Annotated in this window: 53 protein-coding genes, 1 tRNA gene and 1 other annotated feature; of the genes, 49 read left to right on the top strand and 5 right to left on the bottom strand. The window is 37.1% G+C overall.

The window, feature by feature from the left end; all coding sequences use genetic code 11:
* Nucleotides 1–279: 279 nt before the first annotated feature.
* The 4 genes from IV87_RS07420 to IV87_RS07400 all read left to right on the top strand — a co-directional run bounded on the left by IV87_RS07420 (nucleotide 280) and on the right by IV87_RS07400 (nucleotide 4167).
* Nucleotides 280–350: transfer RNA gene (locus tag IV87_RS07420), tRNA-Cys, on the top strand.
* Between the two features lie 251 nt (nucleotides 351–601).
* On the top strand, nucleotides 602–1312 hold the full coding sequence (locus IV87_RS07415) for a uracil-DNA glycosylase family protein (protein ID WP_057806956.1): 711 nt from the start codon (nucleotides 602–604) through the stop codon (nucleotides 1310–1312).
* A gap of 399 nt (nucleotides 1313–1711) precedes the next feature.
* A complete protein-coding gene (locus IV87_RS07405) occupies nucleotides 1712–2140 on the top strand; it encodes a CopY/TcrY family copper transport repressor (protein ID WP_057806952.1) in 429 nt (142 codons plus the stop codon).
* On the top strand, nucleotides 2137–4167 hold the full coding sequence (locus IV87_RS07400; RefSeq protein WP_057806950.1) for a heavy metal translocating P-type ATPase: 2031 nt from the start codon (nucleotides 2137–2139) through the stop codon (nucleotides 4165–4167). The genes IV87_RS07405 and IV87_RS07400 overlap by 4 nt, the downstream gene beginning before the upstream one ends.
* 54 nt (nucleotides 4168–4221) lie before the next feature.
* Here the strand turns inward: IV87_RS07400 and IV87_RS07395 are convergent, their stop codons facing one another.
* Nucleotides 4222–4731: a hypothetical protein gene (locus IV87_RS07395; RefSeq protein WP_057806948.1), complete on the bottom strand. Its 510-nt coding sequence runs from the start codon at nucleotides 4729–4731 to the stop codon at nucleotides 4222–4224.
* A 151-nt stretch (nucleotides 4732–4882) separates the two neighbouring features.
* Between IV87_RS07395 and IV87_RS07390 the strand changes: the two genes are divergently transcribed.
* From IV87_RS07390 to pepF, 5 genes are all read left to right on the top strand, one after another.
* The gene (locus tag IV87_RS07390) at nucleotides 4883–5623 is read left to right on the top strand and encodes an MBL fold metallo-hydrolase (protein ID WP_057806946.1); all 741 of its coding nucleotides are present in this window, start codon (nucleotides 4883–4885) and stop codon (nucleotides 5621–5623) included.
* A 331-nt stretch (nucleotides 5624–5954) separates the two neighbouring features.
* Nucleotides 5955–6353, top strand: coding sequence for a transcriptional regulator SpxA (spxA, locus tag IV87_RS07385; protein WP_057784613.1), 399 nt, complete (start codon nucleotides 5955–5957; stop codon nucleotides 6351–6353).
* 123 nt (nucleotides 6354–6476) lie between these two features.
* Nucleotides 6477–7190 (top strand): adaptor protein MecA, encoded by a 714-nt coding sequence (locus tag IV87_RS07380; protein ID WP_057806944.1) that lies wholly within the window; start codon nucleotides 6477–6479, stop codon nucleotides 7188–7190.
* 101 nt (nucleotides 7191–7291) lie between these two features.
* On the top strand, nucleotides 7292–8401 hold the full coding sequence (locus tag IV87_RS07375; RefSeq protein ID WP_057806942.1) for a competence protein CoiA: 1110 nt from the start codon (nucleotides 7292–7294) through the stop codon (nucleotides 8399–8401).
* A 42-nt stretch (nucleotides 8402–8443) separates the two neighbouring features.
* Nucleotides 8444–10246 (top strand): oligoendopeptidase F, encoded by a 1803-nt coding sequence (gene pepF / locus IV87_RS07370; RefSeq protein WP_057806940.1) that lies wholly within the window; start codon nucleotides 8444–8446, stop codon nucleotides 10244–10246.
* Between the two features lie 77 nt (nucleotides 10247–10323).
* Here the strand turns inward: pepF and IV87_RS07365 are convergent, their stop codons facing one another.
* Nucleotides 10324–10938 (bottom strand): DsbA family protein, encoded by a 615-nt coding sequence (locus IV87_RS07365; protein WP_057806938.1) that lies wholly within the window; start codon nucleotides 10936–10938, stop codon nucleotides 10324–10326.
* A gap of 268 nt (nucleotides 10939–11206) precedes the next feature.
* On the opposite strand from IV87_RS07365, the gene yjbM reads away from it, so the two are divergent.
* The 4 genes from yjbM to mgtE are packed head-to-tail and all read left to right on the top strand — an operon-like array spanning nucleotide 11207 to nucleotide 14937.
* Nucleotides 11207–11857 (top strand): GTP diphosphokinase, encoded by a 651-nt coding sequence (gene yjbM, locus IV87_RS07360; RefSeq protein WP_057784618.1) that lies wholly within the window; start codon nucleotides 11207–11209, stop codon nucleotides 11855–11857.
* A gap of 6 nt (nucleotides 11858–11863) precedes the next feature.
* Nucleotides 11864–12670 (top strand): NAD kinase, encoded by an 807-nt coding sequence (locus IV87_RS07355; protein ID WP_057806937.1) that lies wholly within the window; start codon nucleotides 11864–11866, stop codon nucleotides 12668–12670.
* Complete coding sequence (locus IV87_RS07350; protein ID WP_057806935.1) at nucleotides 12660–13559, top strand: RluA family pseudouridine synthase; 900 nt, start codon at nucleotides 12660–12662, stop codon at nucleotides 13557–13559. The genes IV87_RS07355 and IV87_RS07350 overlap by 11 nt, the downstream gene beginning before the upstream one ends.
* A gap of 25 nt (nucleotides 13560–13584) precedes the next feature.
* A complete protein-coding gene (mgtE, locus tag IV87_RS07345) occupies nucleotides 13585–14937 on the top strand; it encodes a magnesium transporter (protein ID WP_057806932.1) in 1353 nt (450 codons plus the stop codon).
* A gap of 141 nt (nucleotides 14938–15078) precedes the next feature.
* Here mgtE and IV87_RS07340 read toward each other — a convergent pair whose 3' ends face one another.
* Nucleotides 15079–15717 (bottom strand): copper homeostasis protein CutC, encoded by a 639-nt coding sequence (locus IV87_RS07340; protein ID WP_082623546.1) that lies wholly within the window; start codon nucleotides 15715–15717, stop codon nucleotides 15079–15081.
* 24 nt (nucleotides 15718–15741) lie between these two features.
* A complete protein-coding gene (locus IV87_RS07335) occupies nucleotides 15742–16767 on the bottom strand; it encodes a lactonase family protein (RefSeq protein ID WP_057806929.1) in 1026 nt (341 codons plus the stop codon).
* A 141-nt stretch (nucleotides 16768–16908) separates the two neighbouring features.
* On the opposite strand from IV87_RS07335, the gene IV87_RS07330 reads away from it, so the two are divergent.
* The 5 genes from IV87_RS07330 to IV87_RS07310 all read left to right on the top strand — a co-directional run bounded on the left by IV87_RS07330 (nucleotide 16909) and on the right by IV87_RS07310 (nucleotide 22491).
* Nucleotides 16909–17265, top strand: coding sequence for a PTS glucitol/sorbitol transporter subunit IIA (locus tag IV87_RS07330; RefSeq protein WP_057806927.1), 357 nt, complete (start codon nucleotides 16909–16911; stop codon nucleotides 17263–17265).
* Between the two features lie 93 nt (nucleotides 17266–17358).
* A complete protein-coding gene (locus tag IV87_RS07325) occupies nucleotides 17359–18429 on the top strand; it encodes an AI-2E family transporter (protein ID WP_082623545.1) in 1071 nt (356 codons plus the stop codon).
* A 117-nt stretch (nucleotides 18430–18546) separates the two neighbouring features.
* Entirely contained in the window at nucleotides 18547–19392 is an 846-nt protein-coding gene (locus IV87_RS07320; protein ID WP_057806923.1) for a methyltransferase domain-containing protein, read from the top strand.
* A 234-nt stretch (nucleotides 19393–19626) separates the two neighbouring features.
* Nucleotides 19627–20139: a tRNA (cytidine(34)-2'-O)-methyltransferase gene (locus tag IV87_RS07315; RefSeq protein ID WP_057806921.1), complete on the top strand. Its 513-nt coding sequence runs from the start codon at nucleotides 19627–19629 to the stop codon at nucleotides 20137–20139.
* A 42-nt stretch (nucleotides 20140–20181) separates the two neighbouring features.
* Nucleotides 20182–22491 carry a DNA translocase FtsK gene (locus IV87_RS07310; RefSeq protein WP_057806920.1) on the top strand — a complete coding sequence of 770 codons (2310 nt, stop codon included), beginning with the start codon at nucleotides 20182–20184 and terminating at the stop codon, nucleotides 22489–22491.
* 155 nt (nucleotides 22492–22646) lie between these two features.
* On the opposite strand, the gene IV87_RS10915 is transcribed toward IV87_RS07310, so the two are convergent.
* Complete coding sequence (locus IV87_RS10915; RefSeq protein ID WP_074693935.1) at nucleotides 22647–22760, bottom strand: DUF4044 domain-containing protein; 114 nt, start codon at nucleotides 22758–22760, stop codon at nucleotides 22647–22649.
* Between the two features lie 334 nt (nucleotides 22761–23094).
* Between IV87_RS10915 and mraZ the strand changes: the two genes are divergently transcribed.
* The 31 genes from mraZ to IV87_RS07155 all read left to right on the top strand — a co-directional run bounded on the left by mraZ (nucleotide 23095) and on the right by IV87_RS07155 (nucleotide 56923).
* Nucleotides 23095–23526, top strand: coding sequence for a division/cell wall cluster transcriptional repressor MraZ (mraZ, locus tag IV87_RS07305; protein WP_057806918.1), 432 nt, complete (start codon nucleotides 23095–23097; stop codon nucleotides 23524–23526).
* A 10-nt stretch (nucleotides 23527–23536) separates the two neighbouring features.
* On the top strand, nucleotides 23537–24484 hold the full coding sequence (gene rsmH / locus IV87_RS07300) for a 16S rRNA (cytosine(1402)-N(4))-methyltransferase RsmH (protein ID WP_057806917.1): 948 nt from the start codon (nucleotides 23537–23539) through the stop codon (nucleotides 24482–24484).
* A gap of 12 nt (nucleotides 24485–24496) precedes the next feature.
* Nucleotides 24497–24886, top strand: coding sequence for a cell division protein FtsL (gene ftsL / locus IV87_RS07295; protein WP_057806915.1), 390 nt, complete (start codon nucleotides 24497–24499; stop codon nucleotides 24884–24886).
* Nucleotides 24883–27060 carry a penicillin-binding transpeptidase domain-containing protein gene (locus tag IV87_RS07290; protein WP_057806914.1) on the top strand — a complete coding sequence of 726 codons (2178 nt, stop codon included), beginning with the start codon at nucleotides 24883–24885 and terminating at the stop codon, nucleotides 27058–27060. The genes ftsL and IV87_RS07290 overlap by 4 nt, the downstream gene beginning before the upstream one ends.
* Nucleotides 27061–27078: 18 nt before the next feature.
* Nucleotides 27079–28047, top strand: a complete 969-nt coding sequence (gene mraY / locus IV87_RS07285) for a phospho-N-acetylmuramoyl-pentapeptide-transferase (protein ID WP_057806912.1) — start codon at nucleotides 27079–27081, stop codon at nucleotides 28045–28047.
* A gap of 69 nt (nucleotides 28048–28116) precedes the next feature.
* Nucleotides 28117–29493, top strand: coding sequence for a UDP-N-acetylmuramoyl-L-alanine--D-glutamate ligase (murD, locus tag IV87_RS07280; RefSeq protein ID WP_057806910.1), 1377 nt, complete (start codon nucleotides 28117–28119; stop codon nucleotides 29491–29493).
* Between the two features lie 3 nt (nucleotides 29494–29496).
* Entirely contained in the window at nucleotides 29497–30591 is a 1095-nt protein-coding gene (gene murG / locus IV87_RS07275; protein WP_057806908.1) for an undecaprenyldiphospho-muramoylpentapeptide beta-N-acetylglucosaminyltransferase, read from the top strand.
* A gap of 17 nt (nucleotides 30592–30608) precedes the next feature.
* Entirely contained in the window at nucleotides 30609–31601 is a 993-nt protein-coding gene (locus IV87_RS07270) for a cell division protein FtsQ/DivIB (protein WP_057806906.1), read from the top strand.
* 174 nt (nucleotides 31602–31775) lie between these two features.
* Entirely contained in the window at nucleotides 31776–33128 is a 1353-nt protein-coding gene (ftsA, locus tag IV87_RS07265) for a cell division protein FtsA (RefSeq protein ID WP_057806904.1), read from the top strand.
* Nucleotides 33129–33154: 26 nt separating this feature from the next.
* Nucleotides 33155–34441, top strand: a complete 1287-nt coding sequence (gene ftsZ, locus IV87_RS07260) for a cell division protein FtsZ (RefSeq protein WP_057806902.1) — start codon at nucleotides 33155–33157, stop codon at nucleotides 34439–34441.
* 85 nt (nucleotides 34442–34526) lie between these two features.
* Complete coding sequence (locus IV87_RS07255; RefSeq protein WP_057806899.1) at nucleotides 34527–34946, top strand: cell division protein SepF; 420 nt, start codon at nucleotides 34527–34529, stop codon at nucleotides 34944–34946.
* A gap of 4 nt (nucleotides 34947–34950) precedes the next feature.
* Nucleotides 34951–35211 carry a YggT family protein gene (locus tag IV87_RS07250; protein ID WP_258390196.1) on the top strand — a complete coding sequence of 87 codons (261 nt, stop codon included), beginning with the start codon at nucleotides 34951–34953 and terminating at the stop codon, nucleotides 35209–35211.
* A gap of 49 nt (nucleotides 35212–35260) precedes the next feature.
* Nucleotides 35261–36052 (top strand): YlmH family RNA-binding protein, encoded by a 792-nt coding sequence (locus IV87_RS07245; RefSeq protein ID WP_057806897.1) that lies wholly within the window; start codon nucleotides 35261–35263, stop codon nucleotides 36050–36052.
* 13 nt (nucleotides 36053–36065) lie between these two features.
* Nucleotides 36066–36908 (top strand): DivIVA domain-containing protein, encoded by an 843-nt coding sequence (locus IV87_RS07240; RefSeq protein ID WP_057806895.1) that lies wholly within the window; start codon nucleotides 36066–36068, stop codon nucleotides 36906–36908.
* Nucleotides 36907–37121, top strand: a binding site (T-box leader). It overlaps the preceding gene by 2 nt.
* Nucleotides 37122–37169: 48 nt before the next feature.
* On the top strand, nucleotides 37170–39965 hold the full coding sequence (gene ileS, locus IV87_RS07235) for an isoleucine--tRNA ligase (RefSeq protein ID WP_057806893.1): 2796 nt from the start codon (nucleotides 37170–37172) through the stop codon (nucleotides 39963–39965).
* Between the two features lie 187 nt (nucleotides 39966–40152).
* Complete coding sequence (locus IV87_RS07230; protein WP_057806891.1) at nucleotides 40153–40407, top strand: cold-shock protein; 255 nt, start codon at nucleotides 40153–40155, stop codon at nucleotides 40405–40407.
* Between the two features lie 27 nt (nucleotides 40408–40434).
* Nucleotides 40435–40974 (top strand): NUDIX hydrolase, encoded by a 540-nt coding sequence (locus IV87_RS07225; protein WP_057806889.1) that lies wholly within the window; start codon nucleotides 40435–40437, stop codon nucleotides 40972–40974.
* A gap of 10 nt (nucleotides 40975–40984) precedes the next feature.
* The gene (locus IV87_RS07220; protein ID WP_057806887.1) at nucleotides 40985–41269 is read left to right on the top strand and encodes a hypothetical protein; all 285 of its coding nucleotides are present in this window, start codon (nucleotides 40985–40987) and stop codon (nucleotides 41267–41269) included.
* A 10-nt stretch (nucleotides 41270–41279) separates the two neighbouring features.
* Nucleotides 41280–41966, top strand: coding sequence for a 5'-methylthioadenosine/adenosylhomocysteine nucleosidase (locus IV87_RS07215; protein ID WP_057806885.1), 687 nt, complete (start codon nucleotides 41280–41282; stop codon nucleotides 41964–41966).
* Between the two features lie 31 nt (nucleotides 41967–41997).
* Complete coding sequence (locus tag IV87_RS07210) at nucleotides 41998–43161, top strand: cysteine desulfurase family protein (RefSeq protein WP_057806883.1); 1164 nt, start codon at nucleotides 41998–42000, stop codon at nucleotides 43159–43161.
* Nucleotides 43161–43502, top strand: a complete 342-nt coding sequence (locus IV87_RS07205) for a DUF1831 domain-containing protein (protein ID WP_057806881.1) — start codon at nucleotides 43161–43163, stop codon at nucleotides 43500–43502. Before IV87_RS07210 ends, IV87_RS07205 begins: the two co-directional genes overlap by 1 nt.
* A gap of 388 nt (nucleotides 43503–43890) precedes the next feature.
* Nucleotides 43891–45018, top strand: coding sequence for a tRNA 2-thiouridine(34) synthase MnmA (gene mnmA / locus IV87_RS07200; RefSeq protein ID WP_057806880.1), 1128 nt, complete (start codon nucleotides 43891–43893; stop codon nucleotides 45016–45018).
* A gap of 128 nt (nucleotides 45019–45146) precedes the next feature.
* Entirely contained in the window at nucleotides 45147–45821 is a 675-nt protein-coding gene (locus tag IV87_RS07195; protein ID WP_057806877.1) for a histidine phosphatase family protein, read from the top strand.
* 8 nt (nucleotides 45822–45829) lie between these two features.
* A complete protein-coding gene (locus tag IV87_RS07190; protein WP_057806875.1) occupies nucleotides 45830–46531 on the top strand; it encodes a tetratricopeptide repeat protein in 702 nt (233 codons plus the stop codon).
* On the top strand, nucleotides 46531–49026 hold the full coding sequence (gene recD2 / locus IV87_RS07185; protein WP_057806873.1) for an SF1B family DNA helicase RecD2: 2496 nt from the start codon (nucleotides 46531–46533) through the stop codon (nucleotides 49024–49026). The genes IV87_RS07190 and recD2 overlap by 1 nt, the downstream gene beginning before the upstream one ends.
* A 74-nt stretch (nucleotides 49027–49100) precedes the next feature.
* Entirely contained in the window at nucleotides 49101–50081 is a 981-nt protein-coding gene (locus IV87_RS07180) for a ribose-phosphate diphosphokinase (RefSeq protein WP_057806871.1), read from the top strand.
* Between the two features lie 151 nt (nucleotides 50082–50232).
* Nucleotides 50233–51288 (top strand): AI-2E family transporter, encoded by a 1056-nt coding sequence (locus IV87_RS07175; protein WP_057806870.1) that lies wholly within the window; start codon nucleotides 50233–50235, stop codon nucleotides 51286–51288.
* Nucleotides 51289–51419: 131 nt separating this feature from the next.
* The gene (locus IV87_RS07170) at nucleotides 51420–52175 is read left to right on the top strand and encodes a DeoR/GlpR family DNA-binding transcription regulator (RefSeq protein ID WP_057806868.1); all 756 of its coding nucleotides are present in this window, start codon (nucleotides 51420–51422) and stop codon (nucleotides 52173–52175) included.
* Nucleotides 52172–53083 (top strand): 1-phosphofructokinase, encoded by a 912-nt coding sequence (gene pfkB, locus IV87_RS07165; protein WP_057806865.1) that lies wholly within the window; start codon nucleotides 52172–52174, stop codon nucleotides 53081–53083. The genes IV87_RS07170 and pfkB overlap by 4 nt, the downstream gene beginning before the upstream one ends.
* A gap of 14 nt (nucleotides 53084–53097) precedes the next feature.
* Nucleotides 53098–55029: a PTS fructose transporter subunit IIABC gene (locus tag IV87_RS07160; protein WP_057806863.1), complete on the top strand. Its 1932-nt coding sequence runs from the start codon at nucleotides 53098–53100 to the stop codon at nucleotides 55027–55029.
* Nucleotides 55030–55501: 472 nt separating this feature from the next.
* The gene (locus IV87_RS07155; protein WP_162259952.1) at nucleotides 55502–56923 is read left to right on the top strand and encodes a C40 family peptidase; all 1422 of its coding nucleotides are present in this window, start codon (nucleotides 55502–55504) and stop codon (nucleotides 56921–56923) included.
* Nucleotides 56924–56956 lie beyond the last annotated feature (33 nt).

The raw sequence follows: 56956 nt of genomic DNA, 5'->3' as shown, positions 1-56956 counted from the left end.
TAATGTACATTCTACAACCGCCCATTACATTACCGATATATTTTCATAGCAGGCTTAAGTATCTAATGAATCATTTCAAAAATATACTAAATGCAAATTCGCAAATAAGTTAACTTAGGTAAAAAATTTCAAAACATGATTGAAAAAATAAGTAGAAGTAAAGAACAAAAAAATAAGTCGAAGTAAAGAACACCTTTACAAAAAGCGCTCGCTGTGATAATCTGTTAAGCGTTGGCATTTTTGAAATCAACGATTCTTGATGCCCTTTATTATTTACATGGCGGTATAGCCAAGTGGTAAGGCAGAGGTCTGCAAAACCTTCATCACCGGTTCAAATCCGGTTACCGCCTTGAAATGTTTTATTTAAGTGAAACGGTTTTTTCCCACTTTTTGGGAAATTGATCGTTTTTTATTTTCGCAAAATTTATCAATAAAGCTTGGAAAAATACAGAGGTTATCATTTTGATGAATACCTATTACTGTGTTTGTTACTATTGGTAATGTTTAGATTTAAAAAAATATAAACAAAAACGAGTATTTTAACTAACCTAAATCAAGTAACGATGTTATCTAATTATATATAACAGAAAGAAAAGTATGTATGGGTGATCAAATGAGTTTCAGTAGAGAAATTTTAAATTTTAATAATGAACTGGCAGCGATATCAATTGATTTGCCTGATAAATTCAAAATTATCAATCCATATAGCGGTGATCAGAAGGAAGCCGTTCTTAAAACAACGTCAATATTTTATCAGAAATATTTTAATGATTTTAATTCTCGTCGGTTAATCCTTGGTAGCTCACCTGCGCGGCGTGGGACTGCTGTGACGGGTGTTCCTTTTGAAGACGCCGAAACACTGCAAAATGAAACCGGAATTTTGATTGATAACTTTCATATTAATCAATCTGCATCAAATTTTTTGAATGAAGTTATGAATAGATATGGTGGTAGAAAGCAGTTTTATGGTAATTTCTACCCAAGTTTTGTCTGTCCATTTGGATTAGCACGGATAAACTCAAAAGGAAATGAAGTCAACTGTAATTACTACGAAAATAAGAAAATTCAAAAGCTACTCTTTCCTTACATGATTAGTTCCATACGAAAACAGCTAGATTTTGGGATAGATACGTCAATATGTTATTGCATTGGTAGTGGGGAAAATTATAAAGTACTAACAGAAATAAATCAGAACTACCATTTTTTTAAAACGATAATTCCTTTAGAACATCCACGTTTTATTACACAATATAATTCTAGAAACAAAGACATGTATATGGAAAAATACCTTAAGGCTTTGAATCATGATTAGAAATTTAAAAAAGAGGAAATTCAACATTCAGCTGAATTCCTCTTTTTTAACGCACATTTTTAATTTTTGTCGTTTTTATTCATTAAAATAATTTTTCGAATACTCATGATAATGTCTGTAAAATCATAAGCTGCAAAAATAGTGATGATCCATCGATATCTGTTTGATGAATCTGTAGTGAAGAGATAATAAATAAAAAATATTCCAAATAGTAAATCCAAAATCATGTTAATAAGTATTGCACGACTAATTTTAATTTTCATAATTGACCTTTCTCTGTTAATTCAATGGTTCAATCATATCACATATTAATTTTTAGAGGCACTTTACACTTGACAATTTTCGACTACAAATGTAGTCTATAATATGTAAATTACATTTGTAGACGGAGGAAGAAAAATGACAGAAGAATTACCAATCACTAGTTCTGAATGGGAAGTTATGCGAATCATTTGGACAATGGGTCAAGCTACTAGTAATGAAGTGGTTCATTTATTATTAAATAAAAGAGCTTGGAAGGCATCTACAGTTAAAACGCTAATTAGTCGTTTAATGCAAAAAAAAATGTTAACAGCTCAAAAAGAGGGACACACAAATATTTATCAGTGTGCGATTCCAGAACGAGTGGCGATGCAAAGAGAAGCGACCCGACTATTTCAAAATATGTGTGCAATGAAGAATGGCGAGGTTTTAACACAGCTTGTAAAAGATCTTCAATTAAGCAAAACAGATATAGAAAAACTGCAGTCGGTATTAGTTGAAAAGGCAAAAACCGCACCGGATGAAGTTGCTTGTAATTGTATCCCAGAGGAGGAGACGGCAAAATGAATGATGATATGAATATGGGAAATGAAGAAATGCATATGGATCACGATATGATGAATCATGGTGTACATATGATGCACATGGGAAATTTAAAACAGAAATTTTGGGTGTCTTTAGTTTTAACGATTCCAATTATTCTCATGAGTCCAATGATGGGAGTTGATTTACCATTTCAATTTACCTTTACTGGATCTGATTGGATCGTTGCAGTACTGGCAACAATTCTATTTTTCTACGGTGGGAAACCTTTTTTTAGTGGTGCAAAAGGTGAATTACAAGCAAAGAAACCGGCAATGATGATGCTGATTACTATGGGAATCTCCGTTTCGTATCTTTATAGCATTTATGCATTTATTGCTAATGATATTCTTAAAATTCAACCTCAAAAAGAAAGCTTTTTCTGGGAACTTTCAACCCTAATTGTGATTATGCTACTTGGTCACTGGATTGAAATGAATGCTGTTAGTCGTGCTGGAAATGCGGTTGATGCACTTGGCAAGTTGCTTCCAGACAAAGCACATCTTGTAACGAAGAATCAAATTCAAGAAATTAAGAGTAACGAGATAGAAGAGCAACAAATATTACAGGTACGTGCGGGTGAAAAAATTCCAGCAGATGGTGTATTGGTTAGCGGTGAAACCAGTGTTAATGAAGCAATGGTTACAGGAGAAGCCCGACAAGTCACCAAAAAGGTTCATGATAAAGTAATCGGTGGATCAATCAATGGCGATGGCACCTTTGAATTCAAGGTTACTGGGACTGGAGAAACAGGTTATTTAGCACAGGTTCAAAAACTAGTTTCGAGTGCACAAGAAAGTAAATCTCAAGTGGAAACTATGGCGGATCGTGTAGCAGGATGGTTATTCTATGCTGCTTTAATAGTTGGAATTATTGCATTTGTAGCATGGACATCATTAAGTGGTCTTTCAATGGGAATGTCCATAGCAGTCACCGTATTGATCATTGCTTGTCCACATGCATTAGGGCTGGCTATCCCTCTAGTAACGGCGCGCAGTACAGCATTGGCAGCAAACCACGGTTTATTAATTCGTAATCGTGATGCAATGGAGGCTATTAAGAAAGTTAAGTATGTTTTAATGGATAAAACAGGAACCTTAACTGAGGGTAAATTTAAAGTAAATCATATTGAAAGCTATCAAAGTGATTTAAATGATGATCAGGTACTGCAATTAATGGCAAGTCTTGAAGCCAATTCAACTCATCCAATGGCTGTCGGAGTTTTAAATGCAGCAAAAAATAAAGGACTGTCTTTACTAACTGCAAAGAATACAAGTCAGATTACTGGAGTTGGTATCAAGGGCAGAATTGAAGAGCAGCAATATAAAATTGTTTCGGCAACTTATTTGAAAGAACAAGCCATTGCTTATGATACTAAATCGTTTGAAAAATGGGCAAATGAAGGAAATTCAGTAGCCTATTTAATTCATAACCAACAGGTTGTAGGGATGCTTGCAGAAGGTGACCAAATTAAGCCAACCGCTAAACGCGCAATACAAGCGTTTAAGGACATGCAAATTCAACCCGTTATGTTGACCGGTGATAATGAAGAAACGGCTTCTGTGGTTGCTCGTGAGCTTGGTATTTCAATTTATCGTGCCCAGTTGCACCCGGAAGATAAACAAAAAATTATTAGTGATTATCAAAATAGCGGTAATCATGTCATGATGGTAGGGGATGGGGTTAATGATGCTCCCAGTTTAGCTAAGGCTGATATTGGCATTGCAATTGGTTCCGGAACAGATGTTGCGATTGAATCAGCAGATATCATCTTGGTCAAAAGTGATCCGATGGACATTGTAAGTTTTATTAAATTAGCTAAAAATACACATACCAAAATGATGCAAAATTTGTGGTGGGGAGCCGGTTATAATTTAATTGCCATTCCGGTAGCTGCAGGTGTATTGGCGCCACTAGGTTTTATGCTAGATCCCATGGTAGGAGCAGTGATTATGTCAATGAGTACGATTATCGTGGCCATTAACGCAATGACTCTGAAAGTTCAGAAATAATAAAAGTTCTGCATGAGTTTAAGGTTTAGAGGCCTTGAATTATGCAGAACTTTTTTAGGATTGTAAACTGTGAAGTTGATAAGCTGTATAGTTTGAATCGTGATAATCATATGCACCGCTATCACTATATATTTTGAACGGTGAAAAACTCTTTGAACGGCGCCAAATTGCATAGTCTGAATCCAATTGCCAGATAGTTAAAATAATACGTTCATTAAAATGATTTTGAGGTTGGAGCACAAACAAATCATTTAATCCAAGAGGTAGGCGACTAGGTGTGGCCAATTGTGCTATTTTTGCATCGAGTACTTTTATTTCCTCTTTCGAGAGTGTCATAAAGGAAAAACGATAAAAGCCATTCCAAACAAAATTACCGGTATGGAACTTAATTTGGTAAATTAATGGATTGGCAAAAACTGAAGGTTTACCAGAAACGTCCAATAGTTGAAAATCGTTATGAATTGATGTACTTGATAAGGTTATAAAGCGACGTTCCGGATTGTTTTTCTCAATTTGCTTTAAAATTGGCCAACTGCCAAAGGTTGATGAAATTTTATCAATCATTATAATCCCTCCAATTGTTTACGTCTTCATTATACCTTGTTATCTCTAATTAATGAAAAGGTTTTCTCTTTCAAATAGAATATGTTAAATTAAAGAAGGACAGCATTTATTATTAAGAGATATTTGAGTAGATGAAAGGGGATTTTCTAAAATGAAATTAACAGTATTAGGGTACTATGGTGGTTATCCATGGAATGGCGATGGTACGAGTGCTTATTTATTGCAGTCCGATAATTATAATCTACTTTTGGATTGCGGAAGTGACGCGTTATTAACTTTGGAAAAGGTTTTGGATCCACTTCAATTAGATGCCGTATTACTTTCACACTATCATCATGATCACACAGCAGATGTGGGTGTTTTGCAATACTTTTGGCAGTTAAAGGAAGGTGTCAAAAAAGAATCTGTTTTGCCAATATATGGGCATACACAGGATCCACTGAATTTTGGTGCCTTAACTTGGCCGGGAGCAACAGTTGGAAAACCATATAGTGCTGATCAGAAACTGGACCTGGGACCTTTCGAAATAACTTTTTTACAAACCCATCATCCAGTGGCCGCATTTGCAGTTCGGATTGAAGAAAAGACGAGTCATAAAGTGCTTGTATTTACGTCTGACACTGCATATTTTGCAGATCTTGCCAATTTTGCCAAGAATGCCGATTTATTAATGACAGATACTAATTTTTATGCAAACAAAGAGGGAAAAAAGTGGCATATGACTTCTGCAGAATCGGGTTTACTCGCAAAGCAAGCGCAAGTTCAAAATTTGCTACTAACGCACTTACCGCAAATTGGTAACCTTGACCAATTAGTAAATGAGGCAGCTGAAAAAGCGGGAACAAACGTTCAAGTTATGCATGCATCAAAACTCTTTAAGTACACGGTATAACATTCAAAAATTAAAATTGGTATAGGCGATACTTAAGAGCTTTTTTACAAGAAACTTAACTTTTTATCATTAATAAATATTATTAGACTTAATAAGAAAAAAATTAAGAAGACTTCATGAACAAATCAACCTTATTCTTTCATTTGACACATAATAGTCTTTAAATTGACATAATTTTTAAAACTGTCAATTAACGGTTTACAAAAAGTAAGAACTTTTTTCAAAAAACTATGGTTTTAATTCTCGTTTCAGGTTATAATAGTCATTGTAAAGAAATTGAATTTGCTTTACACAAAGCACATTTTGGTTCAATTGCTAAGGAGGAAAAAATATGGTTACTTTATATACTTCACCGAGTTGCACTTCTTGCAGAAAAGCACGAGCTTGGCTAAAGGAAAACAACATTCCATTTAAGGAACGTAATATTTTTTCCGAACCATTGACGATGGATGAGATTAAATCGATTCTACGAATGACTGAAAATGGAACGGAAGAAATTATTTCAAAACGTTCTAAAGTATTTCAAAAACTTAATATTAATCTTGATGAATTACCATTACAAAAATTATTTGATTTGATTCAGAAAAATCCTGGGTTGCTTCGTCGACCAATTATTTTGGATGAAAAACGACTTCAGGTTGGATACAATGAAGATGAAATTCGTCGTTTCTTACCTCGAGATGTCAGAGCTTATGAGTTAAGAGAAGCACAACGATTAGCAGATTTGTAAAATAAAAGACAGGTTAATTGCAAAAAGTTAGATTTGTGGGATAATATCCATGAATCTAATTTTTTATTGGGTTCTGTTGTGACGCACAACAGATAAATGCAACGAGAGGTTGGGGGTGCGAACATGGAAATGGAACGAATAAATGATGATACGATTCGAGTTTTAATCGGAAACGATGATTTAACTGAACGTGGCATTACAGTTCTTGATTTATTGGGAAGTCATAAACAAATAGAGGATTTTTTCTATAGTATTTTACAGGAAGTAGATACGGATCATCAATTTCAAGAAAATGATGCCGTTACTTTTCAGGTGTTACCTAACCGAAATGGCTTGGAACTTTTTATCAGTAAAAATGCTGATATGAAGGGTAACTCAAAAGTAAGTTCTGATAATAAAACATTTAACATTAACAATGAAGACGATGTTTCGGAATTTCTTAAGCATCAATTAATTCAACATGATAATGAAGATACCAAGAAAAAGGCTCAAACGAAAGATTCTAGTCCAGCTGACTTAGATCCCTATTTAAATGATCCGGACACGAATACGCAAGAATTTGTTTTGAAACTACCAAGTTTTGAAAGTATGCCCGAAATTGCGCGTGTTCTTCGACTTGATAGTGCAGCTTCAAATTTGTTTAAATATAAGGGTGACTATTATTTAGATTTGATTTTCTTTGTTGATGAATCAAGTCCAGAAACAATTAAAAATGAATTGGCAGTTGCTTACGAGTACGCAGATACTTCAGAAGTAACCGCTGATGTTTTACATGAACATGGTCAAGAGATAATGAGTCAAAGTGCTTTGGAGTTGACGCGTCACTACTTTAAATAATTAAAAACTAAGATACTAACGGTAAAATGTTAGTATTTTTTTATGCCTTTTTTAATGAGTTTTGTGTCTTTTGACGTATCTTGCTTTTGGAGGGGATGCATATGTTTGTTGCAAATGACCATGAGCAAAGTATCTTAGCTGCTGATGCACACCGAGAAAATCAGTATACCTGTCCGGGTTGTGGTCAAAATGTCATTCTAAGACAAGGGCAAATGCGGTTGACACATTTTGCTCATCATGCGGGAACAGATTGTCATTTATTTAGTGAAGGTGAAACTAAAATTCATTTGATGGGTAAGACTAAAATATTTAATTGGTGTCGCCAAAATCATTTAGCAGTAAAACTAGAAGCCTATTTACCAAAGCTAAAACAACGCCCAGATGTGTTGGTATATTGGCATCATCATCGAACAGCGCTTGAGTTTCAATGCAGTCCGATCTCTTATGAAAGATTAGAGCAACGAACTAAAGGTTATCGAATTAATGGTTATAAGGTTTGGTGGATTTTAGGACCTACCTACTTAACAAGTAAGTTAACACTTGAAAAAATTTCTAAATTTGCCTATTTTCAAAAATCATTAGGTCTATTTGTTTCTTTTTATAATCCTCAAAGTGATCAGTTTATCGTTAAACACCATATTACTCAAGATTTATTTGGCAAATTAAAATGGCGCGACTATTCATTTAATCCTTCGAAATCTGCCTTTAATGGCTTCTTTAATCGAATCAGAACAGATACTATAGATGCCCAGCCAGATCGCTATCGAGAAGCACTGGAATTACAGCGACGTTTATTAGGAAGATATACTGATAAGCATTTAAAGCAAATTCAGCTTATTTGTTACGCGCATCATTTAAATTTAGCCGGATGTCCCTGGGTCATTCATGCGCATGATTTTAGGTTACCAATGGGCGAACATATACCATTAGAAGTGAAAATCAAATTTTTAATCAAGCTTCAAAATACAACTAGATCTCATTTTTCGTATCAGATGCTTGCAGCTTGGTTTCAAGAGTCAGTTCAAAATAATGGTTTGCAGTTTCCGAATGCAATTAATTCGCAGGCTTATGATGAATTAAATTTTCGCGAATGGCTTCAAAGCCTAACTTCTGCCAATCTCCTTAAGTACAATCAAAATCACTATCAGTTGATTAACTCTCCTTTTTGGTACGCAGACATTACACAAAAATTGCGCCATTTTCATTCGTAGTGTGCTAAAGTAAGATTTAATTTACGATAGGAGGAAATGTGAATGACTGAGATAAAACAATTACCTAAACGAGATGAAGTACCAGTTGAATTGACCTGGGATCTAACTAGTATTTTTGAAAATAAAGAAGCGGTTGATTCTGCGATTGCAAAATTGAATCCAGAAATAAAAACGTTACTTGCCCAACAAGGAACACTGAAAGATAGTTCTGAAAACCTGTTAAAGGTGATTCAGGCTGAACTAAAAATTCAGAATCAGTTAGAACATCTTTATGTGTATGCTGAACTAAAGAACGATCAAGATACGGGAAACAATGTGAACCAAGGGCTAAAAGACCAAATTACTGGTTTAGTCTCTAAAACCTCTGCACAATTGGCTTGGATAGAACCAGAAATTTTGGCTATCCCAAATGAAAAATTGACAGAGTTTCAAAACAGTGACCCTAAACTTAAACCTTATGAACATTTTTTGGCTGTTTTAAAGTTAAAAAAAGATCATATTTTATCTGCGAAGGAAGAAGCAATATTAGCAGGTGCTAGCTCTATTTTTGATTCTTCAGAAAAAGTATTTGGTATTTTAGATAATTCGGATCTAAAATTTCCGTTTGTAAAGAACGATACAGGGCAAACTGTCCAGCTTTCTCAAGGAATGTATTCAACCTTGTTACAATCGACAGATCAGGCTGTACGTAAACAAGCATTTGTGCAATTGTATGCCGTTTATGAACAATTTAGAAACACGTTTGCTGCCACTCTAGCCGGTGAAGTAAAAGTGCATAATTTTAACGCCCAAATTCGCGGTTTTAAAGATGCACGGCAAGCAGCAATGAGTGAAAATACAATCCCTGAATCAGTTTATTCAAATCTTGTTACGGAAGTGAATTCTCATTTAGATTTACTTCATCGCTATGTTGAGTTAAGAAAGAAAATTCTTAATTTGAAAGAGATGCATATGTATGATCTATATACACCTATTACAGGAAAATCACCCTTAAGTTATACTTATCAGGAAGCTCAAAAAGAAGCCAAACAGGCACTTCAAATTATGGGTAATGATTATGTTAATCATGTAGATGAAGCATTCAATAATCGGTGGATTGATGTCGTTGAAAATCAAGGTAAACGTAGTGGTGCTTATTCGTCAGGAGTGTACGGAACAAATCCATTTATGCTATTAAATTGGCAAGACGATTTGGATAATCTGTTTACGCTGGTGCATGAAATGGGTCACAGTATGCATACTTATTACACCACACATAATCAACCCTACCAATATGGTGATTACGCCATTTTTGTAGCTGAAATTGCATCAACAACTAATGAAAATATTTTGACCTCATATTTACTGAATAAATATGATGACCCACAAATTAGATTGTATGTTTTAAACCATTATTTAGATGATTTTAAAGGAACTGTATATCGTCAAACACAATTTGCCGAATTTGAACAATTTATTCATGCGGCGGATGCTAAAGGGGAGCCTTTGACGGCGGAAATGATGTCGTCTTATTATGGTGACTTAAATCATCGTTACTATGGAAATGCAGTTATTAATGATTCACAGATCAAGTCTGAATGGACACGAATTCCTCATTTTTACTATAACTTTTATGTTTATCAATATGCAACTGGTTTTGCTGCCGCATCTTCATTAGCAAATGGTGTTACACAAAAGAAACCTAATGCACTTGAAAACTATCTTAATTACTTGAAATCCGGTAGTTCTGATTTTCCATTAAATGTGATGAAAAAAGCAGGGGTTGATATGACTAAAACAGACTATTTGGAAGATGCTTTTCAAGTATTTGAAGAACGGTTAAATGAATTTGAAAATTTAGTCTAGAAATAAAAAGTTTCCTAGCAACAGCGATTTACGGCCGTGATTGTTAGGAAACTTTTTATTATAAGTGCTTGATAACTTTATAAAACATGTGGAAATGAAACAGATGCATGGGAAAAACTGATTGAGTCAGAAAGTGGGCATTCAGAATCTTGACAAATTTGTTGAAGGATACTGTTATTGAAGTCTTCAACCAGAATACCACAATCGTCACCATCGGCGTTGAAAATGACGGCGGAAGGTGAAACGGAAACATTCATTTCGGATGCGGTTTGTTGATCTGATTTGAACGCATCCTGAGCTAATTGAGAACGACGATCGGTTTCAAACATGGTTAAATCAAGATTAGCCTTTTGTGCAATCTTTGTACCCAATTCTTTTGAATAAGGTAAATTTTGAGTTGTAATTTCATTTTGAATTAATTTCAAAAAGTTACGACCATGACGTTTACATTGAAATAAGGCGGCCTTGTAATCTAATATCATGTGGTACATATCCTCAGACAAGTCGTTATAAGAACGATAGTTTTGGTTGGCTGCACTGTGAAGATAGTTTTGAATTATTTGCATATTTAACATAGGGACAATCTGAAAACTAACCTTTTGATCCACATTATGAACAAAGTCCATCATGACTCTTTCAGAATTCATGCATTGCTCGCCCCATGGTGTCACGAACAAATAGACATCAAGCATTGATTTTTCCTCCATCAAAATTAATTCACTTTTTAATTTGAATATTTATAAAAGACAACAATATAGACTTTACCAAATTTTGAAAAAATATCAAATAAATTGTTTTTGGTAATCTGAATTCAGCTGTATCTTAGCGCACATTGTCTAAGAAGGTAAAGAAATGTGCCCTAAAAAGTTAGTAAAAAACGAAGAATAGCGTTTAGGCAGATTAACAATCGGTTTTATGCTAAAATCATAGGTAGTGTTTTAAAAAAGTGAGGCAAGATACGTGATTGATAATTGGGAACAGTTCTTATTACCATACAAACAAACCGTGGATGAACTGAAAATTAAATTGCGCGGTATTCGAAAACAATTTCAAAACGATGATCAACAAAGTCCAATTGAATTTGTAACGGGACGGGTTAAACCTGTATCCAGTATCAAAGAAAAAATGGTGCGTCGTCAAGTTCGAGAAGATCGATTAGAACAAGATATGCAAGATATTGCTGGCGTACGGGTCATGTGCCAATTTGTTGAAGATATCTATCAAGTAGTGGATCTTCTTCGAAAACGAACCGATATGACGATTATTGAGGAACGCGATTACATTAATAACGAAAAACCAAGTGGCTATCGTTCTTATCATATCGTGGTGGAATATCCAGTTCAGTTGATTTCTGGAGAAAAGAAAATCTTAGCAGAAATCCAGATTCGAACACTAGCAATGAATTTTTGGGCAACAATTGAACATTCTTTGAACTATAAATATCAAGGAGAATTTCCTAAAGAATTAAGTGATCGACTGCAAAGAGCTTCAGAAGCGGCTTTTTCGTTAGATGAAGAAATGTCGGAAATCCGTGAAGAAATACAAGAAGCGCAAAAGCTGTTTTCTAGAGAACGGTCGGACCACAATATGTATGGATCACATAAGGACTGATAAAAAATGAAAGTAGCCGTTTATTGTAAACAGGCAAATAATGCTCAAGATGTCGCTGACAAATTAGTAGAAAAACTAAAAGCCAACAAAATAACGATCGATCGGGAGCGACCCGATATTGTTGTGACCGTTGGTGGGGATGGGACCCTTTTATCTGCGTTTCAATATTATCAAACGCAGTTAGAAAATGTGCGTTTCATTGGTGTCCATACGGGTCACTTGGGTTTTTATACAGATTGGCGCGACTATGAACTTGATGAATTAATTTTAGCTATTAAAGCGGATAATGGAGAATGTGTAGGTTATCCGATTCTGGATATTGATGTCACTATGGTAGGAGAAACTACTCCTATTCGTTATCACGCTGTTAATGAATCCACGATAAAAAAAGTATCGTCAACTTTGGTGGCTGACGTCTACTTCAAGGACCGTTTTTTTGAACGTTTTCGTGGCGATGGTCTTTGTATTTCTACCCCAACTGGGTCAACAGCTTATAACAGATCACTTGGTGGTGCTGTTGTTCATCCGCAACTTGAAGTATTACAAATGGCTGAAATTGCATCAATCAATAATCGGGTATTTAGAACTTTGGGAGCTTCTATTATTCTGGCGCCCGATGAGTGGATTACATTACGTCCGGCACATGGTGGCGATTTTAATTTTACCGCTGATCAGGTTAATATTTTTGATGCACCCATTGAACAAATTAAGTATCGAATTGGTGAACAGAAGATTAATTTTGCTAAGTACCGCCATACTGATTTTTGGGGTCGAGTACGAAACGCATTTATTGGAGATGGCAATGAAGTTTAATTGGCAGGTAAACGTGGAAAGTCCGGAGAAGATCCGAACTTTTTTATATCAAAAGGGGATTTCGCGAACTTTACTTAAGGGAATCAAGTTTCATGGTGGAAGTATTGAACTAAATCATCAACCGGCACGGGTTATTGAAACTGTGGTGACAGGCGATGTGATCACACTTTTATTACCACCAGAAGTTGAAAATGATCATGTGGCTGTTTCAAATGAACCAATCGAGATTTGCTATGAAGATGCGCATTTTTTGGTTGTTAATAAGCCTGCTTATTTGGCCACAGTGCCGTCTCACTTATATTCAAATGATACACTTGTGAATCGTGTGAAAGGTTATTATAAAAGACAAAATTATGAAAGCTTGGTGACACACGTTGTGACGCGGTTAGATCGAGAAACGTCTGGCTTAGTAATTTTTGCGAAACATCATTTTGCACATTCTGTACTCGATAAACAACTTAAACGACACGCAATAAAGAAAATTTATTTGGCAGTTGTGGAAGGTCATATCAATCAAAAACACGGATTGATCGATTTACCGATTGCTCGTGAAGAAGGTTCATTTATTCGCCGACAAGTCACTTCTGGTGAAATGGGTCGCCGTTCTCTGACAGAATATTGGGTGGTTAAATCATTAAAAGAAGCTACTTTACTTCGTGTTCGTTTACATACGGGACGAACTCACCAAATTAGAGTACATTTTTCGGCGCTTAAACATCCTTTAGTTGGAGATGTTTTGTATGGCGGAAGCTGTAGTGGCTACATGCAACGTCAAGCTTTACATTGTGCATCAATTTCTTTTTTTAATCCGTTTTTAAATCAGCAAATAACAGTTTGGGCGCCGTTACCAAAAGATCTGGCTGCTTATTTAAAACAAGAATCACGTTAACTGTTCTAGGCAAGGGGGACTAAGCATGGCAGAAGAACTTGACCAAATTGAACTTGAAATAGTGACATTGTTAAATAAGCATGCGAAAAAGAAGTTTCGAAATCTTTTTTTGAGTTTGCATGGTTATGAGCAAAGTCAAATTTTTGCGAAATTGGATCTTAATCAAAGAAAAATAAGTTATGCTTTGCTCACTCCAAAAGAACTAGCTAATGTTTTTGATGACACTGAAGAAGATCCAGTCGAGACTGCTAAGTATCTTGAGGAAATGGATTCACAATATGCAGCACGTTTACTGACCGAAATGTACACTGATAATGTGGTTGATATTTTGTCGGGCATGCGTCCGATTAAACAACGAAAATATTTAAACTTACTACATGGCGATGAAGCAAAACAGGTTCGTGATCTAATTCATTATGAGGACGAAACTGCTGGATCACTGATGACCACTGAGTATATCAAGGTTACCGATGAACAAACGATTGGTAGCGCTATGCAACAAGTTAAACGTGAAGCTCAAGAAGCAGAACTGGTCACCTACATTTACGTAGTTAATAAACAAAATATTTTGGTTGGTGTGCTTTCTGTTCGTGATTTAATTACGCATGGTGATGAAGAAAAAGTTGCAAACGTGATGACTACTCGTGTTCTGGCCGTTGATGTAAATGAGGACCAAGAGGCTATTGCAGAACAGGTTCGTGACTATAATTTTGTTGCAATTCCTGTTGTAAATCAAACTGAAGAACTGCTCGGAATTATTACGGTTGACGATATTATTGACGTTATTGATGAGGAATCAGCTGAAGACTATTCTCGCTTGGCGGGTGTTGATACAGAAAGTGTGACGCGCAATCCCTTTCAGACTGCTCTAAAGAGGCTACCATGGTTGATTACGCTTTTGTTTTTGGGAATGTTAACAGCGACTTTAATTAATCATTTTGAGGGCCTTTTGTCCGAAGTAAGTGTCTTGGCTATTTTTATTTCTTTAATTACCGGTACTGCAGGTAATGCAGGAACTCAAAGTTTGGCGGTTGCGGTGCGGCGGTTAGCGACCAATAGTCATTTAAAAATCTGGCGATTGATTTTAAATGAGATTGCTACTGGAATTATTATTGGCATTATTACAGGGCTTTGTGTCTGGCTCATGGTTGGTCTGTGGAAGCAAAATCTCTTATTAGGTGGCGTTGTCGGTGCTGCCATGGCAAGTGCAATTTTTGTTGCCAATTTAGCTGGTAGTTTGATTCCCATTGGAATGGAAAAATTAGGTGTAGATCCCGCAGTAGCAAGTGGTCCGTTTATTTCAACGCTCAGTGACCTGACCAGCGTATTAATTTATTTCAATATTGCTCAGTATTTTCTGCAACTATTTATTAGGTAGAATATGAACCTGAGAGAATTGTCCTTTATGGTCACTAGTTTGGCATAACAAAAATGAGACATACAAATTTAATAGAGATTGAAACTGCATAAAAAAACTAAGCCTAATTTGTTTAGGCTTAGTTTTTTTGGTTAATCAGGTTTAAAGGGCACCAACAATACGTGTACCATGGGCTTCGCTAACGTTGAGTTCTTTTGTAACTTCAGTTAAGTTTTGAGCAGTAATGCCACCACCAGGAAGAATAATTAATCGGTGATTGGTTTGAGCAATTGTTTGCTTTAGATGTTCATAATTTGTAGCTATGGTTGTATCTAGTGAACCACCATGAGTTAGAATTCGATCAACACCGGCTTCAGCGAGCCAATCGATGGCCATATTTTGTTTTTCTTTAGGAATGGCATCAAATGCCATATGAAAAGTGATTTGCATACCTCCGGCGGCGGCAATGAGCATTTTTAGGGCATCGGTATCTAAACTACCATCTTTGTTTAAGGCTCCAAAAACAACACCGTCAACGCCTAATTCTTGTGCCTGAAAAACGTCTGCTTCCATGATTTTGAGTTCAGTATCAGTATAAACAAAATTGCCGCCACGTGGACGAATCATAGCCATAACGGGTATGTGATGTTCGCTCGCATATTTTTGTGTTTCAGCCATAACGCCTTTACTAACGGTCGTGCCACCAACGGCTAAATTATCACAGAGCTCAATTCGATTTGCTCCAGCGCGAATTGCAGCCGGAACATTGGTAAAATTTTCTACAGCTACTTCTTTAATAATCATTTTTTAGCTCCTTGAATAGGTTTAATTGAATAAGACGCAAACACCTTCGGGAACAGCCACATCTTTTTCCAATAAAGTTAGTTTGCCTGTTTCTTTTGAACGTGAGAAGAGAGTGGCATTATCTGTGTTTTGGTTAACGCAAACAACGAAATTTTCACTAGGGTCCAACGAAAAGTCACGTGGGAAGCTGCCTTCAACTGAGATGTTTTGAACCAAACTGAGTGATCCATCAGAACTGACTTTGAACACAGCTAATGAATCATAGCCACGATTAGAAACATAAACAAAATGATCATCTGAGCTTATTTTGATTGCTGCAGCGCCATTATGTGAATGCCATGTGGTTGGAATCGTACTGATAGACTGAACATGACTAAATTTACCATTTTGTTGATCGTAGTCCAGCACTTCTACAGCACTACCAAGTTCGCCAGCGAGATAAGCTTTTGAGCCATGATGGGCGAAAACAATATGACGGGGGCCAAAGCCCGCTTTTGTTTTGTATCGGGCAACTTCAGATAGTTTACCATCGTCAGAAACATCATAAGTGTAAACTTCGTCAGTTCCTAAATCGCAAACTACCAAACGGTTATCTGGGGTTAAATCGCTAAAATGAACATGTGCACCGTCAGATTGCTCAGGTTTTGGTCCCTTACCTGAATGAGTAACCACATCAGTTTGTTTTAATGTGCCATCCGCTTGAATTTTATAAACGTTAACTGTTGCCAAGTGATAATTTGAGCTATAAACTAATTGTCGATCTTCGTCAACAGCGACGTATGCTGGTGAATTTCCAGGTGTAACTGCATGTTGAACAATTTCTGCTGGCGTTTTGTTAAGATCAATAACAGCTAAACCACCATCAGCTTCTTTTTGATCAACTGTATAAAGATAATTACGATTTGATTTTGCGACATAAGTTGGGTTACCAAGTTGTGCAACCAGTTGTAAATCTTTAAGTGAGTTGGTTTCTGTGTCTAAAGTCATCTGGTAAACACCATGACTAGTTTTTTTAGTGTATGTGCCAATGAAAAATGATTCCTTCAAAATAAGGACCTCCTTGTATTCTCTAATACAAAATTATAGCACATTTTGAAAACATCCTGTGTACGCTTCCATTTTCTTTATAACTCAATTGCGACTATGCTACAATGAAAATAACCATTTAATTGCGAGGAGAGGGTATACATGATTACATCTAAAATTGTTGAAATTGGGCCAAATGCAATTGTTGAAAATGATCCGTTAGTTATTTTGTTTGGACCCGAAGCAACTAGTAACCTGAAGGATGTTGCGGTGATTCAAAAATTTGATGAACCACATCCTGAGTTTAAATTAAAACGGGGTTCCCAAATTAAAATTCGTGAACATTCCTACACCGTATCCTTTTGTGGCAAACTGGTGAATGCTAATTTACAAGGAGTTGGGCATGCCACACTTTGTTTTGAACCTATCCCTGATACTCCGCTTGAAAGTGCCGTTTATCTTTCACCAGAGAAATTCCCAGGTTTTGCAGTTGGTGACAAACTAACTTATATTTTTTAAGGATCGCGTGGTGATTTTTTGAAAACGACTAAAGAGTCTTGGCGAACATGGTTTACCAAATTGGTTTTAAATAATCGAATTGTTGTTAATCTTATGATTATTTTACTGTTATTATTGATCATTCTTGTTTTTTCTAAAGTAACCTGGTTCTTCCAACCAATTAGCGATTTTGTGGACATCGTTGGTTTACCGATAGTTTTGGCTGGTGTTCTTTATTATCTATTTAATCCATTAGTTGATTGGTTACAAAAAAAATTTCATGTTAGTCGCGTTTGGACAATTACTGGACTTTTTATCGTGGTGATTTTGTTATTAGTATTAGGCGTTGTGGCTTTGATTCCAGTTATTCGTAATCAGGCTACTGATTTTTTGAAAAATTGGCCTGATTATTGGAATCATTTAATTAATCAGTTAGAAGTTTGGTTAAATGATCCACGTTTAGGACAGTTTCAAAAAGAGTTTGATCAACTGTCTAAATCAACCACAAGTTCTTTTTCCAAATGGGCAAGTTCTATTGCTAATCATACATTTACTTCGGTAGGTGGCTTGATTAGTTCCGTCACTAAAATTGTGGTCGGGTTGATTACAATGCCGTTTATTTTGTTTTATCTATTAAAAGATGGACATCGTCTTCCCAAATATTTAGCTCATTTTTTACCGGTTCAAAAAAGGACCGGATTTACGCAGATTTTGACAGAGATCAATGGCAAGTTGAGCGGCTATATTCGCGGACAATTGATTGTTGCGTTTTGTGTGGCAATTATGTTTTTTGTTGGCTATGTAATCATTGGGCTGAAGTTTGCGCTCACATTGGGGATTGCGGCTGGATTTTTGAATTTAATTCCATATTTGGGTTCGTTTTTAGCAATGATCCCATCAATTGTATTAGCGGCATTTATTTCACCATGGATGCTGGTTAAAGTTCTGATTGTTTTTGCAATTGAGCAGACGATTGAAGGCCGATTAATTTCTCCTTTAATTTTGGGAACAAATTTATCGATTCATCCGGTGACAATTTTGATTGTTCTTTTGGCGTCTGGACGCATGTTTGGCGTTTTGGGTGTGATTTTTGGAATACCAGTTTACGCGGTAGGTAAGGTAATTTTGACACATCTATTTCGTTGGTATAAACGGCAAAATGGTGGTTATGAAGAGGAAAGTTAAACTTAGGTTCTGATTGTTAAACGATCAATTTAACAATTTGAATCTTTTTTATTTTGTAAAGACCGAAACAAGTTTTACATGGTATTCTTAACAGGACATGTATAGAGGTGAGCAAATTTGAAAAAAAGAGATAAAGGAATACAGTTTATTAGTCGGCATTTGAATTTATTTCGTTGTCCGGTGTGTAAAGAAAGTTATGTAAAAGTGGAAGGTGGTAGTGTAATCTGTCCCAATTTGCATAATATTGATATTTCTAAAAAGGGTACTTTATACTTTTTAAATCATGCAGTGAATAGCGAGTATGATGCAGAAATGTTGGCATCTCGCCGTCGAATTTTAACAGCTGGTCTATTTGATCCCATTTGTGAAGAGGTTTCTCAGCATATGGAAGAAAATGAAGTGGTATTGGATGTCGGCTCTGGTGAAGGGACTCCTCTAAAGAAAACATTGTCACTTCTTAAAAAAGCGACTGCTGTCGGATTTGATATTTCAACAGCCGGAATAAATTTAGCAACTCAATTAAATAGTGAAGCCTTTTTTTGTATTGCTGATTTGGCAAATTTACCCTTCAATGATAACCAATTTACGACAATTCTAGATCTATTTTCACCGTCAGCTTATACTGAGTTTCATCGTGTGCTTTCATCTGGTGGACAAGTTCTAAAGATTGTTCCTAATTCAAATTATTTAATTGAGTTACGTCATTTGTTGTATGAAAAAACGAGTCAGCATGCAGATTATCAAAATGACCAGGTTGTTGAATTGTTTAAAAAACGATTTTCCAATGCCCAAACTAAACGCATAACTTATGATTTTAAATTTGATGAAAGTTTGTTATCTGATTTAATTCAAATGACACCTTTGCACTGGGGAGCAACTCCTCAAACACTTGAACTAGCAAAAACATCTGGATTAAATCATATTACGGTCGATGTAACCTTACTCAAGGGAGTTAAATCCTAAGTTGATAGTATTTGTAAGGTTGCAATATGTATTTTTTGGTGTTAATCTTTATATAAGAAATCGGTTGTTATTTGACATCGAGAGATCGTTGGCAAATAGCAAGTTGTACTTCATTTAACGTAGAAGCTCGCCGTGCCTACACCGAGTGTCTACGCTTTTTTTGTTGTTTAGAGAAATACATAGCAGTATGATAACTTTTGAACAGCTAATATTAATGAGAGTGAGATAGAAAAAATGACGAACCATATTGTACTTTTTGAACCACTAATGCCTTCTAATACTGGCAACATTGCTAGAACCTGTGCAGGAACAGACTCTGTTCTTCATTTAATCAAACCGCTTGGATTTTCTGTGGATGATAAACACCTTAAGCGGGCTGGATTAGACTACTGGAAGGATGTTGACTTAGTTTATCATGAAAATCTTCCTGAGTTTATTGATTCAGTACCAAATTTAGACAATTTATATTTAGTGTCCAAATTTGCTGATCACGATTATACGGATGTTGATTATTCTGATAATACTCAGGATCATTACTTTCTATTTGGCAAGGAAACAACGGGACTTCCTGAACCATTTATGCGACAATATCCAGAAAAAGCGATCAGAATCCCACAAGATGATGATCATATCCGTGCGCTAAATTTATCAAATAGTGTGGCTATTGTGATTTATGAAGCATTAAGACAACAAAGTTTCCCTAACTTACAACGAATTCATCACTATGAAAATGATAAGCTAAAGTAACAGACGTTATGACTCTCAAATTAGTTAGAAGGGAGGATACTTGTGGCAGTAAAGAAAAAAACGACAAATCGACGAAAAAAAAGACGTTCAAGTAAAAAAGAGTGGCAGAAGTTTCTGCGTTCTAAACATTTTTTAGGCGGTATTTTTGTTCTGGTAGCATTGATTGGTTATTTTTCATTAGGATACATTGGCGTTTTGGTTTCTAATGTTTTTCGGTTATTTGTGGGAGATACTTTTCAAATCTTGATTGTCCTTTTTGGGTTATATGGCCTTATTTTGCTTTTTACCGGCAAAGAGCCAAAACTAAAGGGTCGTTTCCATTATTTAACCGGAGTGGGTTTAATTTACCTCGGCGCTGTTTTAATTTTAACCACACGATTTTTCGAACAGACAAACCAGCATAATCATTTTATTGTGACCACTTGGCACGCATTAGAAGATGCATTTAAATACGCATCAATTGGTGAACCAGTTGGTGGTGGCATGATCGGTAGTGCAATTTATACAGTGACTGACTTTTGCTTTTCCGAAATTGGTAGTCTTTTCCTGGGATGGTTACTAATTATTTTTGGTGGTTCAATTTTCTTTGGAATTCCAATGGATAAAGTTTTACAGTCGATCGCAGTTGCCCTTAGAAAAGTGGTCTTATTTTCCCGTAATGGATTGAAGCAGATAACGAATCGGGTTGTCAATTGGTGGAAACAAAGAAAATCAGTCTCTACAAATGAAAATTCAACTAAGTCTTTACCAGTTGCGCACAAATTACCAAAAGTTTCGGTGACAGGTAAGGATTTAATGACCGAACAAATGCCCGCTGTTAAAGAAAATCTACAACCGGACATTAAAGTGGCTTCAGAACGTGAAAGAAAGGTTACACCAGTTACGGAAGATGTAGATGAAACAGCTTTTCAAAATACGGAGGCTTTGGCTAATCCTAATTACAAGCTACCTAGTCCAGATCTCTTAACCACTATTCCTCAGACTGATCAAAGTCAGGAATATAAAACGATTCAAAAAAATACCAAAATTCTGCAACAAACTTTAACAAGTTTTGGTGTCAAGGCAACGGTTAAAAGCGTTAGCCTTGGTCCATCAGTTACTGAATATGAATTACATCCTGATATTGGCGTTAAGGTTAGCAAAATTGTCGGACTTGCTGATGATATTGCGTTAGCATTGGCTGCTAAAGATATTCGAATTGAAGCACCAATTCCAGGCAAATCTTTAATTGGCATTGAGGTCCCCAATACGGAAGTTTCAACGGTTTCATTTCGAGATATTATTGAATCACAGCCACCGCATCCGGATGCAATTTTACAGGTACCAATTGGTCGAGATGTATCAGGAAATTTAGTTCTAGCTGATTTAGTACGTATGCAACATTTGTTGATTGCTGGTGCTACTGGTAGTGGAAAATCAGTTATGATTAATGTGATCATTACAAGTCTATTAATGAATGCACGACCGGATCAGGTTAAATTTATTCTGATTGACCCTAAAAAGGTTGAATTAGGAATTTATAAGGATATTCCGCATTTATTGACACCAGTTGTGACGGATCCCAAAAAGGCGGCAAGAGCACTGCATAAGGTGGTTGCTGAAATGCAGCATCGATATGATTTGTTTGCGCAAAGCGGTCAAAAAAACATTAAAACGTATAATCAATTTATTACGGAAGAAAATAAAAAAGATGGTCAAAATCGACCACACTTACCATACATTGTGGTTGTGGTTGATGAACTGGCTGATTTGATGATGGTGGCACAAAATGCGGTTGAAGATGCAATTATTCGGTTAGCCCAGTTGGCTCGAGCGGCTGGAATCCACATGATTATTGCGACGCAAAGACCCTCTGTGGATGTTGTGACGGGATTAATTAAGGCTAACGTACCGTCAAGAATTGCATTTGCGGTTGCAAGTGGAACGGATTCACGTACGATTATTGATTCAAACGGTGCTGAAAAGCTTTTGGGTCGAGGCGATATGCTGTATTATCCAATGGGAAAAAGCAAACCGGAACGTGTACAGGGTGCCTTTGTGTCGGATAAAGATGTGAAGGCAGTTGTTGAATATGTTAAACAGCAACAGCCGGTTTCATATGATGAAACGTTGATTGTGACGGACGAAGAAGCAAAAATGGATGAGCAATCGGCGAATAATGAGAAGGACGAGTTGTATGATGATGCGGTTGCGTTGGTGACAGAGATGCAAAAGGCAAGTACGTCAATGTTGCAGCGGCGTTTTCGAATAGGATATAATCGCGCTGCAAGAATTATAGATCAATTGGAGGCAAATGGTGTGGTGGGACCCCAGGAGGGAAGTAAGCCACGGCAGGTGTTTAACAAAAAGTGAGTGAGATAAAACGGTAAGCCATAAAATATAACCCCGCACCGGAGGCGAGAGAATTCTCGCGGTAGGTGTGGGGTTATATTTTGTGGTTTGTTTTAGCGATATGTTTAAGCACATAAAAAATGAGAAATCCATATTCAATGGAATTTCTCATTTTTTTAACCAGTAAATGCACTCACTGCACCTAAGACAACAGAGCCAATCATACTAATAATCATAATCCAAACGACAACCATTATAATTTTTTGAAACGTACTCTTCTTTTTTTTCATAAAGCACCACTTTCCAGAATGTTACTCACTATTCTAACGTGTTAATTTTAACTTTTCAAATTTTTTTCCAAATTCCAAAATAAGTGACACTAATTTTAGCTTTTTTATGTAAATTCTAAAAAAATCCCCACCTTTCATCCACTTTTTAAGCATTTCGATTAGAATTGCTGTTATACTAGTATTTGTAAGCAGTTTACTTATAATATTCAGATCATTTTATTATCACTTATTTAATAAATATTAAGCATTTTAAAATAGTTTTTTAAATCTGTGGTAGATAGTGGTACAAAGTGGTAAACTAAATTTGTAATCGAGATGGAAAGGGGCAATTAGTATGTTCATGGGCGAATATCAACATTCACTTGATACCAAGGGACGACTAATTGTTCCTGCCAAGTTTAGAGAAGATCTTGGAACCGATTTTGTTATTACACGTGGTTTAGATGGCTGTTTATTTGGCTATCCGCTGACAGAATGGCAACATATTCAAGATAATCTTAAAAAATTACCGCTTAATAAACGAAATAATCGGGCGTTTGTCCGTTTTCTGTTTGCCGATGCAACTCAGTGTAATTTTGATAAACAAGGCAGAATTAATATTCCTAAACAATTACGTGAACATGCAAAACTTACTAAGAAATGTGTTTTAGTTGGAGTATCAAACCGATTTGAAATTTGGGATGAAGCACAGTGGAATGAAGTAACTGCTGATACAGAAGAGAATTTTGATGACATTGCTGAAAATTTAATTGATTTTGGCCTTTAGGAGTAGAAAAATGAGCGAGTTTCAACATACAACTGTTTTACTAAACCAAGCAATTGATGAATTAAATCTCAATCCAGATGGAATCTATGTGGATTGCACCCTTGGCGGTGGTGGACACAGTCAATTAATTTTGAGTCAATTAAGTCAAAAGGGTCATTTGTATGCATTTGATCAGGATGTGGCGGCGATTGAATACAATCAAAGTCACTTGAAATCATATTTAGATCGTGGACAGGTTACTTTTATTGAAGATAATTTTAAAAATATTACAAAAGATTTGGCAGAATATGGTGTTCAAAAAGTAGATGGCATTGTGTACGATTTAGGCGTTTCATCACCGCAATTGGATGATGCCAAACGAGGATTTAGTTATCAACATGATGCGCCATTAGACATGCGTATGGACCAGTCTGCCGAATTAACTGCACAGATTGTTGTGAATCAGTGGTCATATGAATCGTTGGTTAAAATTTTCTTTCGTTATGGAGAAGAGCGTTACTCAAAGCAGGTAGCGCGTGAGATTGAACGACAACGAGAAACGGCACCGATTGAGACGACAGGTGAACTAGTTGAAATTATTAAAAAAGCAATTCCAGCGGCTGCTCGTCGTACAGGTGGTCATCCTGCAAAACGTGTTTTTCAGGCGATTCGAATTGCTGTTAATAACGAATTAGGGGTTTTAGAAACCTCACTAGAACAGGCCTTAGAATTACTAAAGGTTGGCGGCCGAATTAGTGTGATTACCTTTCAATCATTAGAAGATCGTTTGGTTAAAAATATTTTTAAAGAAAATGCTAACTTGCCTGAATTACCTCAGGGATTACCTGTTATTCCAAAAGAACTTGAACCCCATTTTAAATTGGCCACTAGAAAACCCATTTTACCTAGTAAGGATGAATTAACACATAATCATCGTGCGCACAGTGCGAGACTTCGAGTTATTGAAAAAATAAAATAGGGACTGATTTTAATGGCACAAAATAATTTAGCAGAAGCATTTCCAGCGAGTAAGCCTGTAAAACGGCGAATACCGGATATTAAAGAGGGGACATTACATAAAGCAAAAGCGGTTGCTATTCCAAAATCTTTGCCATTTTCAAAATTTGAGAAAATTTTAATGACATTCTGCGGTATAATTTTGACAGGCTTAATGATTTTTGTGGTTTCTGGTAAAATTGCTTTGTCCAGTGCTGAACATGATTTATCTAGTTCACAAGCACAGGTGACAAAGGTAACTTCCGATAACAGTAATCTTAAACAGGAAGTAAACCAGCTTTCTAGTCGTACACGCTTGAATAAGATTGCCAAACAGTATGGGTTAAGCCTGACAACTCAGAATATAAGGAATGTTAATAAATGAACAATAAAGAAAAGCGTTCAAAAAAGGACGATAATAACAAATCAAGCCAAAATCGAAGAGCGTTCGGTCAATGGCTTTTTTTCATAGCCATTGCCCTCTTCGTAATTTTAATTCTACGTTTTTCCTACATTGCAATTGGCGGGACTGTAGAACACATCAATTTGAGTTCACAGGCCCGTCGTTTATATACGGATAATAAGGTTTTAAAAGCACAAAGAGGTTCAATTTTGGATGCTTCTGGTCAACCGATTGCAGAAGACACTAGTACTTACTCGATTTATGCGGTTTTAAATAAAACGCAAGTAGGTGCAAATAAAAAGCCACTTTATGTAACTAATAAAAAGAAAACGGCGAAAGTCCTAGCTAAGTATCTACCAATCAGTGAAAAGGCTGCCCTTAAAGCTTTAAATCCAACTAATAAAAATTCTTTTCAGGTGGAGTTTGGTACGGCAGGAAAAAATATTTCGGTTGCAACCAAGGAAAAAATAGAATCCTATAAGTTAACTGGGATTAATTTTATTCAATCTGAAGCACGACTTTATCCAAATGGAACGTTTGCTTCAAACTTAATTGGAATTACCTCCCAGGTTCAAAAAAAGAGTTCCGATATTACTCAGTTAAAGGGTGTTATGGGAATTGAAAGTGCGTTTAACAGCAAATTAACGGGTACAGATGGCGAACGTTCTATTCAAAAAGATAAATTTGGCTATCAACTTCCATCATCACAAGAGAAAAAAGCAGCGGTTAATGGTGAAAATATCTACACAACTTTGGACACCCGTTTGCAAACTCTCTTGGAAACCGAAATGACGAAGGTTCAGTCACAGGTTCATGCTAAATCAATGACAGCAACAATTATGAATGCTAAAACGGGCGCAATTTTGGCCACTTCTCAAAGACCAACATTTAATCCAACCACCAAAAATGGAATTAGTAAGGCTTGGAATAATGCGATTGTTCAAGATACATTTGAACCAGGTTCAACAATGAAAGTCTTTACTGCGGCTGCGGCCATTGATAGTGGTCATTTTAACGCAAAGGAAAAGTATGAGTCGGGAACTTATAAAATCGATGGACAGGTAGTTCCAGACTGGCAAACTTCTGGTTGGGGATTAATTAGCTATGAAGAAGGATTTGCTCGTTCCAGTAATGTTGCTATGGCACATTTGGAACGTAAAATGGGAGCAAAAACCTGGAAAAAATATATTAAGAAGTTCAAATTTCTTCAAAGCACTAATTCTGGTTTAAGTGGCGAAGCTAAAGGCAGTATGCAATTTACTTACCCAATTGATCAAGCCGATACCGCTTTTGGTCAGGGTATTGATGTGACAACGATGCAAATGTTGCAAGGTTTTACAGCAATTGCGAATAACGGTAAGATGGTTAAGCCGCAATATATTAAAAAAGTAGTTAACAGTAACACTGGTAAGGTTACTTACCAAATGAAAACTAAAACGGTTGGTCATCCAATTACGAGTACAACGGCTAAAAAGGTTCGTCAATTAATGGAAGACGTGGTTTATAAGAGCTATGGAATTGGTCAAAGTTTTAAAATTCCTGGTTATCGAGTAGCAGCCAAAACTGGTACAGCACAGGTTGTTGGATCAGGCGGTACTTACATGAATACGGATGACAGTTACCTGTACTCAGTTGTGGGGATGGTTCCTGCAAAAAATCCAAAGTACATCATGTACATTACGATGAAACAACCAACTTTACCGGCAACCAAAACAGCCACTCAATTGTTGGATGAAATTTTTGGATCAGTTATGAAACAGGCCTTGGGTGAAAATGCCACAACGGCGAAAAATCAATTATCCGGAAAAGTGAAAATTGCTAATATGGTTGGTGAAACAGCAGATACAGCAACAAAGGATCTTGGCAAGCAAAATATTGCAGCTACGGTCCTGGGAACCGGAAGTACGGTTACCCAACAATCGCCACAAGCTAATACAGAAATGTTGGCAGGGCAGCGGGTTATTTTGATAACGAGTGGTCAAATGAAAATGCCCGATTTATCAGGATGGTCGCGCAACGATGTGCTTAAGTTGGCAAAATTAGTTGGTTTGCAAACCAACTTTTCTGGCACTGGTTTTGTTAAGACTCAATCCCTAAAAAGTGGCTCAACAATTCAAAGTGGTCAGACACTATCAGTACAGCTAAAACAAAAGTAAGAGAGAATGGAGTTTATTATGAATTCAATGGAACAAATTGGAACGATGATTGTCAGTTTCTTGATTACGGTGGTAGCTATGCCATCATTTATCAATTATTTTCGTAACCGAAATGAAGGACAAATGATCCGTGAAGAAGGGCCAAAATGGCACGAAAAAAAATCTGGAACACCAACAATGGGTGGTTTGATTTTTATAGTGGCAATTACGGTTAGCAGCCTATTATTTGAAATTACAAGTCATCAAATTAATGCGACCGGTTTGATCTTGATTTTTATTTTAATCATGTATGGTCTTTTAGGTTTTTGGGATGACAGTATCAAGTTAATGAAAAAGCAAAATGAAGGTTTGAAAGCGTGGCAAAAGTTTCTGGGTCAAGTTGTAGGAGCTGTAATTTTCTATTTGGTTTACCTTCATGAGGGTTTTCCGCAGGTTCTTAACCTGCCATGGATTGGTAACTGGCATTTAGGTATCTGGTTTGTTTTATTCGTAGTATTTTGGTTAGTTGGGTTTTCAAATGCGGTTAACCTATCAGATGGTCTGGATGGATTAGTAAGTGGATTAGCAATAATTGCATTTGGTGCCTATGCAATTATTGCAGGAGTGCAAAAACAATTCGATGTGCTTATTTTCTGTTTGGCGATTATTGGTGCGTTGCTTGGCTTCTTTATTTTTAACCATAAACCCGCAAAAATTTTCATGGGTGACATGGGGTCTTTAGCATTAGGAGGAGCCTTAGCTGCTGTTTCGATTTTGGTGCATCATGAAGCAGCACTGCTTTTAATCGGAATTGTTTTTGTTTGCGAAACGGCTAGTGTAATATTGCAGGTTTTATCGTTTAAGCTTACTGGTCATCGTATTTTTAAGATGAGTCCCATTCATCATCATTTTGAAATGCTTGGATGGAGCGAGTGGAAAGTTGATATTGTATTTTGGTGTGTCGGTTTGATTGGCGCAGTGATCGGTTTAATCGGCATCTTAAATTAACTCGGTTTTAATAACTAATTTTCTGAAGTGTGTAGTGGTAAATCAAGTTTGGTTTGAAGGGAAAGAGTCATGAAAGAGATTACGGATTATCAGGATAAAAAAATATTGGTATTAGGCTTGGCAAAGAGTGGTGTGAGTGCAGCTAGATTATTACAAAAATTAGGGGCATTAGTGACAGTAAATGATGCAAAACCTTTTGATGAAAATCCAGATGCGCAAAGTCTTTTAGAAGAAGGCATTAAAGTGGTTACGGGAGGGCATCCGCTGACATTATTGGATGAAGGATTTGAATTAATTGTCAAAAACCCTGGAATTCCTTATACAAATCCAATTATTAAAGGAGCACTTGCTAAAAAAATCCCCATTATTTCAGAACCTGAACTTGCTTATCAAGTTTTAAGTGGTGAAATGATTGGAATTACCGGTAGCAATGGTAAAACCACAACCACAACAATGATTCAATTAATGCTTGATGAGAACCGATCAGCCGGTCATGCCTATCTTGCTGGTAATATTGGGATTCCTGCCACGACAGTTGTTCAAAAAGTGCAATCTCAAGATGTTATGGTGACTGAATTATCAAGTTTTATGTTGGCAAGTGTCAAAACGCTTAAACCACACATTGCGGTCATTACGAATATTTTTTCCAATCATTTAGATTGGCATGGTACTCGTGAAAATTATGTCCGGGATAAAATGCATATCACTAGAAATCAAACGGCACAAGACTTTCTTGTGATTAATTGGGATAATCCAGAATGGCAACAACTGAGCAAGCAAACTAGTGCCCAGGTTGTGCCATTTTCGCGAAAGAACTTAACTGAAGAAGGTGCATATCAGAATGGCGACTTTCTTTATTTTAAAGGCGAAAAAATCATTGCTGCTGCAGACATTAAAGTTCCTGGAGTTCAAAATATTGAAAACGCCTTGGCTGCCATTGCAGTAGCTAAGATTAGTGGTCAACCTAATGAGGCAATTGTGCAAGTTTTGAAGACCTTTGGTGGGGTTAAACATCGCGTTCAGTACGTAAATACGTGGAATGGTCGTGAATTTTATAATGACTCTAAAGCTACTGATATTGAAGCGACTCAGGTTGCACTACGTTCTTTTAAAAAACCGATTGTACTTATTGCTGGCGGCTTAGATCGTGGTTATACTTTTGAAAAACTAGAAACTGATTTTAAACAGCATGTTAAAGCAATTATTTTAGTGGGACAAACAAGTAAACTCTTAGCGCAAACGGCTAAAAGTGCTGGGGTCCCGGTGATTGAATTTGCTCATAAAGTAAAGGATGCTGTGCCACTTGCCTATAAAGCAAGTGATGCGGGTGATGTAGTTCTCTTATCACCAGCCAATGCAAGTTGGGATCAATATAAAACGTTTGAAGTTCGTGGGGATGAATTTATTAGTGCAGTTCAAACGCTTCAAAATGGAAAGAAGGCTTAGGTAATGCGATTGATGATTTCAGGAGGCGGAACAGGTGGTCATATCTATCCGGCTTTAGCTCTAATTGAGGCATTGAAAAAACGTGAGCCTAATTCTGAAGTTTTGTATGTTGGAACTGAAAAGGGCTTAGAAAGTAGAATTGTGCCTGACCAAGGTATTGCATTCAAAACAATTAAAATTCAAGGCTTTAAGCGATCATTATCGTTAGAAAATTTCAAAACAATTGGATTATTCTTAAAAAGTGTTAGTGATGCACATAAAATGATTAAAGAATTTCATCCTGATGTTGTTGTTGGTACAGGTGGATATGTCAGTGGAGCAGTTGTTTTTGCAGCGAGTTTGCAAAGAATTCCAACTGTTATTCATGAACAAAATAGTGTTGTGGGCGTGACGAACAAATTCTTAAGTCATTTTGTGACAAAAATAGGAATTTCTTTTGAAGATGCACGAGCTCAATTACCAATTAAAAAAGTGGTTTTTACTGGAAATCCACGAGCCACTCAAGTTGCTTCAATTAAGCCTAACGATGCATTAAGTGAATATGGGTTAAAAACTAACGTACCCACACTACTCATTTTTGGAGGTAGTCGCGGTGCAGAAAAAATTAATTCTGCAACAGTAGGGGCTCTTCCACAACTCAAACAGAAAAATTATCAAGTTTTGTTTGTCACGGGACGGGTTCACTATCAAAAAATTATGGACGCCATAAATCCAGCTGATTTAGGTAGCAATGTTGTTATTCGTCCGTACATCAGTCAAATGCCAGAGCTCTTACCTAATTTTGAGGCAATTCTTGGCCGGGCGGGAGCAACCAGCATCGCTGAAATTACCGCGTTAGGGATTCCTTCAATTTTAGTACCCAGTCCGTATGTTACAAATGATCATCAGACCAAAAATGCGCGCAGCCTTGTTAAAAAAGGAGCCGCGGAACTATTGCCAGAAGTACATCTGAACACTGACTCGTTAATAAAATATGTTGATGCTTTGATGACCGATGAAGCTAAACGACAACAAATGGGAATGGCTGCGAAAAAAATGGGGCGTCCCAGAGCTGCAGATGATTTATTAAATGTGTTGGAGTCAGTGATTAAAAAATAGGGAATGAGGTGGCGATCGTGTTTGGAAAAAAGAAAACGAAAACTCCTCAAGTAAAGCGTGAATTAACACCTTGGGAAAAAGCACAACGCAATCAAAGAATTGTGCAGGAAGAAAAACTCAAGAAAAATAAAGAAATTCAATTTCATCTTCCAAAATTCGGAAAAACTCGTAAAACTAGAATTTGGATTGGAAGTGGTTTGGTTCTTGCTTTAGTAGTTGCTGGTTATTTATTTTCACCCTTGAGCCGTGTGCAATCGATAAAGGTGACAGGAAATAAAGAGTTCTCCAAGGCACAAGTGATGAAAGCTGGCAATGTTCATCAAAACGACTGGATTTTTCCTTATCTTTTGGGACAACAAGATAAATCGACAGAAGTTTACAAAAAGCAAGCCAAATTATTGAGTTACAAAGTGAATCGACAAGGTTTAAATCGTTTGAAGATTATCGTGAAAGAAAATCCTGTTGCAGGACTTGTTTTGAGAAATAACTACTATTACACGATTTTGGATAATGGCAAAGTTATTCGAAAATCAAAGACACAACCGTCTAGTGATTATCCCGTTTTTAAGAATTTTCATTCATCCAGTGTTTTAAAAACGTTATTGACACAGTATAAACAACTTCCGGCAGTTGTTCGAACGGGAATTTCTGAAATTGATTATGCACCAAGCAAAGATAATCCCAATAAATTGCATTTATATATGAATGATGGCAATGAGGTATATGCTGTTTTACCTAGTTTTGCGGCAAAAATGAAATATTATCCACAAATGGCTGCAGATATGAAACAAAAAGGTGTAATTGATTTGGAAGTAGGGGCATTTTCGTATCCGTTTAAAGATAAATCAAAGGAAACGACTAGTTCTTCTTCGAGTTTGAGCGCTAAGGTAAGTAGTAATTCAATATCAACCAGCTCTAGCTCATCTACCAGTTCGTCCATGAGCAGTTATAGCACAACAAGTAGTACAAATTCAGTAAGCACTTCCAGTGTTAATACCACAACAAATTGAGTGAGTAATTAATAAAATTTAAAATTATCGTTTTTTTTACCAATTCTTTTGTAATTTTAGGTTATTTACTCATTTTTTTAAAAGAATTGACTATTTAAATACATTGAACTTATGGTAAACTTGAGAGTATATACAAAGGTCTAAAATAGGGTATGTTTAGGAGGTTCCTTTATTATGGATAATTCAGGAATTTATGTTGGACTTGATATAGGAACCACCTCAATAAAAGTCATTGTTGCTGAGAACGTAAATGGGCAAATGAATGTTATTGGAGTGGGAAGTGAACGCTCTGATGGAATGAATCGTGGAGTCATTGTCGATATTGACAAAGCTTCAGCAGCGATCAAAAGAGCAATTTCAGTTGCAGAAAATAAAGCAAATTTAAAGATTCACGAAGTAGTCGCTGGAATACCAGCAAATTTGTTAAAAATTGAGCCTTGTCGTGGTATGATAGCAATCGCAGAAACATCACGCGAAATTACCAATCAAGACGTGATTAATGTTGCTAATGCAGCTTCTGTGCACAGCTTGCCACCAGAACAAGAGGTTATTGACGTTTTACCAGATGAATTTGTTGTTGATGGATTCGATGGAATCAAAGATCCACGTGGAATGGTTGGTGTTCGTTTAGAGATGAACGGAACCGTTTTAACAGGACCAAAAACAATTATTCATAATACAAAGCGTGCGGTTCAGCAGGCAGGTTTACATTTAACAGATTTGATCTTAAATCCATTAGCACTTGGAAAAACCGTTTTAAATGACGGCGAACAAGATTTTGGTACAATCTTAATTGACATGGGTGCTGGTCAAACCACAACGTCAATTATTCATGATCATCACTTGAAGTATACATATGTTGATCAAGAGGGTGGCGAATTCGTAACTAAAGATATTTCGGTCGTTTTGAACACATCTCTAAGTAATGCGGAAAAGCTAAAACGTGAGTACGGTTATGCTTTTGCCGACGGTGCTAGTGAGGATGGTTTCCCAGTCGAAGTTGTGGGACAGTCTGCACCATCACAAATTACTGAGAAATATTTGGCTGAGATTATTGAAGCTAGACTAGAACAAATCTTGAACAACGCTTATAATCATCTTGAGAACATTGATGCTTTGGATATGCCAGGTGGCGTCGTCATTACTGGTGGTGCGGCCGCAATTCCAGGTATTCAAAGTTTGGCTGCAGATGTGTTTGGCACAAACGTTAAGTTGTACGTACCCGAACCGATGGGATTACGACATCCTGCGTTTTCACAAGCGTTTGCTTTGTTAAATTATGAGACTTCATTGAGTGAAGTGGATGTTTTAGCAAAGAGTGCGATGGTGGCTGGAACAAGGTCAATTCCGGAACAACAAACGTTTGAATCTGATGAAACAGATCCTGCACCACAAGCTAATAGCGAAAATACGCACCAAACTTCTGAGAAAGCTGCTAAAAAACCAAAACAAAAAAAGGAAAGTTCTTTTTCGTTTAGCGGATTAGTTGCGAGTATCAAGCGTTGGTTTAGCGAATTCTTTGACTAACTTTAAAATTTATGGAGGAAAAAGGGATGGAATTTACAATGGATGATAAACAAAATGCTGGTGCAAACATCAAAGTTATTGGTGTCGGTGGTGGCGGTGGCAATGCCGTTAATCGCATGATTGCTGAAGGCGTCAAAGGTGTTGAATTTATTGTTGCTAATACTGATGTGCAAGCTTTAAAACAATCAAAGGCTGAGACAAAAATTCAATTAGGACCTAAGTTGACAAAAGGTTTGGGCGCAGGCTCAACTCCTGAAGTTGGTACAAAAGCGGCTCAGGAAAGTGAACAAACAATTTCTTCAGCACTTGAAGGTGCGGACATGGTCTTTGTCACTGCTGGAATGGGTGGTGGTACCGGTACTGGTGCTGCACCTCTAGTTTCTAAGATTGCTAAAGAAACAGGTGCTTTAACAGTGGGCGTTGTTACCCGTCCTTTCAGTTTTGAAGGACCAAAACGAGCTCGTTTTGCTGCCGAAGGTGTTGCACAAATGAAAGAACAAGTGGATACCTTAATTATCATTGCCAATAACCGCTTATTAGAAATGGTTGATAAAAAGACACCAATGATGGAAGCCTTTAGTGAAGCAGATAACGTTTTGCGTCAAGGTGTTCAGGGAATTTCTGATTTAATCACTTCTCCAGGTTACGTCAACTTGGATTTTGCTGATGTTAAAACTGTTATGTCCAACCAGGGTTCTGCTTTGATGGGAATTGGTTCTGCAAATGGTGAAAACCGTACAGAGGAAGCAACAAAGAAGGCTATTTCTTCGCCATTGCTTGAAGTTTCAATTGATGGTGCCGAACAAGTGCTCTTAAATATTACTGGTGGACCAGATCTTTCCTTATTTGAAGCACAAGCAGCTTCAGAGATTGTTTCGAAAGCAGCTACAGATGATGTCAACATTATCTTTGGTACTTCAATCGATGAAAACATGAAAGACGAAGTTCGTGTCACTGTGATTGCAACAGGGATTGATAAGAAAAATGAACGAACAATGCATCGGGCATCAGCACGAACAAGTTTTGAAACACCTTCAACATCTAATTCAACCACTTCAACGCCTGCATTCAATAATACAAGTGTAAGTAGTGCGGCACCAAAAACAGAAGAAAAAGCTTCAAAGAAAGACGACCCATTTGGCGATTGGCAATTACGTCAATCAAATACAAATGGTGTTCGACCAACTTCTGTTGAAGATGATAGTGAATTTAAAGATATTGAAAAAAAAGACTTTAATGTCTTTAATGATTCTGATAATGATGGTGATAAGGGTGTTGATACACCACCATTCTTTAAGCGTCGTCGTAAATAATTGAATATTATTTTTAGGACTGGGAACAAGACGACTGTTTTGTCCCAGTTCTTTGATACAGCGTCATTATTAGGAGGCGATCTGTATGGCATTAAATGATCGATTTAATAAGTTATTCGGATTGGATGAAGATCAAGAAACATTAAACTCTGAGAACGATCCTGTAACGGATACTGATAATAAGGTGACGACAATGGATAATATTTCGGGCTCTAAAAGTCAGATTGCACTATTTGAACCACGAATTTTTAGTGATGCAAAAGAAGCGGCAAAACAGTTGATTGCGGGACAAGCGGTTATTTTAAATTTTGAGCGCATTGATAACGAACAAACTAAACGAATTGTTGATTTCTTATCGGGAACTTTGTTTGCAATTGATGGTTCAATTGAAGAAGTGGGAACACAGATTTTTCTGTGTACACCAAAGAGCTTTGAAATCAATGGTAGCTTGTATTCAAATATCCAAAATGGAGATTTGAGTAACGACAATCTAAATAAGGAGTAAACATTTGGTCTATTTATTTACAATTATAAGTAAACTTATTCAGTTATATATGTTATTGATTTTCGTGTTTGTTTTGATGTCTTGGTTTCCAGGAGCATATCAAACTAAACTTGGCCAATGGTTAGCCAAAATCTGTGTGCCTTATTTACAGGTATTTCGATTTATTCCACCGATTTTTGGATTGGATTTTTCACCGATCGTGGCGATTTTGGTACTTGAAATGGCGCAGTACGGAGTTGCAGTTCTTAGTAGCTTTTTCTATTAAATTAATTTACAGATATGTTAGTTAATATTTTTAAGGGGAATAACTAAAGATGGACAATATTATGCAACATTTTCGTCCTGAGGAAGCACCGTTTGTGGAAGAAGCAACCGGTTGGATTCAAGAAGTTCGCGATCAGAATCGTTTTGTTTTAACCAATTTCCTCAATCCACGAGAAAATTTTATTTTAAAAACACTTGTAAATCGGTTAGATGATATTAAGTCGCAGAGTTTTGGCGGATATCTTAATGCCGAAATGCAACGTGTAATTATTTTTCCGGATTATTTTACACCGGAACAAGCGGATTTTAATATTACTTTGGTAAGTATTGGCTATCCAGTGAAATTTGCCAAAATTCATCATCGTAATGTACTGGGAACGCTTGCCAATATGGGTGTTGAACGAGATACTTTTGGAGATATTATTTCAAATGGTGACGAGTGGCAGTTTTTTGTTAAAACAGAGATGGCGGAATTCTTTTTATCACAGGTTAGTAAAATTGGTAATATAAAAGTTCGCTTGGCCCCTAAGGATCTAGATGAAGTAATTGAACCAGAGAATGATTGGGAATCTGGAAGTACGACAGTGGCTTCTTTAAGAGCTGATGCTGTGATTGCTGAAGGGTTCCATTTATCACGAAATCATGCCAAAGAGCTATTAGAAGAACGAAAGGTAACTTTAAACTGGAAGTTGCATCAGCGACCAGATTTTGAACTGGTTGCTAATGACTTGTTGTCGGTTCGTGGTTATGGCCGAATCCGACTAGATAGTGTTGAAGGCATGACAAAAAAGAACAAAATCAGAATTTTAATTTCAGTTATTAGTAGCAAAAAGAAAAAATAATGGAGGAATCAGTATGTCTTTAGATCCGGTAGATATTCAGAACAAACAATTTTCGAATAAGATGCGCGGATATAATCCCAATGAAGTTGATGAATTTTTACAACAAGTTGCAATTGAATATCGACAGGCATTAGACAAAATCTCAGCTTTGCAAAAAGAAGTTGAGAACGCAGAAACAAAACTTGAGTATTTTGACGATATGAAAGAAGCACTTAATAAGTCAATTTTAGTTGCTCAAGATGCGGCTGATAAAGTTAAAAGTAGTTCTAAACGAGAAGCCGAATTGACAGCTGAAGAAGCTCAGAAACAAGCTGATGGTATGGTTCAAAAGGCACGAGTAAGTGCTGAGGCAGTTATTGATGAGCAGGCTGAAAAGGCTAAAAAACTTATTTTAGCTACGAATGAATTAAGAAAAAACGCCCGATTATATCGCCAACGTGTTCAAGTTTTGGTCGATTCACAACTGCAAATGATTAATGGTAGTGAGTGGGACAGTATTCTGAAAGAAGATCAAGACGTCCAAGTAAGTGATTTAAAAGAAGCTATGTTACGTACTGGAACCCTTGACAAGATCAAAGAATCAAGAGTAAACTCAGTTGATGAAGAAGATCCTGGAGATATAACTCCAGCGATTGAGCCAACTAGCGAAGAAAATAATCAGGTACAGCAAAGCGGCACCTCAGCGAAAGAGGTTAAAGAAGCAACGAAGACACAGACTGAAGCACAGGATGTTGCTGAAACTGAAGCTGAGAGTGATAAAGCTGTGTCTGAGACGGTGGTTGTGTTTCCGGATGACAAACTAAGTTCTGAGACTCACGAGAATTCGGGGCTTCATGTTAACGCTAAAAATAAATAGATTTTCTTTGAAGAGAACACATTGTAGGTGGCAAACTGGCAGCGAGTTAGCAAATTGATGAAAGGCTAATCAGAATCCACTTAAAATATCATCTCTGAGACATCAAATTGACTAAACGTAGATTTGATCGGTTTAAAAGCCGTTATTGAATTAAGGAAAACACACATAAATGTTTTCAAATTTGGGTGGTACCACGAAGACTTCGTCCCTTGTGACGAGGTCTTTTTTTATATCAAAAAATAATTTAAGGAGTGAAAGTTAATGCGTGTAAAAGATACACTTAATTTAGGTAAAACAAAATTTAAGATGCGCGGTAATTTACCTGTTAATGAAGTTAAACGTGAACAGATTTGGGAGGAAAATAAGCTTTACGAACAACGACAAAAGTTAAACGAAGGGAAACCAACCTTTGTTTTACATGATGGCCCTCCATATGCTAATGGTAATATTCATATGGGACATGCAATGAATAAAGTTTCTAAAGACATTATTGTTCGTTACAAGTCCATGTCTGGTTATCGATCACCATATGTTCCTGGATGGGATACACATGGATTACCAATTGAACAGCAATTAACCAAAGAAGGTTATGATCGAAAAAAAATGTCCACGACTGCTTTTCGTAAGCTTTGTCGGGACTATGCTTTAAAACAAGTCGCTATGCAAAAGGCAGACTTTAAGCGATTAGGAGTTGCCGGTGAGTGGGATAATCCCTATTTAACTTTGAAACCAGAGTTTGAAGCTCAAGAAATTCGTACTTTTGGTAAGATGGCAGAACAAGGCTTAATTTATAAAGGTAAAAAACCTGTATTTTGGTCTTGGTCATCTGAATCAGCAATGGCTGAAGCAGAAGTTGAATACCATGATGTGACATCTCCTTCTGCTTTCTTTGCAGAACAGGTTGTCGATGGTAAGGGTGTGTTAGATACAGATACTTATCTTGTGGTTTGGACAACGACACCATGGACTATTCCTGCTTCTGAAGGTGTGACAATTGATGCTAGTTTTGAGTATGCTGTTGTTCAACCTGAAGGAGAAACTCGGAAATTTGTTATTGCAGCAGAATTAGTTGATAATGTTGCAGAAAAGTTTGGTTGGGAAAATGTAAAAGTTTTGAAAACTGTCAAAGGTGCTGATTTAGACCGTGTTTTGACCCAACATCCGTTTTATCCAGACCGTAAGTTAGTAGTGATGCTTGGTGATTTTGTAACCTTAGATGCCGGAACTGGGCTAGTTCATACAGCTCCTGGATTTGGTGAAGATGACTTTCGTGTCGGCATGCAATATGGCTTGGACATTCTGGTTCCCGTTAATGACCAAGGTTACATGACAGATGAAGCTGGTGATGATTTTGTCGGTGTTTTCTACGAAGATGCCAATAAAATTGCTTTAGATAAATTAAAAGCAGCCAATTTATTATTAGATTATATGCCATACAAACATAGCTATCCATTTGACTGGCGAACAAAGAAACCTGTTATTTTCCGTGCAACACCGCAGTGGTTTGCTTCAGTTGATAAAATTCGTGATCAAATCCTAAACGCAATTGATGACGTTAAATTTTCACCAGACTGGGGACAAAAACGGCTTTATAATATGATTCGTGATCGTGGCGACTGGGTAATTTCACGTCAACGAGTTTGGGGTGTGCCTTTACCAATCTTTTATGGTGAAGATGGTGAGGCAATCATGACTAAAGAAACTATCAGTCATGTTGCAGACTTATTTGAAAAGTATGGTTCAGATATTTGGTTTGATCGTGAAGCTAAAGATTTATTGCCAGAAGGCTTTACAAGTGAACATTCACCAAATGGTAAATTTACTAAAGAAACAGATATTATGGATGTTTGGTTTGATTCTGGTTCTTCTCATCAAGGCGTTTTGGCAGAACGTGATTATCTTACTTATCCAGCAGACCTCTATCTTGAAGGATCTGATCAATATCGTGGATGGTTTAATTCTAGTTTGATTACGAGTGTAGCGGTCTCGGGCAAGGCACCATATAAACAGGTTGTTTCGCAAGGATTCACACTTGATGGTCAAGGTCATAAGATGAGTAAGTCACTTGGTAACACAATCGTGCCAAGTGAAGTGATTAAAAAAATGGGTGCTGAAATTGTTCGTTTATGGGTAGCTTCAGTTGACTCATCTTCAGATGTTCGGGTATCAATGGAGAACTTCGTGAAGATCTCTGATAGTTATAAAAAACTACGGAATACATTACGTTACTTGTTAGCTAATACCACAGATTATGAACCAAAGACTGATCGAGTGGCTTATCAGGATCTTGAATCAGCAGATAAATATATGTTGATTAAATATAATAAGTTGGTTCAGACTTTACGGAATGATTATGAGAAATATGATTTCCTAAATATTTACAAACGAGTGATGAACTTTGTGATTACAGATTTATCAGCCTTTTATCTGGATTTTGCTAAAGATGTTGTTTACATTGATCCTGAAAAGAGCCAGACACGTCGTTCAATGCAAACTGTTTTCTACGAAATTCTGGTTGGCTTAACTAAATTATTGACACCAATTTTGCCACATACAACCGAAGAAATTTGGGAATATTTGAAAGAACCAGAAGAATTTGTTCAATTAGCAGAAATGCCAGTTGCACAACAGTTTGATGATCAGGAAACAATTTTTGCAAACTGGGAAAAATTCAAAACGGTTCGTTCCAATGTTTTGAAGACTTTGGAAGAAGCACGAGATGCCAAAATGATTGGTAAGTCAATGGAAGCTCAAGTCAATTTATACGTTGACAAAGATACTAAAAAACTTCTGGATGATTTAAACACAAATGTACGATTATTATTGATTATTTCGAAATTAGAAGTTGCAGATTTAGATCAAGCACCAGAAGATGCAGATCAATTTAATGGTATGGCTGTAAAAGTTGTGCCAGCACAAGGATCAGTTTGTGCACGTTGTCGAATGACTAAAACGGATGTTGGTTCAGACGCAGCCTATCCTGAATTATGTGATCGGTGCGCAAAAATTGTTCGCGATAATTATCCGGAAACAGTTGAAACTGGGTTAGAAGCCTAGTTGGGAGAAAAAACAGTCTTACTAGTATTTGTTGTGATATTCAACAAAACTGATGAGATTGTTTTTTTATTATCCATTAAGATATGACCAATGCAGACTGTAATTAATTTACTTTTTTCTGAATTATCAGTATGATGTTTAAAGGAGCAGGTTAAAATGAGATAATGACCAGTGGGGAGTGAGTTTCATGGAACACGGAATAGTCAAAAGTTTTGATAAAGATAAAGGATTTGGATTTATTATTTTGGATGATGGCACAGAAGTTTTTGTCCATTATTCCGCTATTGAGGGCGAAGGGTTTAGAATCTTACATGAAGGCGACGAGGTAAATCTGCTGGTCGTTCAAGGAGCCAAAGGACTTCAAGCTGTTAAAGTGAGTCTGGTAAGTAATGAGCCCACAACTGAAGAGACTGAACAACCCGAAAACAAAGAAGAAAAGTAAATTTAAAATAAGTTAGAGGAATCATTCATGAAATTTGAAGAAAAAGTGGTAAAAAATGAACCGCGCTATAATGGTGCAATCATTGATGTCTATCAACAAACTGTGAAATTACCAAATGGAGATTTAGCTAATCGAGATGTAGTTTTACATCAAGATGCAATTGCAGTTTTAGCGATTACAGACGATCATAAAGCTATTTTTGAAAAACAGTGGCGAGCACCCATTAAGAAAACGACCATTGAAATTCCTGCTGGCAAGGTTGAAGATGGTGAATCCGATGAAACCACTGCAGTTAGGGAGCTTAATGAAGAAACACGGTATCAAGCGACTAAGCTCCAACGAATTGCCGGGTTTTATTCTACCCCCGGCTTTGCAAACGAATATATGACGCTTTATATGGCAACTGGTCTTAAACCAGTTACGACAAAATTACCGCAGGATGATGACGAAAACATTCAGTTAATGGAGCTTTCTTTGTCAGAAGCGTTGGCTGGTGTTGCGGATGGCTCAATTGAAGATGCCAAAACTGTTCTAGCAATATTCTACTGGCAAACTCTAAATAAGTAGGTGAAAAACTGTGAAGAATGATGAACAACAGGATGGTCTGACTCGTGAAGATTATCAACGGCAAAAACAGGCCGAAAATGAGCAGTTTGAGAAGCGAGATCGTAAACGCGTCCAAGTAGAACGTGATTACGCACGTACGCATGCTGAAGCGGAACCAGAAGAGCAAGAGGAACCCACAGTTCGGAGCACGGCAGAACGAAAGAGTCGCAATTTAGGTAAAAAACTAAACTGGATTATTTTTGGTTTGATTGTGGCAATTATTGTCGTTTATTTAATATTATTTTTTGTGAAATGAGGATTTTAAAATGAAGTATGGCGTAATTTGTGCAATGGAAGAAGAGATCAAAAGTTTATATAGTGCATTGAGTGTGAGCAATGAAACCGAAATTAATGGCATTACATTTTATGAGGGAAAAATTCAAAAAACCGATGTCGTTTTAGTGCGTTCCGGAATTGGTAAAGTTGAAGCTGGAATCACAGCGGCCTTATTGGTCACAAACTTCAAAGTTGATGCATTGATTCATTCGGGCTCTGCTGGTGGCATTGGTGAGGGCTTATCCGTTGGTGACGTCGTAGTTTCAACACAAACACTCTATCATGATGTGGATGCTACGGCTTTTGGTTATAAACTTGGTCAACTACCAGGACAACCGGCACGATTTGATGCAGATCCAGAATTAATTACTGAAATTTCTGAAGCTGGAAAGCAAACTGGCTTGACTATCAAAAAAGGCTTGATCGTAACTGGTGATCAATTTATTAGCAGTTCAGATAAAATTAAAACAATTATAAAAAACTTTCCTGATGCGCTTTGTTGTGAGATGGAAGGTTGTGCAATTGGCCAGGTTGCGCATCAATTTGAAGTACCTTTTGTCGTTATTCGAGCAATGTCCGATGTTGGTGATGAAAATGCCGGTGTATCCTTTGATGATTTCATCATTGATGCTGGAAAACGGTCGGCAAAGATGCTATTAGCCTTGTTTGAAAACTAAAGAATTTTGAATATAACGTAGGAGAATTAAAATGAAGCAAGTTTATTTTGATAATGCAGCAACTACTCCCATGGCTCCAGAAGTGGTTGAAAAGATTACGACAGAAATGAGCCAAGACTTTGGTAATGCCTCTAGTACCCATGGTTTTGGACGTAAGGCACGCATGGTATTAGATCAGAGTCGTCAAATTATTGCAGATAGTATTAACGCAAATGAAGATGAAATCATTTTTACCAGCGGTGGAACAGAAAGTGATAATACAGCGATCATGCAAACAGCAATTGCGCGTCGGCCACTGGGTAAACACATTATTACAACTGCAATCGAACATCCAGCAGTACTGAAACCTTTAGCTTACTTGGAGTCTATTGGGTACGATGTCACTTATTTACCAGTTGATAAACAAGGATTAATCAGTTTGACTGATTTAAAAGCGGCTTTACGTGATGACACAATTTTGGTATCAATCATGACTGGAAATAATGAAGTTGGTAGTCACATGCCAATTCATGAAATTGGAGAGATCTTAAAAGATCATCAGGCCTGGTTTCATACGGATGCAGTTCAAGCCTATGGTTTGTTGGATATTGACGTGAAACGCGATCATATTGACTTGATGTCTACTTCGGCGCATAAATTAAATGGACCAAAGTTCTTAGGATTTTTGTACAAACGGGATGGCGTAAATTTCCCTAGCTTCTTAAAGGGTGGCGAACAAGAAGACAAACGACGCGCAGGAACAGAAAATGTACCTGGAATAGCTGGCTTTGCAAAGGCTGTTTCTTTGTTAACCCCAGATGTAAAATCACAGATGCAGACTAAGTATCAAGGATTTAAACAGCAAATTATTGATGGTTTAAAGAAGGCTGATATTGATTTTGAAGTGAATGGCACGTTAGATCCTAATAATTTGCAGCATGTTTTCAATCTTTGGATCAAGGGTGTTTCAACTTATGTCATGCAGACAAATCTTGATCTTAATGGGATTGCAGTTTCCGGAGGATCGGCTTGTACTGCAGGAAGTCTGGAACCTTCGCATGTCCTAATTGCAATGTATGGTAAGGACTCGCCCCGAATTGGTGAATCTATTCGAATTAGTTTTGGAAAATATAATACTAGTGAAGATGTTGATTATTTAGTTACTAATTTAATTCAAATTATTCAGCGGTTAAAGACTAAGGAGGCTGTAAAATAATGGCATTCACAACAGAAGTAAAAATTGATGGTGATTCAGATACGTATAAAATGAGTTCAGAAGTGAAAAAATACACTTTGAGAGACTTAGGTTTTATTGTCTCAAATGGTGGTAACTTTGTATTCGAGCGATCTTTAGATCCAACGTCACCATACAAGCAAGGAAACAAATTACGTATTATTTTTGCCAAAGATTTAAGCGGGTTTAAAATGTCTGTGACGACAGCTAACGGATTAAAACGAGTTAACATTTTTAATAAAGAAAATGATCAACCTTTAGTTGAACAATATCATTATATTTTAGACGATATGGTTGATCGCCAAGTATTCGTTAAAGCCTAAAACTTTATGTTAACCTTCAGTCATTACAATAAATTGAATGAAAGTCGCATTCTATGGAAAATATAGGGCGACTTTTTTATGTGTTCATTTATTAGAACAGCTCTGTAAACTAAGCCAGAATCCTTAGTAATTTTAGCTTAAACGGTTTACTTCGCTCACTTATTTAGGACAGCTCCGTAAACCAAGCAAAAACCACTAAGTATTCTTCCTGTGGGATCGCGATCCCACCTCCAGAACCCTTAGTGGTTTTAGCTTGAACGGTTTACTTCGCTCACTTAGTTTTAAATACTTTTCTCATTTTACTTACTTTGCTATAATGGTCGTTACTGGATGTTGCGACCTTCAATCGTAGATTCTCCAGAATCTGATAGAAATGATGGTGATTTTGATGACAGACAATAGCAAAACTCGTGTCGTTGTCGGCATGAGTGGTGGTGTTGATTCATCAGTAGTAGCTTATTTGCTCAAGCAACAGGGCTACGATGTTGTCGGTGTATTCATGAAAAATTGGGATGACACCGATGAAAATGGTTTTTGTACTGCAACAGAGGATTACAAGGATGTCGCAAAAGTAGCGGCAAAAATTGGAATTCCTTACTATTCGGTCAATTTTGAAAAGGAATATTGGGATCGTGTATTCACGTATTTCTTGGATGAATATAAAAAGGGCCGAACTCCAAATCCAGATGTGATTTGTAATAATGAAATTAAATTCAAGGCATTCTTGGATTACGCCATTAGTTTAGGTGCCGATTATGTGGCAACTGGACATTACGCCAAATTGGAGCGTGATGCAGATGGTCATCAACACTTGTTACGTGCAGAGGATATGAATAAGGACCAGACTTATTTCTTGAATCAGCTTACCCACGATCAATTAGATCACGTGATGTTTCCATTGGGTGGAATGGTTAAAGCTAAGGTCCGTAAAATTGCTGAAAAAGCTGGCTTAGCAGTTGCTAATAAAAAAGACTCAGTTGGAATTTGCTTTATTGGTGAGAAAAACTTTAAAGAATTCTTAGGTAATTATTTACCTGCCAAGGCGGGTAAGATGATGACAGTTGACGGCGAAGTTAAGGGTGAGCACGCTGGCCTAATGTACTACACAATTGGGCAGCGTCGTGGTCTTGGTATCGGTGGCGGCAGTCAAAATAATGATCCTTGGTTTGTAATTGGTAAGGATTTAAAGAAAAATATTTTGTACGTGGGTCAAGGTTATCATAATGAGCATTTGTATGCAGATCAATTAGTTGCATCCGATTTACATTTTGTAAACGACATTGCGGATCGTGGTGACTCATTCCGTTGCACAGCTAAGTTCCGTTACCGTGCCATGGATGTGGACGTGACAGTTCACTTTAATGAGGATCGTACGAAGATGACAGTTGACTTTGATGATCCTGCACGTGCAATTACACCTGGCCAAGCCGTTGTTTTATATGATGGTGAGGAGTGCTTAGGTGGCGGTATTATTGATGCTGCTTACAGTAACGATCGTGTCCTTCAGTATATCTAAAAATAAATAATAACTGACTATTTACGTTTTGATTTTTAAAAATGTGAATAGTCATTTTTGTTTACTTTTGAATTTTGCGTGCTAGACTGGCATAATAGTTTTAGCTAAAGATGAGAAGGAAGATTAATTTGACTAAATTATATTTTATTCGTCACGGAAAAACTGAATGGAACCAAGAAGGTCGTTATCAAGGCGCACGAGGTGATTCTCCACTTCTTAAGGAGAGTTATAAGGAAATTGATGAACTTGCACAGCATTTAAGTCTCACAGCCTTTCGGCACATTTACGTGAGTCCTGTTCGTCGTGCACGGGTCACGGGCAGTACATTACAACATGATTTAGACGAACTACAAGGACATCCCACACCATTAACAATTGCAAGTCGACTAAGAGAATTTAATTTGGGAAAAATGGAAGGAATGAAGTTTACGGATGTTGCAAAAAAATATCCCCGTGAATTTGACGACTTTCGTAATCATCCTGATCACTATGACCCTCGAAGTATTCAGGGCGAATCGTTTCCCCAGCTGTTGCAACGGATGAAACCAACGATTCATCGAATCACAGATATTTATCGCCAACCAACGGATAATATCTTGATTGTAAGTCACGGAGCTGCCTTAAATGCACTAGTAAATACTTTACTTGGTACCAGTTTGCAAGATTTACGCAAACGGGGCGGATTATCCAATACAAGCACAACAGTTTTAGAAACTTTGGATGCTGGTAATACTTTTTCATTAATCAAATGGAACGATACAAGTTACATTGCACGTAAAGCAGACCCAACAGATATGATTTGAGGGAAAACATGACTGAAAAAGATAATTTAAAACGAGAAGAAACCAAACAAAAGGCACAGGAAGCTGCCTCCAAGTTGGTAAAGTCGATTGATGAAGAACCAGATGATTTTCATCGTTATTACAATTTGGGCGTGTTTTTAACGCAAGCAAATAGTTTTGAACAGGCCGAAGAATTATACATGAAGGCTTTAGGCCAGTTTAAAAAAAATAAACAGGCACAAAATACGCTTCATTATGGATTAGGAAATGCATATTATGAGGCTGGTGAATTTAAAAAAGCGCTGAAACAGTTTCAATTCGTTCAAGATTCATCCCTAAAAAGTGATGCTTATTTGATGATTGCACAAACTTATGTTGCCGAAGATGACTACAAAACTGCCTTAGCATTTGCATTGACAGCGCAGACAAAACATCAACAGGATCCGACGATTAACGGATTAATTGGTGAAATATTTTTAGCTTTAGGTGATTTTAAGCATGCCGCAACATACTATGATCAGGCTCTTCAAGCAGATGAAAAAAATGGTAAATATCAATTTGAACGAGGGCTGATTGCGTTGGTCCAGGGTGAAGAAGAAACTGATTACTTTAAAAGAGCGAAAGATTTGGATCCAGTCTATTTCAAGAAGAGCCAACAACGACTTGAGGACATTGAAAAGTTTATTCAAACTCATAATCAGGATTCAAAAAAGGACAAGGAGAATAATTAATGCGAAACGAATCGCTCAATTTATTTGATGAAGACTCGCAAAATAGCGATTCAACTAAAACATCGCCGCAGTTCGTGGTTGGAAAGGTTTCTGCAATCTTTTTTGCCAGTCCCGATAGTTTTTATAAAGTATTGCTGGTTAAAATTAGTGAAACTAATTTGGAGTGGCACGAAGATGAGATTGTCGTAACGGGAAGTTTTGGCGATGTCAAAGAAGAGCAAGCCTATCGTTTTGTTGGGACAACGGTGACCCATCCTAAATACGGGACACAATTTCAGGCAACTAATTATGAAAATGCGACGCCAACAACTAAAGAAGGACTTGTGGCATATTTGTCCGGTGAGGAATTCAAAGGTGTCGGTAAGAAAACGGCCGAAAAAATTGTGGCTTTGTTGGGTACTGATGCAATCGATAAAATTATTCAAGATGCCGATGTTTTAAAACCACTGAATTTAAAAAAAGACCTACAGGCTAATTTGATTTCCGTGTTAAAAGCAAATAATGGGATGGAGCAAATTATTATTGGATTGAATGGTTACGGGTTTGGAAGCCAATTGGCAGCTAGTATCTATAATCATTATCGTGAAGAGACACTGGATGTGCTCCACAAAAATCCGTACCAATTAATTGAAGATATTGATGGTATTGGGTTCAAAAAGGCTGATCAAATTGCTGAGACACTTGGTATTGCGTTTGATGCACCAACAAGAATTGCGGGGGCCTTATTGACCTCCTTAAGTGATCTTAGTACTTCTAATGGCGATACATATACGGATGCACGCTCACTTTTAAAAGCAACTTTGGGATTATTGGAAAATAGCCGTAATCAAGCAATTGATCCTCAAAAAGTGGCTGATGAATTAGTTGTTTTAGGTAAAGATGGTAAGGTCGTTGGTGAAGAAGATCGCATCTATCTACGAAAACTGTTTGAAGCAGAGTGGCAAATTGCCGAACATGTTAAACGCCTGCGTGACGCAAAAGAGACCCATACCTTTGAAGCCGGTGAAATTAATGGGGCCATAGATTTGGCACAAAAACAATTTCGAATTACGTATGACAGTTCACAAAGACAAGCTTTATTGAAAGCCATGCAGTCAAAACTATTTCTTCTAACCGGTGGTCCTGGAACCGGCAAAACAACCATCATAAATGGAATTGTCAAAACTTTTGCAACGTTAAACGATTTCTCTTTAGATGTAAACGAATATCGTGATTCACCATTTCCTGTTTTGCTTGCCGCCCCAACAGGACGGGCTGCCAAACGGATGAGTGAGGTTACGGGGTTACCGGCTAGTACAATTCATCGAATGTTGGGATTGACAGGACGAGAAACGAATCCAGATCAAGAAACTAAAGATTTGGAAGGAAGTCTGTTGATTGTTGATGAAATGTCGATGGTAGATACATTTTTGTTTAAGACGTTAATGCGGGCAATTCCTAATAGTATGAAAATTATTTTGGTGGGTGATAAGGATCAGTTACCATCCGTTGGTGCCGGCCAGGTTTTCAATGATTTATTAAAAAGTGAAGTTATTCCTAAAATTGAATTAACTAAAATTTATCGTCAGGATAATGAGTCTAGCATTGTACCACTTGCCCATGCTATCAAAGAAGGACGTTTACCAGCAGATTTTTCTCAAAATCAAAAAGATCGTTCTTTTATTGCTTGTTCCACTAATCAGGTGGATAGTGTCATTTCACAGGTCGTTAAGAAAGCTGAACAAAAGGGATTTACTTCGCAAGATATTCAAGTTTTAGCACCGATGTATCGGGGAATAGCGGGAATTGACCGCCTTAATGAATCACTTCAAAAAATTTTAAACCCTAAAAAAAGTGAACGAACCAAGGAAGTTGAATTTCGTGGACAACATTTTCGAATCGGGGATAAAGTTTTACAGTTGGTTAATGTACCGGAAAATAACGTCTTTAATGGTGATTTGGGTATCGTTAAGGGAATTATTTTAGCAAAAGATAAAGATAATACGGATAAACAAGATAAATTAGTCATTGATTTCGATGAAACTGAAGTGACCTATGGACGTAAAGATTGGATCCAGATTACCCTTGCATACTGTACGTCGATTCATAAATCGCAGGGTAGTGAATTTAAGATGGTTATTTTACCTATGGTGCAACAATATTCGCGAATGTTACAGAGAAACTTGTTGTACACAGCAGTCTCCCGGGCGGAAGCCTTATTAATTTTGTTAGGAGATAAAACGGCTTTTGAGAAATGTGTTGAAAATCTGGCAGTTAATCGCCAAACAACTTTAAAGCAAAGATTGTTGACGGTTTTTGATGGTAAGAAGCAACTGGACGTAAAAACTGAATTAAAAGGCGAAGCAACGGCTGTTACACCTAAAAATACAGCGACAAAGCAGACGAAACCACCAGTTTTAGATAATGTTTTGACAATCAGTAAGGTTCAAAACCAAGAGATTGATCCGATGATTGGCATGGCCGATATTACCCCGCAAAGTTTTATGAAGGCCTAAGGGTATTGCGCTTTTTGGGTAGGACTGCGATAATAGTATCGAGATAAATTTGAGAGTTTTTAATGGAGGATGTCATGACATCAAATAGTGCTAAGCAACGTATGAAACTTTTTGCGCTGAATTCAAACCAACCATTGGCTGAGAAAATTGCTCGTGAAGCTGGGGTTAAACTAGGTAAAGCAACCGTCAAACATTTTAGTGATGGTGAAATTCAGGTTAATATTGATGAGAGTATTCGTGGTGATGAAGTCTATGTCATTCAATCAATTTCTGATCCGGTAAACGATATGTTACTGGAGCTGATGATTATGGTTGATGCGCTTCGCCGTGCTAGTGCCAGTCAAATTAACGTGGTAATTCCTTACTATGGTTATTCTCGTCAGGATAGGAAGGCTCGTTCACGTGAGCCGATCACCGCAAAACTAATTGCGGATCTGTTAGAAATGGATAAAATTACGCGTGTGGTTACAATTGATTTACATGCTGCTCAAATTCAAGGATTCTTTGATGTTCCAGTTGATCATTTGGTAGCTGCACCGTTATTAGCAAGTTATTTTACCGATCATAAGATTACAGATAATTTAGTGGTGGTTTCGCCAGACCATGCGGGTGTTTCACGAGCACGAACAATGGCAGAATTGTTGGGAACTCCAATTGCAATTATTGATAATCGTAACGTGGAATCTAGTGAATCACTTGATGAGATTCCAACAGAAATCATTGGTGAGGTAAAGGGAAAGACTTGTATTGTTGTGGATGACATGATCGACACTGGAACCCGAATTACCATTTCAGCAACAGCACTAAAAAATGCGGGTGCCACTCAGGTATATGGGTGTGCCACCCATGCTATTTTCTCCAAGAATGCACCAGAAATTCTTCAAAACTCTCAATTAGAGAAGGTAGTTGTCACCGATACGATTCGAATTGATGAAGAAAAACAGTTCGATAAACTGGTTCAAATGTCAGTTGGACCACTGGTAGGGAATGCAATTAAGATGATTCATAATAATGAACCATTGGAACCCCTTTTTAGAAGCTCAATTAAAGATTAATAAATTTAATAACCTGTTTAACAAGCATTTCTTAATGGTGTTCATCAAAACTGATGAATGTATTAAGGAATGCTTGTTTGTTATTAGAACGGTTTTATTATGGTTAATTTAATGCTATGTTAATATTAAACACTTGCTGGAGGGATGCTTTTTGGATCATATTATCAATTTTATGAAACGTGATGACGTTGAACTTTATACAACGCTGCTAGTGATTATTTTAGTTTTATTCTTACTAAAACCTTTTTTATCTTTAATCTTATTTGTGGTTATTTTTTCTTTTTTGGGTCATGTCGGGACCAGAAATTTGCGAAAAATTTTACCTTTAAATCAGCCTTTTGCAACGGTCATTTTGTATGTCTTAACAATTGGTTTGTTTGTGATGATTGTAGTGGTGGCCGCGCCTTTATTAGTCGATCAGTTTAGCGGGTTACCAAAATTAATTGAAGCAACAATTGATAAACATCCTGTGTTTGATAAACAAGCATACACATGGGCACAAAAAGCAATTCACAATTCTTCAATTTTGAAACATAGCTCTGATTTAGCAGTTACCGGTTTAGTTAAATTAGGTCATGTGGGACGAGGAGTAGAACATGTTTTAATGGCGATCTTTTTGAGCTTTATTTTTAATTTAACCTATACACATTTACGAAATTTTGGCCACGCATTTTTGCACAGCCGCTATAATCGGTTGTTTATCAACGTATATACGTTAGCTTCTAAATTTATTTCGATTCTTGGAACAGTTATTGAAACGCAATTAATTATTTGTTCTATCAATACAATTTTAATGACCATCGGCTTGTGGATTATTGGGATGCCAAGTTTACTTGTGTTGGCTTTAATTGTTTTTGTATTGGGCTTAATTCCGGTTGCCGGGGTGCTAATTTCCTTGATTCCATTAGCAGTGATTGGTTTTTCAGTAAATGGTTTGATAACCGTATTGGAAGTTTTGATTTTAGTTGTCCTTGTTCACGCTTTTGAATCGTATTTTTTGCATCCGCGTTTGATGGCCAACGCAACAGCTTTACCAATTTTTGTTACTTTTATTACTTTAATCGTTAGTGACGAACTATTAGGTACATGGGGATTGATTGTTGGAATTCCAATTGTGGCCTTCTTTATTGATGTCTTGGGTGTGAATATTCGTAAACAACGACCAAAAAATATAAAACAGAGTATCCATTCTGAAATTGATAATTAAAGTTAAATCATAAAACAGTCAATTAAATCGCTAATTATCTGAATAAATTAATAATTTGACCGAAAAATGACCTTTTTTGATTGATTTTGAACGAAAATGGTGCTATATTACTATAGGCAGGTGAAATGAAAGTGCTTACAGAAGAAAGGCAACAAAAAATTATTCGACAACTAAATGAAAATGGCATTGTTAAATTACAGGATTTAGTTGAGACTTTGAACTGCTCAATTTCAACGGTACGGCGTGATTTGCAAGAATTAGAAGATCATGGCAAGTTGGTTCGTGTGCATGGCGGTGCAAAACAAATAACGACCTTGCAAAGCGAGCCAGGTGTTTTGGAAAAATCTTCCAAAAACGTTCAAGGCAAACAAAAAATTGCGCAGTTAGCAGTACAACAAATTAAGGCTGATGAAATTATCTATTTGGATGCCGGTACCTCAACTGAAGCCATGATTCCGTTTATGACGGGTTTGGATTCGATTTTAGTGGTGACTAACGGTGTTCAGTTGGCTTCAAAACTTGCGGACATTAATATTAAAACGTATTTAGTTGGTGGTGAGCTAAAAAATACGACCAAGGCGATTATTGGGGCCGATGTCGTTGAAACCATTAATAATTTCCGTTTTAATCGTGCGTTTATTGGTGTTAATGGTGTTCACCGCAAATTTGGCTTTACAACTCCAGATCCCAATGAAGCGGCAGTAAAACGGGCCGTTCTAAAGCAGAGCGAGCTAAGCTATTTTCTGGCAGATACCAGTAAATTAAATGAGGTTTCGTTTGCGAAAATTGCAGCTTTAAATGCGGGCGTCTTACTTACTGATGAGCACAATCATGAAACTTTACAACAATTTGAACAAGCAAAAAAAGTAATGGAGGCAAAAAGATGATTTATACAGTAACGTTGAATCCTTCAATTGACTATGTGATTCAATTACCTAAATTAAATTTGGGCGAAGTCAATCGCTTAGAAAAAAGCTACAAGTTTCCAGGTGGTAAGGGGATTAACGTGTCACGGATTTTACGAGAACTTGGCTATGCTAACCAAGCCTGGGGATTTTTGGGCGGTTTTACCGGCAAATTTGTAAACGCGCAACTTCAGCAGTTACATTTAAATGCTAATTTTACCAAAATTGCAGACGATACACGTATTAATGTCAAGTTAAAGGCAGATCAAGAAACAGAGCTAAATGCTGCTGGTCCTGAAATTACAGAAACGGAAAAACAAACCTTTATTGCGCAGTTTGATAATTTAAATAAAAATGATGTGGTCATTTTTTCTGGTAGTGTACCAAGCAGTTTGCCCGAAACTTTTTATTTCGATTTGATTCAAAAAGTTAAGGCACAACATGCTGAATATGCCGTTGATACAGCGGGTGAGGCGCTAAAAAGGACTTTACCAACTCATCCGGTGGTTGTTAAACCCAATAATCATGAATTGGCAGATTTATTTGGCGTTAAACTTGCCAATTTGGATGAAATTAAGCACTATGGTCTCAAGCTAATCGAAATGGGTGCTCAAAATGTGATGATTTCGATGGCCGGGGATGGTGGTATGTTAGTGACCAAAGATCATTGTTATCGGAGTGCAGCCCCTAAAGGAACGGTTCAAAATTCAGTTGGGGCCGGTGATTCAATGTTGGCAGGATTTACGGGCACGTTTGATGCCACACATGATCCGGTAGAGAGCTTTCGTTACGGATTAGCTTGTGGTAGTGCAACTGCATTTTCAGCAGATATTGCTACAAGAGCTAAAATTGATGAACTATTACCACAAATTAACATAGAAGAATTTTAGGAGGCGAAAGATACATGGATATTCGTGAACTTTTACTCAAAGATGTCATGATTATGAATCTGAAAGCTAAATCAAAAGATGAAGTTATCGATGAAATGGTTCATAAGTATTTTGAACAGGGTGTGATTGACGATGAAAAACTGTACAAAGCAGACATCGTTAAACGTGAGCAAGAATCTACGACCGGAATTGGCGACGGCATTGCAATGCCACATGCCAAAGATAAGGCTGTTAAACGAGCAACGGTTCTTTTTGCTAAGAGTGAAACTGGTGTTGACTTTGATGCTTTGGATGGTCAGCCAGTTCAGTTATTCTTTATGATTGCCGCTCCAGAGGGTGCTAATAATACTCATCTACAAGCATTGGCCTCACTATCAAGTTTGTTGATTAATCCAGACTTAGTCGCAAAACTAAAACAGGCACAAACACCAGATGAGGTTCAACAATTATTTGCCGATGCACAATCTGCAAAAGAGGCTCAGGATAAAGCAGATGCTCAAGAAAATACGACTAACGAAACTGTACAGAGAAATAGCAAACGACCATACATCGTGGCAGTTTCCGCTTGTCCTAATGGGATTGCCCATACTTATATGGCAGAGGCAGCTTTACAAAAGTCTGCCAAGGAAAAGAATATTGAGATTAAAGTTGAGACTAATGGTTCAGAAGGAGTTAAACATCGACTAACTGCTGAGGATATTGCCCGTGCCGATGGGGTAGTCATTACAGCGGATAAAAAAGTAGAAATGGCTCGTTTCAATGGTAAAAAGCTTTTGAATAGACCAGTAATTGATGGCATTAACAAATCTGATGAACTATTGGACCAAATTGAAGCTGGGGATGCACCAGTTTATCACGCCGCTGAAGGCGACCAGGTGACTGATTCCGAAGACGGCCAAAAAGGTGGTCTTTGGAACGAAATCTATAAAGATTTAATGAATGGTGTTTCCCACATGTTGCCATTCGTTGTGGGTGGCGGAATTATTATGGCGTTCTCGTTTATTCTGGAGCGTTATGTGGGTTCGCAAAGCATGTATTTCTTGTTCTTTAATCATTTAGGTAATTGGGCATTCGCCTTTTTGGTTCCAATTTTAGCAGGTTACATTGCGGAGTCGATTGGTGATTTGCCTGCTCTAATGCCTGGTGTTGTTGGTGGCTTCATGGCCAATACGGCGGCTGCTAATATTATGAAAACAACTAGTGTCTCTGGGTTTATTGGTGGTTTACTAGCTGGATTCTTAGCCGGAATTGTGATTAACTGGCTAAAAAAAGTGTTTAAAGGTGTTCCAAGAAGTTTGGAAGGCTTGAAACCGATGCTAATCTATCCAGTTCTGAGTTTATTAATTGTTGGTGTTTCAATGTTCTTCATCATTAATCCAATCTTTGCTGCTGTGAATGCGTGGGTAACACATGTCTTGAACGGTATGGGAACTGGAAATGCTGTTTTACTAGGAACCATTTTGGCCGGTATGATGGCACTTGATATGGGAGGCCCATTCAACAAAGCCGCCTATACATTTGCGATTGCTGCTTATACCTCAACTGGTGATGGTAAATTGATGGCCGCTGTAATGGTTGGTGGGATGATTCCACCACTAGCAACTGCGATTGCAACCACAGTTTGGCCAAAGAAATTTACTGAACAAGAGCGACAAGCAGGAATTTCTAATTGGGTTTTGGGAATTTCGTTCATTACTGAAGGTGCAATTCCATTTGCAACAGCTGATCCACTGCATGTAATTGTTTCTAGTGTCATTGGTTCTGCAATTGGTGGTGGCTTAACTCAATTATGGCGGGTAAGTGTTCCTGCCCCACACGGTGGTCTCTGGGTACTACCTCTAGCATCAAATGGATTGTTTTATTTCTTAGCAGTTGTTGTGGGTGCAATTATAGCTGGTGTTATCTTAGGAATTTGGCGACCAACGAAAGTACAGACAACAAAATAAATTTATTTTTAAAAAGAACCAGGCCGAAAAAAGCTTGGTTCTTTTTTTGAAAGTAGGAAGAGAAAGCGAAATCATTTATATGCTTTTTACTGCATTAATTGTCGTATAAATGAATATTTATACATCTGTAATGTGTCTAGTGAACAGACCTTTTAGTCCTTATGTTACACAACGTTTTCACAAATGACTATTCCTGTAACACGTTTGTAATAGTAGCTAAAACAGGCGTTCGCTTTAGTAATTAAGCAGAAAAAAGTTTAAGGTTTTTTTAAGGAAAGCGAATTCCTTAACAACTTAAGTAGCAAGCTTTCACAGTGTTTTCTAAAATACACTCAAAAAATATGTGCATAAATAGGCTATTTTTTTCAAAAAATTCGTGCTACAATACACCTAGTAATTTTAATAGGATCATACCAAATGTTTAAAAATGATTATTTATAGCTTTAGAAATTGAATTCAAGGAGTGGGGTATATGATTAAATCACACAGTAATTCTAAAACAGCAAAGGTTGTACTTGCAGGTGTTGCTGGTGCAGCAGGTTTGTTTGTTGCTGGGGCTACACAAAGTGTTAATGCTGATTCTGTAAATGTTGTTAAAAACGATACAGTTTGGGGGATTTCACAAAAATATAATGTCTCAATTAAAAGTATTGAAACATTAAATAAAATTAATCAAAAATCACATTTGATTTTTGTTGGTCAGAAAGTTGAAATTCCTGGTACTACCAAGGCAACTAAGGCAGACTCACAAAAATACATAAAAGTTACCGTTAAATCCGGTGATAGCCTCTGGTTAATTGCTCAAGAAAAAGGAACTTCAGTTGCTGCTCTTAAGGAATCAAATGGCCTTAATGGCAATTTGATTTTGGTTGGACAAGTTTTGAAAGTTCCTGCTTCAGATAGTAGTTCTGTCAAAACCAGTTCAGATGCTACTGTTCAGTATAAGGGTGCTAGTTCAGCTGCTCAAAGTTCAGCTGCATCAACGACAACGCCAAGTTCCGCAAGTGCATCAACGAGTTCTAATACAGCTGCAGTTGCCTCAACAAGTTCAAGCAGTTCAACAACTACTTCAGATAGTACCGTAGCAAGTTCTACGTCTTCTGAGAGCTCAAGTGTTGCTGTAAGTAGTGCAGCTTCTTCAGAAAGCAGCTCGGAAACAACTTCTGCAAGTAGCACAGTAAGTGCAAGCTCTACAAGCAGCAGTCAAGCATCTTCATCAGCTGTTTCTAGCATAGCTTCTGAGAGCTCAAGTTCTGCATCACAAGCTTCTAGTGTTGCACCAAGTTCTAGTGCAGTTAAGTCGGTTGCCTCTACAGTTAGTTCAAGTGCAGCATCTAGTGCTACACCTAAATCAAGTGCAGCAGCAACTGTTACGCCAGCTTATTCAACAAAATCTACCCAGGCTAGTTCGGTTGCACAGTCGTCAAGTGCTCCTAAATCAGTTGCTTCTGTAGCTTCATCAAGTTCTAAGACAACTGCAAGTAGCGCTTCAACAAGTAAGACAACTTCAACCACAACCAGTTCTACATTAACTTCAGGTTCAGTAGTGAGTCTTGCAGTTAAACTGGCTAATGCTAACATTCCATATGTATGGGGTGGCGAGAGTTTGAGTGGAATGGATTGTTCTGGTTTAGTTGCTTATGTTTATGAGCATTCTGAAGGAATTTCATTACCACATAACACTGTAGCTCAAGAAGGCTATGTCACAACTAAATCTGTTTCAGCTGCCAAACCTGGAGATATTTTATTCTGGGGCTCAAAGGGTGCAACTTATCATGATGCCATTTACATTGGTAACAACCAATATGTAGCTGCTCCACAACCTGGTCAAAATGTTGATATTGAAACTATCAGTAGTTACTTTGCACCAAGCTTTGCAGGTACAGTTAAATAATTAAGGGTCTCTGTCAAATCGTATTGGTGGAGA

Source organism: Pediococcus ethanolidurans (assembly GCF_001437405.1).
Classification (GTDB): Bacteria; Bacillota; Bacilli; order Lactobacillales; family Lactobacillaceae; genus Pediococcus; species Pediococcus ethanolidurans.
Note: the sequence above shows the minus strand (reverse complement) of the source record. Positions and strands in the feature narration are given on the sequence as shown.

Coding starts and splice junctions, on each gene's coding strand:
- IV87_RS07160 (WP_057806863.1), top strand. CDS start 53,098: ATGGATATTCGTGAACTTTTACTCAAAGATGTCATGATTATGAATCTG.
- IV87_RS07390 (WP_057806946.1), top strand. CDS start 4,883: ATGAAATTAACAGTATTAGGGTACTATGGTGGTTATCCATGGAATGGC.
- ftsL (WP_057806915.1), top strand. CDS start 24,497: ATGGCACAAAATAATTTAGCAGAAGCATTTCCAGCGAGTAAGCCTGTA.
- pfkB (WP_057806865.1), top strand. CDS start 52,172: ATGATTTATACAGTAACGTTGAATCCTTCAATTGACTATGTGATTCAA.
- IV87_RS07365 (WP_057806938.1), bottom strand. CDS start 10,938: ATGCTTGATGTCTATTTGTTCGTGACACCATGGGGCGAGCAATGCATG.
- IV87_RS07375 (WP_057806942.1), top strand. CDS start 7,292: ATGTTTGTTGCAAATGACCATGAGCAAAGTATCTTAGCTGCTGATGCA.
- IV87_RS07290 (WP_057806914.1), top strand. CDS start 24,883: ATGAACAATAAAGAAAAGCGTTCAAAAAAGGACGATAATAACAAATCA.
- ileS (WP_057806893.1), top strand. CDS start 37,170: ATGCGTGTAAAAGATACACTTAATTTAGGTAAAACAAAATTTAAGATG.
- murG (WP_057806908.1), top strand. CDS start 29,497: ATGCGATTGATGATTTCAGGAGGCGGAACAGGTGGTCATATCTATCCG.
- spxA (WP_057784613.1), top strand. CDS start 5,955: ATGGTTACTTTATATACTTCACCGAGTTGCACTTCTTGCAGAAAAGCA.
- IV87_RS07315 (WP_057806921.1), top strand. CDS start 19,627: ATGACGAACCATATTGTACTTTTTGAACCACTAATGCCTTCTAATACT.
- IV87_RS07395 (WP_057806948.1), bottom strand. CDS start 4,731: ATGATTGATAAAATTTCATCAACCTTTGGCAGTTGGCCAATTTTAAAG.
- IV87_RS07180 (WP_057806871.1), top strand. CDS start 49,101: ATGACATCAAATAGTGCTAAGCAACGTATGAAACTTTTTGCGCTGAAT.
- IV87_RS07325 (WP_082623545.1), top strand. CDS start 17,359: ATGATTATTTTACTGTTATTATTGATCATTCTTGTTTTTTCTAAAGTA.
- mnmA (WP_057806880.1), top strand. CDS start 43,891: ATGACAGACAATAGCAAAACTCGTGTCGTTGTCGGCATGAGTGGTGGT.
- IV87_RS07330 (WP_057806927.1), top strand. CDS start 16,909: ATGATTACATCTAAAATTGTTGAAATTGGGCCAAATGCAATTGTTGAA.
- IV87_RS07350 (WP_057806935.1), top strand. CDS start 12,660: ATGAAGTTTAATTGGCAGGTAAACGTGGAAAGTCCGGAGAAGATCCGA.
- IV87_RS10915 (WP_074693935.1), bottom strand. CDS start 22,760: ATGAAAAAAAAGAAGAGTACGTTTCAAAAAATTATAATGGTTGTCGTT.
- IV87_RS07205 (WP_057806881.1), top strand. CDS start 43,161: ATGGCATTCACAACAGAAGTAAAAATTGATGGTGATTCAGATACGTAT.
- murD (WP_057806910.1), top strand. CDS start 28,117: ATGAAAGAGATTACGGATTATCAGGATAAAAAAATATTGGTATTAGGC.
- ftsA (WP_057806904.1), top strand. CDS start 31,776: ATGGATAATTCAGGAATTTATGTTGGACTTGATATAGGAACCACCTCA.
- mgtE (WP_057806932.1), top strand. CDS start 13,585: ATGGCAGAAGAACTTGACCAAATTGAACTTGAAATAGTGACATTGTTA.
- IV87_RS07190 (WP_057806875.1), top strand. CDS start 45,830: ATGACTGAAAAAGATAATTTAAAACGAGAAGAAACCAAACAAAAGGCA.
- IV87_RS07400 (WP_057806950.1), top strand. CDS start 2,137: ATGAATGATGATATGAATATGGGAAATGAAGAAATGCATATGGATCAC.
- mraY (WP_057806912.1), top strand. CDS start 27,079: ATGAATTCAATGGAACAAATTGGAACGATGATTGTCAGTTTCTTGATT.
- IV87_RS07215 (WP_057806885.1), top strand. CDS start 41,280: ATGAAGTATGGCGTAATTTGTGCAATGGAAGAAGAGATCAAAAGTTTA.
- IV87_RS07255 (WP_057806899.1), top strand. CDS start 34,527: ATGGCATTAAATGATCGATTTAATAAGTTATTCGGATTGGATGAAGAT.
- recD2 (WP_057806873.1), top strand. CDS start 46,531: ATGCGAAACGAATCGCTCAATTTATTTGATGAAGACTCGCAAAATAGC.
- IV87_RS07230 (WP_057806891.1), top strand. CDS start 40,153: ATGGAACACGGAATAGTCAAAAGTTTTGATAAAGATAAAGGATTTGGA.
- IV87_RS07210 (WP_057806883.1), top strand. CDS start 41,998: ATGAAGCAAGTTTATTTTGATAATGCAGCAACTACTCCCATGGCTCCA.
- mraZ (WP_057806918.1), top strand. CDS start 23,095: ATGTTCATGGGCGAATATCAACATTCACTTGATACCAAGGGACGACTA.
- IV87_RS07245 (WP_057806897.1), top strand. CDS start 35,261: ATGGACAATATTATGCAACATTTTCGTCCTGAGGAAGCACCGTTTGTG.
- pepF (WP_057806940.1), top strand. CDS start 8,444: ATGACTGAGATAAAACAATTACCTAAACGAGATGAAGTACCAGTTGAA.
- IV87_RS07405 (WP_057806952.1), top strand. CDS start 1,712: ATGACAGAAGAATTACCAATCACTAGTTCTGAATGGGAAGTTATGCGA.
- IV87_RS07225 (WP_057806889.1), top strand. CDS start 40,435: ATGAAATTTGAAGAAAAAGTGGTAAAAAATGAACCGCGCTATAATGGT.
- IV87_RS07355 (WP_057806937.1), top strand. CDS start 11,864: ATGAAAGTAGCCGTTTATTGTAAACAGGCAAATAATGCTCAAGATGTC.
- IV87_RS07240 (WP_057806895.1), top strand. CDS start 36,066: ATGTCTTTAGATCCGGTAGATATTCAGAACAAACAATTTTCGAATAAG.
- IV87_RS07415 (WP_057806956.1), top strand. CDS start 602: ATGGGTGATCAAATGAGTTTCAGTAGAGAAATTTTAAATTTTAATAAT.
- rsmH (WP_057806917.1), top strand. CDS start 23,537: ATGAGCGAGTTTCAACATACAACTGTTTTACTAAACCAAGCAATTGAT.
- ftsZ (WP_057806902.1), top strand. CDS start 33,155: ATGGAATTTACAATGGATGATAAACAAAATGCTGGTGCAAACATCAAA.
- IV87_RS07155 (WP_162259952.1), top strand. CDS start 55,502: ATGATTAAATCACACAGTAATTCTAAAACAGCAAAGGTTGTACTTGCA.
- IV87_RS07380 (WP_057806944.1), top strand. CDS start 6,477: ATGGAAATGGAACGAATAAATGATGATACGATTCGAGTTTTAATCGGA.